This is a genomic window from Ornithinibacillus sp. 4-3, assembly GCF_040958695.1.
GTDB lineage: Bacteria > Bacillota > Bacilli > Bacillales > Amphibacillaceae > CALAMD01.
In genome coordinates, this window is record NZ_CP162599.1 from 461,371 (window position 1) to 519,041 (window position 57,671).

Annotated in this window: 51 protein-coding genes, 1 riboswitch and 3 other annotated features (1 of these 55 running past the window's edge); of the genes, 33 read left to right on the plus strand and 18 right to left on the minus strand. The window is 34.7% G+C overall.

Going from position 1 to position 57,671, the window contains the following annotated elements:
* Positions 1-337 precede the first annotated feature (337 nt).
* A complete protein-coding gene (locus AB4Y30_RS02345) occupies positions 338-2,344 on the minus strand; it encodes a prolyl oligopeptidase family serine peptidase (RefSeq protein WP_368653910.1) in 2,007 nt (668 codons plus the stop codon).
* A gap of 369 nt (positions 2,345-2,713) precedes the next feature.
* Here AB4Y30_RS02345 and AB4Y30_RS02350 point away from each other — a divergent pair, with 369 nt between their 5' ends.
* The 3 genes from AB4Y30_RS02350 to opp4C all read left to right on the plus strand — a co-directional run bounded on the left by AB4Y30_RS02350 (position 2,714) and on the right by opp4C (position 6,323).
* Positions 2,714-4,375: a peptide-binding protein gene (locus AB4Y30_RS02350; protein WP_368653911.1), complete on the plus strand. Its 1,662-nt coding sequence runs from the start codon at positions 2,714-2,716 to the stop codon at positions 4,373-4,375.
* Between the two features lie 82 nt (positions 4,376-4,457).
* Positions 4,458-5,411 carry an ABC transporter permease gene (locus tag AB4Y30_RS02355; RefSeq protein WP_368653912.1) on the plus strand — a complete coding sequence of 318 codons (954 nt, stop codon included), beginning with the start codon at positions 4,458-4,460 and terminating at the stop codon, positions 5,409-5,411.
* A gap of 39 nt (positions 5,412-5,450) precedes the next feature.
* The gene (gene opp4C, locus AB4Y30_RS02360) at positions 5,451-6,323 is read left to right on the plus strand and encodes an oligopeptide ABC transporter permease (RefSeq protein WP_368655153.1); all 873 of its coding nucleotides are present in this window, start codon (positions 5,451-5,453) and stop codon (positions 6,321-6,323) included.
* A 109-nt stretch (positions 6,324-6,432) separates the two neighbouring features.
* Here the strand turns inward: opp4C and AB4Y30_RS02365 are convergent, their stop codons facing one another.
* Both AB4Y30_RS02365 and AB4Y30_RS02370 read right to left on the minus strand, forming a co-directional pair.
* A complete protein-coding gene (locus tag AB4Y30_RS02365) occupies positions 6,433-8,373 on the minus strand; it encodes an LTA synthase family protein (RefSeq protein WP_368653913.1) in 1,941 nt (646 codons plus the stop codon).
* A 532-nt stretch (positions 8,374-8,905) separates the two neighbouring features.
* On the minus strand, positions 8,906-9,520 hold the full coding sequence (locus AB4Y30_RS02370; RefSeq protein ID WP_368653914.1) for a spore coat protein: 615 nt from the start codon (positions 9,518-9,520) through the stop codon (positions 8,906-8,908).
* Positions 9,521-9,660: 140 nt separating this feature from the next.
* Between AB4Y30_RS02370 and AB4Y30_RS02375 the strand changes: the two genes are divergently transcribed.
* Positions 9,661-10,959, plus strand: coding sequence for an alpha/beta hydrolase family protein (locus AB4Y30_RS02375; RefSeq protein ID WP_368653915.1), 1,299 nt, complete (start codon positions 9,661-9,663; stop codon positions 10,957-10,959).
* Between the two features lie 61 nt (positions 10,960-11,020).
* Here the strand turns inward: AB4Y30_RS02375 and AB4Y30_RS02380 are convergent, their stop codons facing one another.
* Positions 11,021-11,404, minus strand: coding sequence for a hypothetical protein (locus AB4Y30_RS02380; protein WP_368653916.1), 384 nt, complete (start codon positions 11,402-11,404; stop codon positions 11,021-11,023).
* A 13-nt stretch (positions 11,405-11,417) separates the two neighbouring features.
* A complete protein-coding gene (locus tag AB4Y30_RS02385; RefSeq protein WP_368653917.1) occupies positions 11,418-12,179 on the minus strand; it encodes an exodeoxyribonuclease III in 762 nt (253 codons plus the stop codon).
* Positions 12,180-12,543: 364 nt separating this feature from the next.
* On the opposite strand from AB4Y30_RS02385, the gene AB4Y30_RS02390 reads away from it, so the two are divergent.
* On the plus strand, positions 12,544-14,097 hold the full coding sequence (locus tag AB4Y30_RS02390; RefSeq protein WP_368653918.1) for an ABC transporter substrate-binding protein: 1,554 nt from the start codon (positions 12,544-12,546) through the stop codon (positions 14,095-14,097).
* Positions 14,098-14,239: 142 nt separating this feature from the next.
* Here the strand turns inward: AB4Y30_RS02390 and AB4Y30_RS02395 are convergent, their stop codons facing one another.
* Complete coding sequence (locus AB4Y30_RS02395; RefSeq protein WP_368653919.1) at positions 14,240-15,163, minus strand: EamA family transporter; 924 nt, start codon at positions 15,161-15,163, stop codon at positions 14,240-14,242.
* A 40-nt stretch (positions 15,164-15,203) separates the two neighbouring features.
* Positions 15,204-15,411, minus strand: a binding site (T-box leader).
* 240 nt (positions 15,412-15,651) lie between these two features.
* On the opposite strand from AB4Y30_RS02395, the gene AB4Y30_RS02400 reads away from it, so the two are divergent.
* From AB4Y30_RS02400 to AB4Y30_RS02455, 12 genes are all read left to right on the plus strand, one after another.
* The gene (locus AB4Y30_RS02400) at positions 15,652-16,359 is read left to right on the plus strand and encodes a response regulator transcription factor (protein WP_368653920.1); all 708 of its coding nucleotides are present in this window, start codon (positions 15,652-15,654) and stop codon (positions 16,357-16,359) included.
* Positions 16,356-17,357: a sensor histidine kinase gene (locus AB4Y30_RS02405; RefSeq protein ID WP_368653921.1), complete on the plus strand. Its 1,002-nt coding sequence runs from the start codon at positions 16,356-16,358 to the stop codon at positions 17,355-17,357. The genes AB4Y30_RS02400 and AB4Y30_RS02405 overlap by 4 nt, the downstream gene beginning before the upstream one ends.
* Positions 17,358-17,447: 90 nt before the next feature.
* Positions 17,448-18,212, plus strand: a complete 765-nt coding sequence (locus tag AB4Y30_RS02410) for an ABC transporter ATP-binding protein (protein ID WP_368653922.1) — start codon at positions 17,448-17,450, stop codon at positions 18,210-18,212.
* Positions 18,187-20,082 carry an ABC transporter permease gene (locus AB4Y30_RS02415; RefSeq protein ID WP_368653923.1) on the plus strand — a complete coding sequence of 632 codons (1,896 nt, stop codon included), beginning with the start codon at positions 18,187-18,189 and terminating at the stop codon, positions 20,080-20,082. The genes AB4Y30_RS02410 and AB4Y30_RS02415 overlap by 26 nt, the downstream gene beginning before the upstream one ends.
* A 524-nt stretch (positions 20,083-20,606) precedes the next feature.
* Entirely contained in the window at positions 20,607-21,371 is a 765-nt protein-coding gene (locus tag AB4Y30_RS02420; RefSeq protein WP_368653924.1) for an ABC transporter ATP-binding protein, read from the plus strand.
* 572 nt (positions 21,372-21,943) lie between these two features.
* A complete protein-coding gene (locus AB4Y30_RS02425) occupies positions 21,944-23,011 on the plus strand; it encodes a siderophore ABC transporter substrate-binding protein (protein ID WP_368653925.1) in 1,068 nt (355 codons plus the stop codon).
* A 22-nt stretch (positions 23,012-23,033) separates the two neighbouring features.
* Positions 23,034-24,047 carry an ABC transporter permease gene (locus tag AB4Y30_RS02430; RefSeq protein WP_368653926.1) on the plus strand — a complete coding sequence of 338 codons (1,014 nt, stop codon included), beginning with the start codon at positions 23,034-23,036 and terminating at the stop codon, positions 24,045-24,047.
* Positions 24,048-24,051: 4 nt separating this feature from the next.
* Positions 24,052-25,107 carry an iron chelate uptake ABC transporter family permease subunit gene (locus AB4Y30_RS02435; protein ID WP_368653927.1) on the plus strand — a complete coding sequence of 352 codons (1,056 nt, stop codon included), beginning with the start codon at positions 24,052-24,054 and terminating at the stop codon, positions 25,105-25,107.
* A 433-nt stretch (positions 25,108-25,540) separates the two neighbouring features.
* A complete protein-coding gene (locus AB4Y30_RS02440) occupies positions 25,541-25,924 on the plus strand; it encodes a GntR family transcriptional regulator (RefSeq protein WP_368653928.1) in 384 nt (127 codons plus the stop codon).
* Positions 25,921-26,610, plus strand: a complete 690-nt coding sequence (locus AB4Y30_RS02445) for an ABC transporter ATP-binding protein (RefSeq protein WP_368653929.1) — start codon at positions 25,921-25,923, stop codon at positions 26,608-26,610. Before AB4Y30_RS02440 ends, AB4Y30_RS02445 begins: the two co-directional genes overlap by 4 nt.
* A complete protein-coding gene (locus AB4Y30_RS02450) occupies positions 26,607-27,443 on the plus strand; it encodes a hypothetical protein (protein WP_368653930.1) in 837 nt (278 codons plus the stop codon). The genes AB4Y30_RS02445 and AB4Y30_RS02450 overlap by 4 nt, the downstream gene beginning before the upstream one ends.
* Positions 27,444-27,456: 13 nt before the next feature.
* On the plus strand, positions 27,457-28,758 hold the full coding sequence (locus AB4Y30_RS02455; RefSeq protein ID WP_368653931.1) for a hypothetical protein: 1,302 nt from the start codon (positions 27,457-27,459) through the stop codon (positions 28,756-28,758).
* Positions 28,759-28,790: 32 nt separating this feature from the next.
* Here AB4Y30_RS02455 and AB4Y30_RS02460 read toward each other — a convergent pair whose 3' ends face one another.
* Together AB4Y30_RS02460 and AB4Y30_RS02465 are read right to left on the minus strand one after the other, a co-directional pair.
* A complete protein-coding gene (locus AB4Y30_RS02460) occupies positions 28,791-29,117 on the minus strand; it encodes a thioredoxin family protein (RefSeq protein ID WP_368653932.1) in 327 nt (108 codons plus the stop codon).
* Between the two features lie 90 nt (positions 29,118-29,207).
* Positions 29,208-29,786, minus strand: coding sequence for a CotY/CotZ family spore coat protein (locus tag AB4Y30_RS02465; RefSeq protein WP_368653933.1), 579 nt, complete (start codon positions 29,784-29,786; stop codon positions 29,208-29,210).
* Between the two features lie 563 nt (positions 29,787-30,349).
* On the opposite strand from AB4Y30_RS02465, the gene AB4Y30_RS02470 reads away from it, so the two are divergent.
* The 3 genes from AB4Y30_RS02470 (at position 30,350) to AB4Y30_RS02480 (ending at position 33,739) form a co-directional block, all read left to right on the plus strand.
* The gene (locus tag AB4Y30_RS02470) at positions 30,350-31,714 is read left to right on the plus strand and encodes a M20/M25/M40 family metallo-hydrolase (RefSeq protein WP_368653934.1); all 1,365 of its coding nucleotides are present in this window, start codon (positions 30,350-30,352) and stop codon (positions 31,712-31,714) included.
* Between the two features lie 413 nt (positions 31,715-32,127).
* Positions 32,128-33,576 carry an ABC transporter substrate-binding protein gene (locus AB4Y30_RS02475; protein ID WP_368653935.1) on the plus strand — a complete coding sequence of 483 codons (1,449 nt, stop codon included), beginning with the start codon at positions 32,128-32,130 and terminating at the stop codon, positions 33,574-33,576.
* A gap of 4 nt (positions 33,577-33,580) precedes the next feature.
* On the plus strand, positions 33,581-33,739 hold the full coding sequence (locus AB4Y30_RS02480) for a hypothetical protein (RefSeq protein ID WP_368653936.1): 159 nt from the start codon (positions 33,581-33,583) through the stop codon (positions 33,737-33,739).
* Between the two features lie 264 nt (positions 33,740-34,003).
* Here the strand turns inward: AB4Y30_RS02480 and AB4Y30_RS02485 are convergent, their stop codons facing one another.
* The 7 genes from AB4Y30_RS02485 to trpE form a co-directional block, all read right to left on the minus strand.
* Complete coding sequence (locus AB4Y30_RS02485) at positions 34,004-34,594, minus strand: YkoF family thiamine/hydroxymethylpyrimidine-binding protein (RefSeq protein ID WP_368653937.1); 591 nt, start codon at positions 34,592-34,594, stop codon at positions 34,004-34,006.
* A 193-nt stretch (positions 34,595-34,787) separates the two neighbouring features.
* Positions 34,788-34,885, minus strand: a riboswitch (TPP riboswitch).
* 57 nt (positions 34,886-34,942) lie between these two features.
* Entirely contained in the window at positions 34,943-35,722 is a 780-nt protein-coding gene (gene trpA, locus AB4Y30_RS02490; RefSeq protein WP_368653938.1) for a tryptophan synthase subunit alpha, read from the minus strand.
* The gene (gene trpB, locus AB4Y30_RS02495) at positions 35,715-36,917 is read right to left on the minus strand and encodes a tryptophan synthase subunit beta (protein WP_368653939.1); all 1,203 of its coding nucleotides are present in this window, start codon (positions 36,915-36,917) and stop codon (positions 35,715-35,717) included. Before trpB ends, trpA begins: the two co-directional genes overlap by 8 nt.
* A complete protein-coding gene (locus AB4Y30_RS02500) occupies positions 36,917-37,546 on the minus strand; it encodes a phosphoribosylanthranilate isomerase (protein WP_368653940.1) in 630 nt (209 codons plus the stop codon). The genes trpB and AB4Y30_RS02500 overlap by 1 nt, the downstream gene beginning before the upstream one ends.
* A gap of 6 nt (positions 37,547-37,552) precedes the next feature.
* Entirely contained in the window at positions 37,553-38,332 is a 780-nt protein-coding gene (gene trpC, locus AB4Y30_RS02505; protein WP_368653941.1) for an indole-3-glycerol phosphate synthase TrpC, read from the minus strand.
* Positions 38,333-39,355, minus strand: a complete 1,023-nt coding sequence (gene trpD / locus AB4Y30_RS02510; protein ID WP_368653942.1) for an anthranilate phosphoribosyltransferase — start codon at positions 39,353-39,355, stop codon at positions 38,333-38,335.
* 21 nt (positions 39,356-39,376) lie between these two features.
* Entirely contained in the window at positions 39,377-40,765 is a 1,389-nt protein-coding gene (trpE, locus tag AB4Y30_RS02515; RefSeq protein ID WP_368653943.1) for an anthranilate synthase component I, read from the minus strand.
* Positions 40,766-40,876: 111 nt separating this feature from the next.
* Positions 40,877-41,131, minus strand: a binding site (T-box leader).
* Positions 41,132-41,169: 38 nt separating this feature from the next.
* Positions 41,170-41,424: a binding site (T-box leader), on the minus strand.
* Between the two features lie 315 nt (positions 41,425-41,739).
* Here trpE and ddlA point away from each other — a divergent pair.
* Positions 41,740-42,843 carry a D-alanine--D-alanine ligase gene (gene ddlA / locus AB4Y30_RS02520; protein ID WP_368653944.1) on the plus strand — a complete coding sequence of 368 codons (1,104 nt, stop codon included), beginning with the start codon at positions 41,740-41,742 and terminating at the stop codon, positions 42,841-42,843.
* 53 nt (positions 42,844-42,896) lie between these two features.
* On the opposite strand, the gene AB4Y30_RS02525 is transcribed toward ddlA, so the two are convergent.
* A complete protein-coding gene (locus AB4Y30_RS02525; protein WP_368653945.1) occupies positions 42,897-43,463 on the minus strand; it encodes a nitroreductase in 567 nt (188 codons plus the stop codon).
* A gap of 220 nt (positions 43,464-43,683) precedes the next feature.
* Between AB4Y30_RS02525 and AB4Y30_RS02530 the strand changes: the two genes are divergently transcribed.
* From AB4Y30_RS02530 to AB4Y30_RS02540, 3 genes are all read left to right on the plus strand, one after another.
* Positions 43,684-44,727, plus strand: coding sequence for a PTS transporter subunit IIC (locus tag AB4Y30_RS02530; protein ID WP_368653946.1), 1,044 nt, complete (start codon positions 43,684-43,686; stop codon positions 44,725-44,727).
* A 51-nt stretch (positions 44,728-44,778) separates the two neighbouring features.
* A complete protein-coding gene (locus AB4Y30_RS02535) occupies positions 44,779-45,240 on the plus strand; it encodes a nucleoside deaminase (RefSeq protein WP_368653947.1) in 462 nt (153 codons plus the stop codon).
* A 107-nt stretch (positions 45,241-45,347) separates the two neighbouring features.
* A complete protein-coding gene (locus AB4Y30_RS02540; RefSeq protein WP_368653948.1) occupies positions 45,348-45,830 on the plus strand; it encodes an SRPBCC family protein in 483 nt (160 codons plus the stop codon).
* A 44-nt stretch (positions 45,831-45,874) separates the two neighbouring features.
* Here AB4Y30_RS02540 and AB4Y30_RS02545 read toward each other — a convergent pair whose 3' ends face one another.
* Positions 45,875-46,918: a D-alanyl-D-alanine carboxypeptidase family protein gene (locus AB4Y30_RS02545; protein ID WP_368653949.1), complete on the minus strand. Its 1,044-nt coding sequence runs from the start codon at positions 46,916-46,918 to the stop codon at positions 45,875-45,877.
* Between the two features lie 130 nt (positions 46,919-47,048).
* Between AB4Y30_RS02545 and AB4Y30_RS02550 the strand changes: the two genes are divergently transcribed.
* Positions 47,049-47,663 carry an alpha/beta hydrolase gene (locus AB4Y30_RS02550; RefSeq protein WP_368653950.1) on the plus strand — a complete coding sequence of 205 codons (615 nt, stop codon included), beginning with the start codon at positions 47,049-47,051 and terminating at the stop codon, positions 47,661-47,663.
* Between the two features lie 79 nt (positions 47,664-47,742).
* On the opposite strand, the gene pepT is transcribed toward AB4Y30_RS02550, so the two are convergent.
* Positions 47,743-48,975 carry a peptidase T gene (gene pepT, locus AB4Y30_RS02555; RefSeq protein ID WP_368653951.1) on the minus strand — a complete coding sequence of 411 codons (1,233 nt, stop codon included), beginning with the start codon at positions 48,973-48,975 and terminating at the stop codon, positions 47,743-47,745.
* A 168-nt stretch (positions 48,976-49,143) separates the two neighbouring features.
* On the opposite strand from pepT, the gene AB4Y30_RS02560 reads away from it, so the two are divergent.
* From AB4Y30_RS02560 to cas1c, 8 genes are all read left to right on the plus strand, one after another.
* Complete coding sequence (locus AB4Y30_RS02560) at positions 49,144-49,986, plus strand: sulfurtransferase (protein WP_368653952.1); 843 nt, start codon at positions 49,144-49,146, stop codon at positions 49,984-49,986.
* Positions 49,986-50,582 carry a DNA-3-methyladenine glycosylase I gene (locus AB4Y30_RS02565; protein ID WP_368653953.1) on the plus strand — a complete coding sequence of 199 codons (597 nt, stop codon included), beginning with the start codon at positions 49,986-49,988 and terminating at the stop codon, positions 50,580-50,582. The genes AB4Y30_RS02560 and AB4Y30_RS02565 overlap by 1 nt, the downstream gene beginning before the upstream one ends.
* A 300-nt stretch (positions 50,583-50,882) precedes the next feature.
* Positions 50,883-53,276, plus strand: coding sequence for a CRISPR-associated helicase Cas3' (cas3, locus tag AB4Y30_RS02570; protein ID WP_368653954.1), 2,394 nt, complete (start codon positions 50,883-50,885; stop codon positions 53,274-53,276).
* Between the two features lie 17 nt (positions 53,277-53,293).
* Positions 53,294-54,019 (plus strand): type I-C CRISPR-associated protein Cas5c, encoded by a 726-nt coding sequence (gene cas5c / locus AB4Y30_RS02575; RefSeq protein WP_368653955.1) that lies wholly within the window; start codon positions 53,294-53,296, stop codon positions 54,017-54,019.
* Positions 54,019-55,974, plus strand: a complete 1,956-nt coding sequence (gene cas8c / locus AB4Y30_RS02580) for a type I-C CRISPR-associated protein Cas8c/Csd1 (protein ID WP_368653956.1) — start codon at positions 54,019-54,021, stop codon at positions 55,972-55,974. Before cas5c ends, cas8c begins: the two co-directional genes overlap by 1 nt.
* Positions 55,958-56,824 (plus strand): type I-C CRISPR-associated protein Cas7/Csd2, encoded by an 867-nt coding sequence (gene cas7c, locus AB4Y30_RS02585; RefSeq protein ID WP_368653957.1) that lies wholly within the window; start codon positions 55,958-55,960, stop codon positions 56,822-56,824. The genes cas8c and cas7c overlap by 17 nt, the downstream gene beginning before the upstream one ends.
* Positions 56,811-57,467 carry a CRISPR-associated protein Cas4 gene (gene cas4 / locus AB4Y30_RS02590; RefSeq protein WP_368653958.1) on the plus strand — a complete coding sequence of 219 codons (657 nt, stop codon included), beginning with the start codon at positions 56,811-56,813 and terminating at the stop codon, positions 57,465-57,467. The genes cas7c and cas4 overlap by 14 nt, the downstream gene beginning before the upstream one ends.
* Positions 57,464-57,671, plus strand: partial view of a type I-C CRISPR-associated endonuclease Cas1c gene (gene cas1c, locus AB4Y30_RS02595; protein ID WP_368653959.1) — the start only. It continues 827 nt past the right edge of the window; the window shows 208 of its 1,035 coding nt (coding positions 1-208); the start codon lies at positions 57,464-57,466; its stop codon lies beyond the right edge, outside the window. The genes cas4 and cas1c overlap by 4 nt, the downstream gene beginning before the upstream one ends.

Below are 57,671 nucleotides of genomic sequence, written 5' to 3' on the forward strand. Positions count from 1 at the left end.
CAAAAAGTCTAGTAAAAAGGATCATCACCTTTTAAGAACTCGGACATCTTAGGACTGTGGTTACTCGTCCCACCGAAAACATTTGCTGCAACCTCGCATTTTAACAAAAGAATCTGTACATGGATTACAGATTCCCAAAAACAAAGAGGCTAGAGCAAAAGAATTTAGCTAAATTCCAAACATAAATTGTGCAAATAACCGCTTCGAGGGATACAGGATGTATGTCAGGGTAGGTGTTGCTCTCGTGACGTCTCAAACTACCTCTATCCTTCGCTTCATTCAAATATTGTTTGGATTTCAAGCTTAGTTTTTCCTTCTGTTCCAGCCTCTTCTTAGATTATAAATATAATTCAAACCACCGACAGATATGACGCAAACGTTCTATTCTTAAACTAGGATCACCGCTTCGACTTAACTCATGATTTGCGTTTGGAAAACGAATAAATTCAACTTCTTTTTTCAAATGCTTTAAAGCAATGAAAAATTGTTCTCCTTGTTCAATAGGACAACGATAATCTAATTCGCCGTGCAAGATAAGCAATGGCGTATTTATATTTTTGGCGTATTTAATTGGTGAAAAGTCCCATAACTTTAATGGATCATCTAAGCGTGGTACACCTAATTCCCATTCTGTAAAGTAATGTCCAATATCACTAACACCATAGAAGCTTAACCAATTACTAATGGAGCGTTGTGTAACGGCGGCTTTAAAACGGTCTGTATGCCCGACAATCCAATTAGTCATAAATCCTCCATAGCTACCACCAGTAACACCGAGACGACTTTCATCAATAAAGTCATAATGTGCTAATACATGGTCAACAGCTGACATTAAATCGGTATAATCACTTCCACCATAATCAGTACGAACGGCATCAACGAACTTTTGGCCATAGCCATGACTTCCTCGAGGGTTTGTGTATAAAACTACATAACCTTTTGCAGCTAATAACTGCATTTCATGAAAATAAGATTGACCATACATCGCATGTGGCCCGCCATGGATTTCTAATACTAAGGGGTATTTTTCTCCTTTTTTATAATCAAATGGTTTAAGGAGCCAGCCTTGAATCTTCCATCCATCTTTTGCAGTAAACCAAATAGTTTCTGGCTCACTTAAATGTATCTCATCTAACCATTCGCTGTTCTCATCTGTTAATTTAGCTAATTCCTTTCCTTCGACAAAGTGATAAAAGTTACACGGGTTTGTAGGCTCACTAATGCCTAAAATAAATTGGTTAGAAGGGGGATGGTAGGAAAATCCAAAGACTTGATTATTGTTAGAATAAAGAGTCTCCATTTTCTTTTCTTTTAAATTTGTTCTATATAAATTTGCAGAACCATGATGTGTACCTAAGAAATAAAGTGTTTCCTCATCATCTGACCAGGAAGGACCATCATAAGATTCTCCTAAACGAGTATCCCCAATTACACTATTACCAAGTTGTACGTCCCAATTCTTACTTACTGTATCTACTTCTCCAGTTTGTACATTAATGACTATAAGTTCGGATAAAGTGGCAGAAGCGTAACTATAATCGTGATAGTAGGAAGCAATAAATTTACCACTTGGAGAAAATTTAGCATTTCTAAACATGCCATCCAATGAAACAGCTTTCTTCAATTCATTCGTTGAGCGATTTAATATGTACAGTGAATGCTGTTGTTGATAGTCGGCATCTTCATCTAAATTAGCGGTAAAAAGAATTAAATTACTATCTGGTGAAATGTCATGAAATTGATGATTTGTATTTGTCGAAGTAAGTTTTGTGAAAGTGGCTTGCTCGACATTGTAAAGTATAATTTGCTCTCGTTTCTCATCATGAAATCCTTTAGCATCAGATTTATATTTTAAGTCATTAATAATTAGGGGACTATTTGCTTTTTCTTCAGCTAATTTTTCACGTTCTTCTTTGGATAGTTCACATTGATCCTCTACAGAATCATTCATAGCGAGTGAGGCAGAAAAGATAATATATTTTCCATCTTTTGACCAACAAGGTTTAGATGCACCATTTTGAAAAGCAGTTATTTGCTGTGCTTCTCCGCCGGCAGTAGATAATAAACAAATTTGTAATACACCACTGCGATTAGATTGAAAAACAATTTGCGAACCATCGGGTGAAAATCGTGGATGGCTATCGCGTCCATGCTGAAATGTCCATTGTTTTGAGCTACCCTCATTTAAATTTTGCAAAAATAAATGTGATTCATATTTTTTATTATCATTTACAGTAGTTGATACATACACATAGCTATCTCCGTTTGGCGCAAATTGTGGATCACTATATACATTTAATCTTGTGAAATCAGAGGCTGTAATTGGCCTTTTGTCATTATACATAAAAAGAACTCCTCCCTTTTGGAATCATTTTAAATGGAAAAAATGCACTAGTCAATTATGATGATTCAGTATTATTAGTATTTTTGGCAAATTTGTTGTCCGGTAATTTAATACCTTTCACATGTTTATTCAATATGCATTCTTAATATAATATTAAAATTTGTCAATGTTTAGTTGGAATTTTTAGGAAATGTAAATGATTTGAAATAGAAAATGTTTAAAAATGTCGACTTTGCTAAAGAAGAGAGAATTTAAAAACATATTTTAAACACAAAAAGAATAGGATACTTACAGTTGATGGTATTGGCATTTCATAATGTGGTTTTTGATTAGGGAATTATAAAGTATTTTTTAAGAGGGGTGTAATAAGTGTCAAAAACTAAAGTTCTTTTAGTAGCGATTTTATTTCTTTTTTCATTATTAATGGTGGCTTGTTCTGCTGATCCAGATGCAAAATTAAACAAAGACGAAGAAAATAATCAGCCATCAGATAATAACTCTGGATCAACAGCAGTGAATAGTGAGACAAAACAAGGTGGAGATTTAGTAATTGCTTCAACATCTAATCCAACGATGTTTAACGAGTTTTATGCTTCGGATTCTCCAAGTAACACAATCGCGAAATTTATTTATGATAGCTTAATTAAAATTGATGAAAATTTACAACCAATACCATCCTTAGCTGAAAGCTGGGAATACAATGAAGACGAAATGAAATGGGTTTTTCATTTAAGAGAAGATGTAACATGGCATGATGGTGAACCATTTACAGCAAAAGACGTAGAATTTACATACAACATTCCTAAACATGAAGACTATACAGGGCCTAGAACCTCCTTCTTTGCCCCAGCTGAAAAAATTGAAGCAGTTGATGATTATACAGTAGAAATTACATTTAATGAACCAGATGCAAAATTTTTACCTATTGCATTAGCATTTAATGTTTTACCCGAACATATTTTAGGCGATATTCCAGTTGCAGATTTAGGAACAGCAGATTTTAATACGAAAAACCCTATCGGTACAGGTCCATTTAAGTTTGATGAATGGAAGCAAGGACAGCATGTTCGTTTAGTAGCGAATGATGATTATTTTGATGGTCGTCCAAATTTTGATACTATCACTTCAAAAATTGTGACAGATGATAACGCAATGCTGGCTCAATTTGAAGCAGGAGATATTGATTTTATTGACGTATCAGATGAAAATTTTAATGTAGCTCAAAAGCTTGCTGATGAAGGGAAAGCAGAATTATTAGTTGTTCCAGCAACAAACTATAACTATATTGGATATGATTTAACAAATCCGTTGTTTGAAGACAAACGCGTACGTCAGGCATTAACACATGCTTTAAATCGGGAAGCAATTGTTGAAAATGTGCTTGACGGAAATGCCATTGTTTCTGATTCTCCAGGACTACCATTTAGCTGGGCATATAATGAAGATGTACCTAAATTTGAATATGACCCGGAAAAAGCAAAAGCATTATTAGAAGAAGCTGGATGGACAGATTCAGATGGGGATGGTGTTTTAGATAAAGATGGTCAGGATTTTGAATTTGAATTAAAGACGAATCAAGGGAATAAGGTTCGTGAGAAATTATTGGTTATTGCTCAAGAGCAATGGGGAGAAATTGGTGTTAAAGTAACACCAAAAGTTGTTGAATTTAGTGCGTTAAGTGCTGAATTGAATGATAAGAATTTTGAGGCATATATTCTGGGATGGGGACTACGTGATGATCCAAGCTTATCTCCATATTTTCACTCAGAAGAAATAGAAAGCGGATTTAACCGAGTATCATATTCTAACCCAGAATTGGATGAAGTAATGGAAAAAGGGGATAGCATTATGGACCCTGATGAGCGTGTTCAATACATTGAAGAATCACAAGCGATTGTAGCTGAAGATCAGCCATACACATTCTTATATTACCCTAATAGGAACTTGCTTTATAGCAAACAAATTAAAAATGTATTAAGTCACTCAGGTACAGCTTATTTTGAAATTTATAAATGGTATAAAGAAGACTAAAGCAAAAGTATTAGAAGAGGTTGGGCAAATCCTAGTATTTGTCCGACCCTTTTCCCATAAATATTGAACAGGAGAGAAGGCAATGATTAGCTACATAATGAGGAGAGTTTTATTAACTATTCCATTATTAATTGGTATTTCCATGGTTTCGTTTGGCATCATTCATTTAGCACCTGGAGATCCAATTTCTACAATGATGGACGATGTTGGTGTTACTCCTGAAGATAAAGAACGTTTTATGGAAGAGTATGGATTAAATGATCCAATTCCAATTCAGTATATTCGATGGTTTGGAAATGTAATTCAAGGTGATTTTGGTACGTCCTTAATTAATCAAGGAATTCCTGTTAGTGAGTTAATTTTAGCTCGATTACCAAACACTTTAATGTTAATGGGAGTTTCTTCACTTATTGCCATATTAATTGCAATCCCTATTGGAATTTGGTCTGCGCGAAAGCCATATACCCTAAGAGATTACTCTATTACAACATTTTCTTTCTTAGGAATTGCTACGCCTAACTTCTGGTTAGGACTAGTATTATTAATTTTCTTATCTGTACAGTTAGGTTGGTTCCCTTCTGGTGGTGTAGCTACATTAAATGCTCCATTTAGTATTTGGGATCGAATTCATCATTTAATATTACCGGCTTTTGTACTTGCTACTGCAGATATGGCTTCACTTACAAGGTATACACGATCTAGTATGATGGATGTATTAAGTCAAGATTATATTCGAACAGCAAGAGCAAAAGGTTTTAAAGAGAACAAAGTCGTATATAAACATGGCTTGCGAAATGGTTTAATTCCTGTTATTACGATAATTGGTTTAATGATCCCTTCTTTTATCGGAGGGGCTGTTGTAACAGAGAAAATTTTTAGTTGGCCAGGAATAGGGCTATTATTCATTGATGCAACATTTCAACGAGATTATACATTAATCATGGCAATTACAATGATTTCTGCAACGTTAGTTGTTATAGGGAATTTAATTGCTGATATATTATATGCCGTGTTTGATCCGAGAATTGAGTACTAAGGAGGGATAAAATTGTCGTTATCACAGCCGGATATAGCTATGCAAGGGGAAGCGAAATATAAAACTGACTCATTAGGAAAAATTGCCTTACAAAAATTCTTGAAAAATAAATTAGCTGTAATTGGAGCAATAATTATTATTTTAATTATTGCATCAGCGATTATTGTACCTTGGATAACAGAGTATAATCCAGATAAACAGGATTTACTTAATCAATTATCTCCTCCTAGTAAAGAACATCTATTAGGAACGGATGATTTAGGAAGAGATGTGTTTTCAAGACTATTATATGGATCAAGAGTTTCACTGTCGGTTGGATTTCTAGCAGTTGCTGGAATGATGATTATTGGCACGGTCATTGGAGCAATTGCAGGTTATTTTGGTGGGATTTTTGATTCGGTACTAATGCGATTTGTAGATGTTATTATTTCATTTCCACAAATCTTCTTACTCATTACATTGATTGCTGTTTTACAACCAAGTTTAAACACATTGATTATTGTATTTGCGCTTTTCAGTTGGACATCTACAGCAAGGTTGGTACGAGGCGAATTCTTATCATTAAGAAATCGGGAATTTGTATTAGCTGCTAGAACAATGGGAATTAGAACATGGAAAATTATTTTTAGTCATATTTTACCAAATGCAATGGGACCAGTAATCGTTTCTGCAACATTGCAAATAGGTTATGTAATTCTTGCTGAATCAACATTGAGTTATTTAGGGCTTGGTGTCCAACCGCCGACCCCGAGTTGGGGGAATATGCTTCAAAGTGCACAAGATTATAATATTATGTTAAATGCATGGTGGTATCCATTATTTCCTGGATTCATGATCTTAATAACGATATTATCGTTTAACTTTGTTGGTGATGGTCTACGAGATGCACTTGATCCAAAGGTTAGAAAGTGAATTAACTTTTTTACAAGGCTACTATCTCAAAAACTACTTCTTTTACTATGACGAAAAAACAGCTTCCAGGTTAGAGGTTATCTAACCTGGAAGCTGTTCTGTTATTATATTAATCTGTTAACAAATCTACTTTAGATTTTGCAGGATAGAAGTACTCAGATGTATCAACTGGTTCCCAATCTTCTGTTGGGGTATAGAATCTGAGTAAGTCACCAAATAGTACTTTGTCTGATAAACTTAGTTCGTGTTCGACTTTTTCACGGACTTGTTGCATTTCTGCAGTTTCTTTTAGCTCCTCACCTGTAGCTGTATCGTAATATATATCCTTAATATAACTAAATTCTTCGGTGATAAAATCTCCATTACGGAAAGGGACATAGCCTTTATGATTTTCAGAGAACATATCTGTACCGAACAGAATATAATCTTGCGCTTTGATACCTAAGAGATGTAGCAAGGTTGGCATAGCATCTGTTTGTCCAGAGAATTTAGAAACAGTTCCCATTCCTTCAACACCAGGAACTTTAATAATGAAAGGAACTCTTTGTAATTGTGCATATTTATATGGTGTAATTTCTTCACCAATAATTTCACTCATTGCTTCGTTATGATTTTCGGAAATTCCGTAATGATCTCCATATAAGAAAATAACCGAATCCTCATATAAACCTGATTCTTTTAAGTCCTCAAAGAATTTTTCTAATGCTTCATCCATATAACGAGCTGTTTGGAAGTAACGATTTACAGAACTACTATTTGTTTCTGCAGGTGCAATCGTAGCGTCACCAGGATCGAGTAAATATGGGTGATGATGTGTCAATGTCATAAGATGTGCATAGAACGGCTCAGGTAACGATTCTAAATATGGAATAGATTCCTCAAAGAATGGTTTATCCTTTAAACCATATCCAATAACTTGTTCTTCACTCATATCGTAATACGTATCATCAAAGAATAAATCAATCGCAAATTGTTTGTATATTTCATCACGATTCCAGAATGATTTACTGTCTCCGTGGAAAATTGCATTTGTATATTCTTGTTCTTGTTTCAAGATTGCTGGTAATGCTTGGTACGTATTTTTACTTCTTGTTACGAATGCAGCTCCTTGTGGAAGCCCATATAAGGAGTTATCCATAATAAGTTCTGCATCAGCTGTTTTTCCTTGTTCGGTTTGATGGAAGAAATTTTCAAAATAGGTAAAGTCTTTATTATCATTTATCAATGAATTTAAGAAAGGTGTTACTTCTTCCCCGTGAAGCTCATAATTAAGCAAGAAGGATTGGAAAGATTCTAAGTGAATCTTAATAACATTCTTCCCTTCTGCTATACCAAAGAGTTCTTCATCTGGTGCTGCATATTTACTTCTTGTATAGTTTTCAACAACTGTTACATCACTACTATCAGCAAGTACACGCTGTGTGGATGATTTTAAACTTTGAATAGCATCATAGATTTGAAAATTATATGCGCCTAAATATTTTACAATGTAATTACGATCAAAAGTTCTTTCTAATAGCTGTGGTCTATCTGTTTCTGCTAAATGTAAATTGACAGTAAATGCCAGTGCGCCGGCAGTCAATATAATAGCAGGAGTTCTAAATTTCATTCTACTAGTAGACCAATCTTTTCTACTCCAAATGAACAAAGCAATTAGAATAACAATGTCCATCAAGTAAAGCATGTCTGACCATTTTACTAGATCTGCAATACTAGAGCCTAAACTTCCAAAGTTACTTGTTTGTGTAAGGACTGGCAATGTAATAAAGTCGTTATTAAAACGATAAAAGACAAGGTTAGCGTATAATAAAACACCCATAAACATTTGAATCAGAATTATCCATATACCCGCTCTTCTTCCTTTAGCAAATAATGCGATACCTAAGAAGATTAATGCTGAGCTTAATGGATTAAAGAATAAAAGGAATTGTTGAAGCTTATTTTGGATCCCTAAGTCGAATTCGTTAACATAAATAAAATAGGATTTAAACCAGAGTAATACTACTGCAATTATAAAAAATCCCATTTTCGATTGAACGTATTTCTTCATAACTTTCACCTCTTTTTCAACGAAGCATTCCTTTATCTCACTTACCAAAATTTAATACTAACAAAAAACGATAATATAATCAATAATTTATAAAGAAGACGTAAAAAAATTGTAAAGCGAAAATATGAAATAGTGTGTACTAGGGGATATATCCATAAGAGGATGTTCAAAAAGTTCAACAAAAATGACACGGCGAATAGGGGAACTTCGACTAAGTTCCAACACGTCCTGTGTTGAACGTCGAAGTCACCACATCGTGCGAAAGTCCGTTCATAAAAATGACGTCGCCTTAAACTTCCGACGCATACGATGTGCTACGACGTACAGGATGTACTAGTGCAGATGTTGCTCTCGTGACGTTGCGAATTTAACCGATGACGGTCCTTTTTATCGCCCTTTTTGAACACACACACTATAAATAAATATTTTTTAAAAGGATAAACTATTTACGCAATTAAAATATGCGAAGAAAGAGAAGGCTATGACAAAAAACAGCACTTAGAATTAGATCTAAGCGCTGTTAAAAGTCTCTTTAATGTTGTGTTGGGCTAGAAACGGGAGCGTACTGATTTGTTAATATTTGCATATCTTGATTCGATAATTGAGGGACTTGATAATATTGATTTTTATTTTGATAAAGAAATATTTCATATGCCATTTCAATGACATTAGGAATACTATCAGCAAATACGCGTCTTAGAACAGGGTTAGTTGCTTCTAAAGCTGATGCTGTTAATGCAGAAGCAATTCCCTTTTGACCACCAATCATAAATCCAGATATACATTCATCGTTAATATTATTAACAGATTGCGCTGGAGATTTTGGCGCAGAAGCTTGCAGACCATAAGTAATATCATTTGCTTGTTCCATCTGATATGATTGTGTCGGTGTCATAGGATCTTGTCCAGTCTTGAGTGTATCAACCATCGTATTGTACATTTGTGATAAAAATTGACGATGGCGTTGATTCATTGCTAATAGTTCAGCATCCTGTGTATGGCCTTCATACATCACATATTGTTCCATACAGCCTATTACTGCACCAATAGTTTCTTGTGCATCCATCAGTTCATGACCACCATGATTCATCTGTGGTGGCATTTGATTAGAAGGTTGCATATTATTCTGTTGATTTAATGGTTTCATTTATTTTCCTCCTTCATTATAATCGAAAGTATTTTTTACTAAATTTATTTTTTTATACATCAATTAAAGAAAAAGACTCATCATTGAAAGAGAGAATCAATTATTGTTACAATAAAATGGAGAAAGGAAGGTTGACAATTATGAAGAGATTTTTACAAGCAATGCTTGTAGTTATGTTTTTATTTATGTTAATTGGATGTAGTGATAAAAATTCAGAAGAAACAGAAGATCAGGATGAAGAGGAAGTGAATATATCAGGTCATTGGACAGGAGCCATTCATTTACCTGGTCAACCTTTACATATTGCTTTAACAATAGATGGAGCAGATGAGGGAGACATGAGTATTCCGATGCAGGGTATTGAGGGGGCTAACAGTCTTCCAGTAGATACATTAAAAATAGAAGAAGATAAAGTGACGATTACAGTTAACTTACAAGGCAGTATCCTCAGTTTAGAAGGAGCTGTGGAAGAGGGAGAATTTAAAGGTGATTTTACACAAAATGGACAAACATTTCCCTTTACTTTATATGAAAGAGAAGAAACAGAAGGAGAATTTCTTTCTGTGGAAACAGCTATTGGGACACTTAATGGAGAGCTAGAGTTACCAGAAGGTGATGGACCATTTCCAGTAATGATTATTATTCCGGGGTCTGGACCTACAGACCGTAATGGAAATACGGCGATGGGAGATAATGATGGACTAAAACAGATAGCAGAGCAATTAGCAACAGAAGGAATTGCTTCTCTACGTTATGATAAGCGTGGCGCTGGTAAAAATAAGGAAGCGGTAGGCGAGGAAGTGGATATTAACTTCACGCAATTTACAGATGACGCACAGGCATGGGTAGAATTACTAACAGAAGATGAACGATTTACAAGTGTAGGGATTATCGGACATAGCCAAGGTTCATTGGAAGGAATGGTAACAGCTCAAAGCAATGATGTGGATGTATTTATTTCATTGGCGGGAATAGGAAGAGGAATGGATGAGGTGTTATATGAGCAATTGCAAGCGCAATTGCCAGAGGGGTTGCTAGAAGAAAGTGAAGAGATTCTACAACAATTAAAGCAAGGAAAAGCAGTTGCTGAAATTTCCCCAGAACTGCAAGCGATATTCCGACCATCTGTTCAACCATTTCTAATTTCTATGATGCAGCTTAATCCTACTGAGGAATTGGAGAAATTAACAATTCCAGTAATGCTCGTAAATGGAGAGCGTGATATACAGGTGCCTGCTACAGATGCTGAGATATTACATGAAGCAAAACCAGATACAGAGCTACTGATTTTAGAAAATATGAATCATGTGTTAAAGGATACAACGGAAGATATTCAGGATAACTATTTAACCTATTCTAACCCTACGCTACCAGTAGCAGATGGACTAATGGATGGAATGATACAATTTTTAAAGGAGAATAATTTTATAGAAGAATAGCCGGAGATTGTTGCAAGATTGATAAATGCAGGGGAGCAAATCTGATCCCCTGCATTTCTTACTAATCTTCCTTCATAAAAGTTAAAATCAAAAAGAAGACAAAGCTTAATAATAAAATAGTTCCACCAACGATAAAGAAAATGGTTGTAAACACACCATCTATACCAAATGGTTTCGTATAGTAAAGCCACATTCCAGCGGTTAAACCGATAGAACCTACAATAGCAGTAATTACATGTAGCTTAGCAATAAGTCCGTCTTTGGGTGCGAAGACTTTATAATAAACTGCCCATGCAAATAGAGTTAACCAACCAACTACAAGAATATGTGCATGAAGTGTTTTGAAGGCGTAGCCACCACTTCCTGCCATATGTGAACCTAGGAAAGCTCCAATCAATGCGAATACTGCAGAAAAACGAAGTAAAATTTTACTGTAATTATTCATCTTTTTTCTCCTTTTATATGTTTTTATTTAGTTCAAGAACAATAGGGCAATGATCGCTACCAAGAACCTTCGCGTGTATTAGGGAATCCTTGAGCATTGGTGTTAATTGTTCAGAAATGATAAAGTAGTCAATTCTCCAACCAATATTACGTTCTCGAACTTTCGACATATAGCTCCACCATGTATAAAGTCCATCTGTCTCTGGATAGAAATAACGCAATGTATCCACAAATCCATGATCAAGTAAACGACTCATTTTCTCGCGTTCCTCTATAGTAAATCCAGAATTTCCTTTATTAGTTTTATAGTTTCGAATATCGATTTCCTGATGTGCTACATTCAAATCTCCACAATAAATAACTGGCTTCTTCTCATTTAATTGCTGTAGATGGATAAATAGCTCATCCTCCCATGCTAAACGAAAGGGTAAGCGCGCAAGGGTGCGTTGGGCATTGGGGGTGTATACATTGACAAGATAAAAATCTTCAAATTCTAGATTAATAATTCGCCCTTCATCTTCTGTATTTTTATCTCCTAAACCATATGTAACGGCTAAAGGTTTTCGTTTCGTAAAGACAGCTGTGCCAGCATAGCCTTTCTTTAAGGCATAGTTCCAATATTGGTAATAACCCTCTAAAGGTAATTTAATTTGGCCTTCCTGTACCTTTGTTTCTTGAAGGCAGAAGATATCTGCATCTACTTCTTTAAAGTAATCTAAGAACCCTTTTCGTACACAGGCACGAATGCCATTTACATTCCAAGAAATAATTTTCATAATCTAATCCTTTCTAAACTATAAGCTATGAATTCTAGTTGAAATTATTGTAATGATAACATGGTAATTTATATTTGATTTTATCATAACATAGAGCCTTCAACCTGTTCGCCAAGTAAGAAAAGAGGGAATATTTTCACTTGATAAATAATAACGAATATTCAATGTCAGAATGCGGAAAAATGTTTGTATTTTTACGTTGAATTTTTGCTAATTTAGTATTATTATAGGAAAGTGATTTGTAAATCAGAACATTATTTACTTATCCAACAAATAAATCATCTAAGTGAAAACATATTAAATACATAGCATTTTATGGGGATGTTAGAAGTTAGATGGGATATCAACTAGGGGGAACAGGTTAATGAAAAAGCTTTTCATATTATTGGCGCTAATGATGTTAACTATTTTAGCTGCTTGTGGATCTGATACAGATAGTAAAGGATCATCTGGATCAAATAGTGGAGATGATGTTTCTAAGCTTCGAGTAGCACTTGATACTCAGCCACCAACATTAGATCCTCATATGTCTTCTTCAATGGCGATGTCAAATGTTACAAGAACAATATTTGAATCTCTAGTAACAGTTAATACAGAGAATGAAATTGTTCCACAGCTTGCAGAGTCTTATGATAGAAGTGAAGATGGTAAAACATACACATTTAAATTACGTGAAGGCGTATTATTCCATAATGGTAAAGAAATGAAGGCGGAAGATGTTGCTGCTTCTATGAACCGTTGGGCAGAATTAAACTCTTCAGTACCTGAATTTGTTAAAAACTCTGAGTTCGTCGTAGTAGATGACTACACAGTAGACTTCGTATTAGAAGAGCCATCTGCCATTGCAATTCAAGTTTTAGCTAAAGATAAGTACTATGGTGCAATTATTCCTAAAGAATCAATTGATGAAGCATCAGAAACAGGAATCACTGAATATATTGGAACAGGTCCTTATGAATTTGTTGAATGGAAGCAAGATCAATATATTCTTCAAAAGAAATTTGACGATTATGTATCTGTAGATTTTGAAGCAGACGGGCTATCAGGAAAGAAAGAAGCATTAATTGATGAGATTTATTTTGAAGTAGTGCCTGATTCATCTACACAGGTTGCTGGAATTCGTTCTGGTGAATATGATGTAGTATTAGGTATTCCTGGTGAGCAGTATGAAATGTTACAAAATGATGATTCATTCAACACATTTGTTTCAACAAAAGGGCATTCAGCATTATTCTTTAACAAACTTGATGGTGTATTTACAGATGTGAAAATGCGTCAGGCAGTTAATGCGGCACTTGACTTAGAATCGATTATGATTGGTGGTTATGGTAACCCTGATTTAATTGACTTAAATTCAAGCTATGAACAAGGCTTCTGGTACAGTGAAGCAGGTAAAGAATTCTATAATGAACATGATTTAGATAAGGCGAAGAAATTAGTAGAAGAATCTGGTTATGATGGTGAGCCTATTAAATTCGTAACAACAAGAGATTACGAAGAATATTATAACCAAGCGATTATTATTCAAGAACAATTAGAAAAAGTTGGAATTAAAGTGGATATCGAAGTTTATGACTGGCCAACTCGTGGTGAAAAACTAGAAGATCCAGCGAACTGGGATTTATCTATGACAGTTGCAACAAATAAACCAACTCCAATTGAGCATATTTATTTAAATCCAGACTATGTTAATGGTCCTGAAGATGAGAAAACAGCTGATTTAATTCATAAAATGGTAGTAGCTGAAACTTTAGAAGAAGCGAAAGCAACATGGGATGAATTACAAGGCTACCTTTGGGAATACTTAACAATTGTTAAAATCGGTGACACGATGGATTTAACTGCAGCAAAAAGCTCTATTAAAAACTTCCAATATATTGGTGGTCCAGTACTTTGGAATATTAGTTTAGAAGATTAATTTATAATATAACAGGGCTAGGACAAAGCTGGTCTTAAAATGGACGGAAAAGCTGATGTTACCTTTAAAAAGGTGAACATCAGCTTTTTTCATTAGGAATAAAATGTATTTCTTTATGTTTGTGATTCACTGATTCTATATGCTAGTTTACTATGTGTATACTTTTCTTATTTTCTACATAAATACTATATATTCCCATAATAAATAATAAAGTAATCCCCCCAAGACTTGGCAAGGACAATTCAATTCGAGAATCAATAAGTTGAAATATAAAAGTAAAGACTGGGATGAAGCATAGGGACATCATCACCATAAATGTATTTGTATATTGAATCCCCTTTTGTAATAAATACATAGGTAATAGAACACCAAAGAAAGGGACAAATAAAATCCAACTAATGTTTTCTTGAAAATAAGGTGAAATCGAATCATATGTAAGAATAAGTGATACAACTACAATACCAATAAAACGATTAGCTAAAATCATAGAGCTCGTCCAACCGATTTCATTCAATTGTTTTGAATAAACCGAACAAAGTACTGCACCTACACCACATAAAATACTACCAGTTATGGCTAGAAAAGTTTCTATGGAAAACAGTAGTCCCACTCCTGAATTTCCACTTAGAACAATCCAAATCAGAATCATAGATGCAAGCAGTGTGCCTACAGCAATAATCCATTGAGTCGTTATAACCGACTGTTTCTGTAACACCAATATCATTAAGATAAATATCGGTCCAATTCCCATTTGTAATGAACTAACTATAGCTGGCTCTATATATTTTAATGCATAATAAAATCCCATAAACGTAATGATTGATGCTAAATTTAATTTGAGTAGTGGTTTATAAGTGACTTTCCATTGTCGATCCACTTTTTGCCGTAAATAAAAAAATTGAAAATAAAGTGAAGTGATTAAAAAACTAATACCTGTAAATAAAAAAGGATGAATGGTCTGCACTTTATTAGCATAAAAAACTTGGTTAAGTGAAGTTAATAATGCAGAACCTAGTAAAACGAAAACACCTAGTTTAAAAGTATTTCTTTTAACGGTTGTCTCCATAAAAATACCTCCTTATATAAATAAAAAAACTTCATCTCAATTAAGAGACGAAGTTCAATTCGCGGTACCACTCTACTTTGGTTAAAAATTAACCCACTCAAACTATAACGGTAGCTGCCGTTTCTGCTTACTATTATTTCAGCAAAAAAACTCCTGGACGAGTTCAGGAATATATGGACTGTTTTTCACCAAACAACAGCTCTCTAACCCAATACAAATTCCTTACTACTTCCAATCAAAGTTTAATTTTATATATTGAATATATATCATAGTTTATTCATTCATGTAAGTCAATTTGTGAACTGATGGCGTGAACCTATGTGTTCTAAAACTGTCATCAATTAGTCTCGGTTATAATCCGATTATTCAGGTCCTGATGCTCGTATGAAAAGATAAAAGAAGGGTTTTGTAGTAATTTTAAAAGTGTGCCATAATTTATTTACATGACAAAAGATGCACTTTTACTTCAAAAAGAAGGAGGAGTACAGATGCAGACAATTATGATTGTGGAAGATGATCCAAAGATCTCGAAACATTTACAGGAATATATAGAAAAATATGGGTATCAAGTAGCTGAGGTTGCAGACTTTGAAAGCGTAATGGCTACTTTTGAAGCTGTTCATCCCGAATTGGTACTCTTAGATATTAATTTGCCAAGCTACGATGGCTATTATTGGTGTAGGCAAATTCGCAAGACCTCTACATGTCCAGTCATTTTTATCTCTGCACGAACTGGTGAAATGGATCAGGTGATGGCTTTAGAAAATGGTGGCGATGATTTTATTACAAAACCATTTAGTCCAGAGATTGTTATGGCAAAAATTAGGAGTCAATTACGTCGTGCTTATGGTGAGTATGCGCAGGATGCAAAAGAGCGCTCGCTGGAAGTGGAAGGATTAACACTTTTTCCTGAACGAATGGAATTAATGTTTAAGGGAGAAGTATTGCTCTTATCTAAGAAGGAAGCGGATATCCTTGAAAGCTTAATGAATCGTTATCCTCGAGTTGCTGGCAGGGAGGATTTATTAGAAAAGCTTTGGGATGATCAAATATATGTAGATGAAAACACATTGAATGTAAATATAACAAGAGTTCGCAAAAAGCTTCAACAGATTGGAATAGAGGATGCTGTTTCCACTGTTCGAGGAGTGGGCTACCGTTTGAACACATCTTGGTGTATAGGTGACAAAGAATGAAGCTGTTTTTGAAGGAACATATTTTATTAATTGGAGTAAATGCCATTCAATTTGCGGCGATTTTAATTATTTACCGATTGGACGGGCATGAAAATATTCGAGTGGCTTTTTATGCCAGTTTTATTGGCTTCTTTTTGCTTTCTTGTTATTTGGTATATCAATATTTCAGTCGCTATGCATTTTATCAGCGTTTAAGTAATCCATTAGAGTCATTAGAAGCTTCTTTAAGAAAAACAAAACACTCTGCTATTTCAGAAGCGCTAGATGAATTATTACGAAAACAATACCAATTTTATCAAGATAAAATAAATGCAATTGATTCGGATCGAGAAAACCATCTGAAATTAATGGATCAATGGGTGCACCAAATGAAGACACCTATTTCTGTGATTGAATTGACTGCCCAGAACTTAGATGAACCAGATTCATCAAGTATAAGGGAAGAAACAGAACGGATGCGAGCCGGATTAAATACGATATTGTATATGGCGAGACTTCGTACGATTGAACAGGATTTTCATGTGAAACCGATTCATTTAGCGACATTGGTACATGAAGTAAATGGCGAAAACAAACGCTTCTATATACGTAATAAAATCTATCCAAAAGTAGAAGAAGAAACAAAAGGGTTAACAGTACAAACAGATGAGAAATGGCTTTTCTTTATGTTAACCCAACTTATATTAAATGCTGTTAAATATTCTACAGAAAAAAATTCATCTATTTTAATCTCCATTTATGAAAGAGATAAAGAAGTGGTCTTGGAAGTAAAGGATTATGGGGTAGGCATTCCAAAGGAGGATTATAAGCGAATCTTCCATGCATTTTACACGGGAGAGAATGGACGGAACTTTAGAGAATCTACAGGAATGGGTTTATATTTAATAAAAGAGGCTGCAGAATATTTACAGCACCGAATAGAATTTGATTCAGAAGTCGGTAAAGGAAGCTCTTTTCGTATTGTTTTCTCTGAAACACAAAACCTTACAAGCGTGTAAGATAATTGAAAGGAAATTCGATAGTTCCTTCTGCTGATATAAGGTTATACTGAGTTTAAATCAGATGATACAGAAGGAGCGGTATTTTTTATGTTGAAAGTAAACAAAGTAAGTAAGATATATGAAGGGAAAATTGCCTATCGTGCATTATCAGATATTGATTTAGAGATAGAAGAGGGAGAATTTGTTGGAATTATGGGGCCCTCTGGTAGTGGGAAAACAACATTATTAAATATTATTGCTACGATAGATGAGCCAACAACAGGAGAGGTTCTGCTTCATGGTCAGAATCCACATCAATTAAAGAAGGAAAAGCTTGCACAATTTCGCAGAAGAGAATTAGGGTTTGTCTTCCAAGATTTTAATCTTCTCCACACATTAACAGTAGAGGAAAATATGGTTTTGCCATTGACGCTTGACGGTGTGAAGGTGAAAGAGATGAAAGAGAAGGCACAAAAAATTGCTAAACAGCTTGGTATCACAGAAATTCTAGGTAAGCGAACATATGAAATTTCAGGTGGTCAAGCCCAAAGAGCAGCTGTTGGCAGAGCAATGATTCATACACCTAAACTTCTACTTGCAGATGAACCAACAGGAAACCTAGATTCTAAAGCTTCCAAAGATGTGATGGAAATGTTAGCATCCATCAATGAAACAGAACAGACAACAATGCTGCTAGTGACACACGATCCTCAGGCTGCAAGTTATTGTAATCGAGTAATCTTTATTCGTGATGGAAAATTTTATTCGGAAATTCATCGAGGAGATAATCGACAAGCCTTCTTCCAAAAAATTATCGATACACTCTCTTTAATGGGAGGGGATTCCAATGACTTTTCGTCAATTCGCGTTTAATAATGTAATGCGGAATAAGCGCTTATATGCTGCTTATTTTCTAACGAGCCTTTTCACTGTAATGGTGTTTTTTACTTTTACTATTTTTGCCTCTCACCCAGAATTAACGGGCGATAACCTGGATTCCAATGTTGGTATGGGTATGAATGTGGCAGCAGGAATTATTTACGTATTTTCCTTTTTCTTCGTACTGTATTCAATGAGTTCTTTTCTACAATCTCGAAAAAAAGAGTTCGGATTATTAATGATTCAAGGAATGAGTATGAAGCAAATTCGCTCAATGGTTTTTTTAGAGAATATGTTTATTGGTTTTTTGGCGACAATTGGTGGTATTGGATTAGGTATTGTTTTTGCAAAAGGTATTCTGCTTGCTGCAGAAAATGTATTAATTGTTGATGTCTCACTTCCATTTTATATCCCGACTATACCTATTATAATTACGTTGATTTGCTTTATTCTTTTGTTTTTCTTGATCTCATTATTTGTCTCCTATATTTTACGAAGCAAGAAATTAATTGATTTAATTAAAAGTGATAAACAGTCAAAAGGTGAACCCAAAGCCAGTATCTTGTTAACTCTTTTTGCAGTTGCTTTATTAGGAGCAGGATATTTTACAGCCTTAAAGGTAGAAGGAGTGCAGGTTGTTGTAGCATTGCTTCCAGTTGTTATTGTAGTCGTTATTGGAACGTATTTTCTGTTTACGCAGGTTAGTGTATTTATGATTCGACGCTTAAAGAAGAGGGAGAATTTTTTCTGGCGTAAAACAAATATGTTATTGTTATCAGATCTTTCTTTTCGGATGAAGGATAATGCTAGGACCTTCTTTTTAGTAGCAATTATTTCTACAGTGGCTTTTAGTGCAATTGGAACACTATATGGTTTTCAATCATTTTTAAGTGCAGGTGTTGAACAAGTAAATCCAAATACACTTTCTTATCAAAATTATGAGACAGGTAAGGAAGAGGAGAATATCGCACTCATTGATAAGATTCTACAGGAAGAGAATATTGAAGCTACTAAAGAACAGACTACGCTTCATTATTATGAAAAGGGTAATGATTCACGTGTTATGATTGTAAAAGCCTCTGATTATAACCGTTTTGCGAATTTAATTAATAAAGAAAGTATTCATGTAGAAGATGGTGCTCCTTTCGTTGTTGATACTCAATTAGATATGATGTTAGCTGGCAATCAAGGTAAGAGTGAAAAAGAGTTGTTAAGTGATGCTACGGTTGAGATAGGGGGAGAAACAACCATTGAGCCAGTACAAATTATTGAATCAAATGCACTTCCCTCTTTCATGCTATACTATGTTGTTTCAGATAATGATTTTAATAAATTACCTGCTCCCATCTCAGAAGAGAATTACTATGCATGGCAGGAAGCAAATGATAAAGATATTCCGCTAGAAATAGCAAAAAAATTAAGCGAGGATTTAGAGCTATCTCGTCAGGGACTTAGTATTGGTAGTTACGAGAAATATATAATGAACAAAGCATATAGTTCCATTTTATTTGTTGGATTATTTATCGGTATCGTCTTCTTTGTATCAGCAGGAAGTTTCCTTTATTTCCGACTCTACTCTGATTTAGATGATGATAAGAAGAAATTCCAAGCAATAACGAAAATAGGGTTAACAGAGAAAGAATTGAAGAAAGTATTAAATCGTCAAACCTTCCTTCTTTTCTTTGCACCAATTGCAGTGGCGCTCGTTCATGGTGCAGTAGCATTAACGGCATTGTCGCACATGTTCTTCCATAGCTTAGTGAAGGAATCTGCGATTGTGCTCGGTCTCTTCTTAGCTATCCAAATTGTCTATTTCTTTATTGTTCGTTTCTATTATACAAGACAGATCAAACAAGCATTATAATACGAAAACCTTCTCTGGAAATTCCAGAGAAGGTTTTTATTTTAGGATATTTCAATTATTCTATGAGAATGATATCCCAATTTTGACTCATTTTTTATAACGTCTTGTCCACTTATAAGGGCTATTTCATACTAATAATTCGTACTTATTCTCATTTTGTTCATACTTTTAGTAAAAAAATTAACCATTCTTGCAAAAGCATTGATTTTAAAATTCGCATCAACTATACTATAACTAATAATGATTATCATTATTAGCATCACTTGAAAACAGTGATTTTTAATACTAATAATGAAGTATCCCTACAAAAGGAGAAACTACAGGTCACTGCTTATCAATACAAGTGGTAGATGAAGAGAATCATCTTTCAATGCTGATTTTTAGGAAAAAATGAGGACGATGTTGCCGGATATTTTTTTGTTTACATGTCTTTCATTTAAATATAACATACCATCAGTATATTGTTATTAATTTTATTGGTGATAATTATTTTATTTAGTATTTTAAAGAAAGAGGGCTGCGACATGATCGACATTAAAAGGTTGACAAAGAAGTATGGAAGTAAAACTATTGTAGAAGACGTATCAGTTCAAATTCAGCCTAATAAAATTACGTCATTTATTGGACCAAACGGTGCTGGGAAATCAACGCTACTTTCCATGGTAAGCCGATTACTTGATGCAGACACTGGAGATGTATTATTAGAGAAAAACAATATAAAACAGATGAAATCAAATGAATTCGCAAAGCGTATTGCTATTTTAAGACAAGCGAATTTTTTAAATGTAAAATTAACGATTCGACAATTAGTATCATTTGGGCGTTATCCTTATTCGAAAGGTCGTCTAAATGCCGAGGATAATCGAATCATCGACCAGGCAATGGAATATCTGAACTTAACAGATATTCAGCATAAATACTTAGATGAACTATCTGGTGGACAAAAGCAACGTGCATTTATTTCTATGGTTATTGCCCAAGATACAGAATATATTTTACTGGATGAGCCATTGAATAATTTGGATATGAAGCATTCTGTACAAATTATGAAAATATTACGTAAGCTTGTTGATGAACTAGGTAAAACAGTTGTGATTGTATTGCACGATATTAACTTTGCTTCTGTTTATTCAGATCACATTGTAGCTTTAAGAGATGGACGTCTAGTAAAGGATGGCCCAACACATGAAATTATTAATTCAGAGGCATTAAACGAAGTCTACGATATGCATATTCCAGTTCATATGCAAAACGGTTGCCGTTTTTGTGTATACTTTGATTCGCATTAAGACAATCTTGAAAATAGTTAATCGTTCTGATCTTTCAAATATTAATATAAAATCGAACCAATAATTGTTTTTCTTATAAATATTCAAATTGGACACTTTCTCAATTAATATGTCGAATTCTTTGGGAGTTTAATTTGAGCTGTAACAACTAATTGAGAAAACAATTAATCTAACCATGCGTGCTCCCTTTGTTGGGAGCACGCATGTCTACGGTCTGGAACAAATTTTTTGTACCTCGCTAAGAGAATTGCATTAAAACAACTTCTCTGCTGTTTAAGAGTTTCTTATATGTATTATATCTACAGTTGAGAATAATAAGCTTTTTCAGCTGATAAGTAAAAAAGTAAAGGTTTCAAAAAACGGTTGACAAGGCTTTTTGATTTGCTATAATTTAAATTAGATTAATTGAGATTGATTATCAATATCAACTTGTTGTGTTATTACTATGCACTATAGTAGAACAGAAATAATATTTATTTAAATTATATACCAACATATGACAATGATATTATCTTCATCAATTCAATAGTCTATTTGTCTATAAAACTTACATAAAGGAAGAGGTAGGAGAAATGAGAAAGTCTAATTTGTTTAAATCAACATTTCTTATAGCAATCTTTGCTATTTTTGCTTTGATGTTAGCAGCTTGTTCAGATTCAAGTGATGATAAAAAGGATGGAGATGATCAAGTAGATAATTCTACTGAAACAGATAATTCTGACGAAACGGATGGAGACTCAGATGAAGCTACAACGGTTGAAATTACTGATGCTCATGGAACTGTTACAGTCCCTGTAAATCCGCAGAATGTCGTTGTTCTGGATAATAGATCATTTGAAACTTTAGCTGATTGGGGTATTGAATTAGCGGCGGCTCCAAAAGATGTAATGCCTGCAGATATCCCATACGTAGCTGATGAATCAGTTGAAAATATTGGAAATCACCGTGAACCAAACCTTGAAATTATTGCAGCTGTAGATCCTGAGCTTGTAATTGTTGGTCAAAGATTTGCTGGCTTTTATGAAGATATTAAAGCATTAGTGCCAAATGCAGCTGTTATTGATTTGAATATTGATGTTTCTGAAGAAGCTGCTACACCAGGAGAAAACCTAGTAAATGGATTTAAAGATATCACAACTTCTCTTGGACAAATTTTTGATAAAAATGACGAAGCTGATCAACTAATTGCTGAGTTCGATCAAGCGATTGAAGATGCTAAGTCTGCATATAACGGGACAGATACTGTTATGAGTGTTATAGTATCTGGTGGAGACATTAATTTCTCAGCTCCTCATACTGGTCGTGTTTGGGGACCATTATATGAAATTTTTGAATGGACTCCTTCATTAGAAATTGACAAAGCTTCTGCAGACCACCAGGGTGATGACATTTCTGTTGAAGCGATCGCAGAAACTAATCCTGATTGGCTTTTCGTAATGGATCGTGATGCTGCCGTATCTTCTTCTGGAGAGGAAGCAACACCTGCTCAAGATGTAATCGATAATGCACCTGCACTTCAAAACACAACTGCTGTTACTGAAGGAAATATCGTTTATGCACCAGCAGACACTTATACAAATGAATCGATACAAACTTTTATAGAGTTATTTAATGATCTTGCAGATGCTCTAGCTGAGTAGTGTATAAGGGAGTATAACTATAGTGCTTAAAAATACAACACAAAACAAATTTGAGGCTGGGAAATCTCAGCCTCAAAATTCTAATCATCATAAAATATGGACAAAGCCTTTTATAATAGCAGTCATAGTTGTTATTATTCTAGGTGTTATTTCTCTGTTTACTGGAGTTTATGATATACGAGGGAAAGAAGATGGAATGGATATGTTTTTCATCACTCGTATTCCAAGGACAGCTGCCTTAATGCTTACTGGAGCTGCTATGGCAATGGCTGGGCTCGTTATGCAGCTTATTACACAGAACCGCTTAGTTGAACCTACTACAACAGGAACGATTGAATGGGCAGGTCTTGGACTAGTTTTTGTCTATTTATTATTTCCTGCACCAACTTTAATTGAAAGAATGACAGGTGCGATCATTTTTTCCTTTATAGGAACAATGATTTTCTTCTTGTTTTTAAGAAGAGTTAAGCTACGTTCATCCTTAATTGTCCCGATTATTGGAATAATGCTTGGGGCGGTTATTTCTGCAGTTTCCACTTTTGTTGGACTTGCTTTTCAAATGTCACAAAATGTTGAAACTTGGTTTGTAGGCTCTTTTGCATCCATCCAAGTTGGAAGATATGAATATCTATGGCTAATTGTTATCATTAGTATCCTTATTTTTATCTATGCTGATAGATTGACTTTAGCTGGATTAGGAGAAGATGTAACGACAAGTCTTGGTGTAAGTTATAATCAGATCGTCCTTATTGGTACCGGTCTTATTGCTGTTGCAGTAGGAATTGTCGCGGCTGTTATTGGGAATTTACCATTTTTAGGTTTAATTGTCCCAAATATTGTTTCATTGTTTAGAGGTGATGATCTTAGGAGTAATTTGCCTTGGGTCTGTGTGGCCGGAATGGGTGCCTTAACTATTTCTGATATCATATCTCGGACAATTATCATGCCGTTTGAAGTACCTGTCTCTTTAATACTAGGAACAGTAGGAGCAGTTGTATTTATTGTTATTCTATTGAGAAGAAGGAGGCTAGGATAATAAATTGGAATATACTAATAAGCAAAACAACAAAACTTATTCTAGCCTTCCTGATACAAATAGAGCAGCTAAAGCTTTTCGATCTAAGAAGGAGGCAAGACGTTATTGGATATTATTAATAACGTTAATTGTATTGGGTGCTCTTTCTTCTTTCGGACTTTTAGTGTATAACAATCCAGTTCCAGTAGATTCACCATCTTTTATTCCAATCGTTGAAAGAAGAATGATCGCTATTATAGCCATGATTATTGCTGCCGTTTGTCAGAGTATGGCGACTGTTGCATTCCAATCGGTTACAAATAATAAGATTATAACTCCTTCACTTTTGGGATTTGAAGCACTTTATTCCACTATACATACAAGTACAATGTTTTTCTTTGGTGTCAGTGTATTTATAGGATATACTGGCACAGGACCATTTCTAGTGCAAGTAACTGTTATGGTCGTAATGTGTTTGCTGCTTTATGGATGGTTACTATCCGGGAAGTACGGAAATTTACAGCTTATGCTATTGATTGGAATCATTATTGGTACTGGATTAAGATCTTTATCGACTTTTATGAGAAAACTGCTTGCACCAGCTGAATTTGATATTCTACAGGCAAGGTTGTTTGGATCTGTAAATAATGCAGACTCCGAGTATTTTCATATAGCAATTCCAATAGTAATCATTGTAGCAATACTTCTTTTTCTTCATTCTAAGAACTTAAATGTATTGTCGCTAGGAAAAGATATCTCTACATCTTTAGGAGTTAATCATAAAGCTAGTATCATTTATGTTCTTGTATTGGTTTCTATTTTGATGTCAGTTTCAACAGCATTGGTTGGACCGCTTACTTTCTTCGGCTTTTTAGTTGCAACCTTGAGTTATCAGTTGGCACCAACCTATGATCATAGATATATTTTTCCAATGGCTCTTGCCACAGCATTCTTGATACTAACTGGTTCATATTTCCTGATGTATCATGTGTTTAATGCACAAGGTGTAGTTTCAATTATTATTGAAATCGTCGGTGGAATAACATTTTTAATTATAATCTTAAAGAGAAAGACTTTATGATGATTTGAGTTTACTTTTATATCCTCGCCTGTTAAAAGCGGTAATTGTTGCTTTTAACAGGCGAGGATATTTTTTGTTCTTTGGATTAGGAAGTTTTTTGGTACAAAGTTTTTACACATAATGAGATATAAAATCTTTTTAAAGCCTTTTTTTAATTCCGCTTTTTAATTATTGACAAGATATGTATTAACCGTATAATACAGTATATAGAGTGTACTATCCGCACCATACACTAAAATGCTAAAAGTGTAATGTGCTTCTTTTTTACAATAACTGTATTATCTGATTGATACACTGGACTTACATTAACAATTACTACAAATTTATCGTAGTGTAGCGAGTGTAAGCTTCTTACTAGATGAAGTTTCGCAGTATGCTTATAGTGTATTAGCCAGATGGTACAGTTTCGAAAATAAATTGAGGAGATGTAGTGATGGTGATGAAATTTAACAATCGAGATCCAGTTTATGTTCAAGTCATCCGTTATTTTAAAGAGGAAATCGCTAAAGGGATGCTAGAGCCTGGGGAGGAAATTCCTTCTCGCAGAGAACTTGCTAATCGACTAAAAATAAATCCAAATACAGCACAACGTGCATATAAAGAAATGGAGGAAGAGGGATTGATTTTTACAGAGGGGAATTTACCCAGTCGTATTACAAAGGATACCCAAATCATACAAAAAGTCCGTGAAGAATTAATTATTGAAGCAGTACAATCATTTATACACTCGATGCGTGCGATCAATGTTTCGTATAAAGAAGCGATAGAAATAATGGATAAAACATATCACCAAATCGAACAGGAGGAAAAGAAATGATTGAGGTAAAAAACATCACCAAAAAATTTGGTAGGAAACAAGTATTAAACGGTGTTTCCTTTACGGCAAATAAAGGAGAAATCGCTTGTTTGATTGGTGTCAATGGTGTTGGTAAAACAACTATTTTAAATGCGATTATGGCGTTAACACCAATTAATAGTGGTGATATTTTAATAGATGGTAAAAAGCTGACGAAGGAAACCTTTGAGAAAATTACCTTCATCCCAGACGCGATTACGATGCTTCCTCAGATGCGTATATCAGACACAATGGAGTTTATGCAGGATTACTATAAATGCTGGAATCAAAAACAAGCAGATGAATTATTAGCCTTCTTTCGTTTAGATAAAAAAACACGTATTTCTGAGCTGTCAAAAGGGAATGCCGCAAAAGTTAATTTATTACTTGGGCTTGCATTAGATGTTGATTATTTATTGATGGATGAACCATTTTCAGGAATTGATATCTTTAGTCGCGAACAAATTGCAGAAGTCTTTACTAGTCATTTAATAGAAAATCGTGGTGTGATCATTACAACACATGAAATTCAAGATATTGAGCATCTCATTGATAAAGCAATCTTACTTGATAATGGAATAATAGCGAAAGAATTTAATGTAGAAGAAGTAAGAGAAAATGAAGGAAAATCTGTTATAGATGTAATGAGGGAGGTATTTCGTCAATGAATAACTATTTGAAATTAGTCAGTTTCGAGTGGAATCGCTTTTTCAAGGTATATTTTGTGTTAGTGATTATTACTATTATTTCCCAAATTGCAGGAACGATTGTACAGGCGAGAAGCTATTTAACAAGCATGAATAGAACGATGGAGATGACAAGTATCTCCTCTGAACTAGAATATGTACGAGAATATGGTGAATTTTATTTTGGATCTATATCTCAATCTATGTGGTTTATTTTTCCAGTATTCTTAAGCATGATTACCTTATTAATTTATACTTTATTTATTTGGTATCGAGATTGGTTAGGGAAAAATACATTTATATATCGTTTATTAATGCTACCTACCTCTAGATTAAATATATTTCTTGCAAAGGCGACATCAATTTTTATCATGGTACTTGGATTAGTAGCACTACAATTAATTTTACTTTATGCACAACAAAATATTATTCAAGTTATGATTCCAGTTGATTTACGAGAAACTCTCTCTATTACAGAAATGATTAGAACATTTGATTATATGCGCGTGTTATATCCAATCACAATCTTTGATTTTACTGTTTATTACGGGACTGGTTTACTATTAATTATTATTATCTTTACAGCAATTTTAATGGAAAGAAGCTTTCGTTGGAAGGGGATTATTCTTGGGTTAATTTATATCACTTTCTCTATACTTGTATTCTTTTCACAAATGCTTGTGACGCTGTTTACGGGAGAAGTATATCTCTATCCATTAGAAACAATGATAGTACAGATCGTTTTAGGTTTGCTAGTGTTTGGGATGTCTCTTGGAATCAGTAATTATTTATTGAAGAAAAAAGTCACAATATAGGAGGAGAGAGCATATGAAACGATATTGGAAAATAACAGTGACGCTATTAATAATAATCGTTACACTTGGGATTTTTTATAGTCAAACAACTTCAGCGATTAAAAATATAGATTTGCGAATCAATAAGATCTCAGGGGATGAAACAGTTTTAGAAGATGTGAAAATCCGGGGATCAGTAGAGGAGATGGGTTCATATATATGGGAAGATTTTACATTTGAAGATAATCAGATTGACTTTTATTCTGATAATTCTATTTCGAAACGTTTTAAAGCTACATCAGATAAAACGTTTGAACGTCTATATAAAGACCATAAAAATTTTCTCCGCGGAAAAATAACTGGGAAATCAGAAGATCCAACTATGTTTTATGAGGATGATAAACAGCTAATATATGCTGAAATTATATCAGATCGTAGGATTTTAACTGGCGATACATCAAACTATAGATTCTTCATTGATGTATTAGATAAAGAGACAAATAAAAGTAATTCCTTTAAGCTACCTGTACCAGATCAAAAAGATACGAACTATATGGATGTTGTAGATGTACAATTAGTGAATGATGAATTAGTAGTAACTGCATTAAGAAGTGGAGATTTTTCTGAAGTATGGACCCATGAAAATTATGAGGAAAATCATGTGCTAACAGATACTTATCATGTGTATCGTTTTGATATAAATAAACAAGAGCTACTAAGCAAAGAGGAAATTGATATTCCTTTTGATTCTTCAGCAGAGAACATTGAAGAAATCGATTTTATCAATTTATTTATGGTATCAAAGGAAAATTCTTTACAATCAAACCCTTATCATGTGATTGCTGTTAAATTTTATGAAGAAAATATTATCTCAGTAGAATATGGTTCAGATGGATCACATTCTGAATCCTATGAAAATAAATTGGTAGATCAGCAATTATTTGTTTATCAGCTTGAAACAGGTGAGCTAAATAAACTTGATTTACCAGAGGACATTCTGCTAAATGCTACTTTTTACAAAATGGATCATCATAAATTGTATCTTAGTATAGCAGATGGAGATCGGTTAGAAGTGGCGATTATAGATATTGAAACAAATGAGATAGAAGGAACCGTAGCTATTGGGCAAGCAAATGAATTTTATGGTGAATTTATTGAAGTTGCTGATAATAAACTTTATATATTATCAGGAGATATGGAAGCAAGTTCAGCAGCATCTATCATGGTATTAGACCTTATAACAGAAGAGATTCTTTATGAGGGAGAAATTGAAGTATTAAAAAATGATGAAAAAGCATTTAATATTCACTTTGGATCCATAAAAGTCTATAAATAGAACAAAGGCTCATGGGAATGTCCATGAGCCTTTTACTGTATAATGTTCTGATATAGCTTGTCTATTTTTTGATCTAATAGATCCAAATGTACTATTCTTGCTTCACGAATATATTCTTTTTCTTCAAAAAATAGTAGGAGCACAGGAACAGTAAAAATAGAGAATCTACTTGCAACTTCAGGAACTTCTGTAGCATCGATATGAGCCAGTTGAATAGCGGGGTAATCCTCTAGCAATTGCTGGACCTGTGGGAGGAGGCCGTGACAAACACTGCAATTTGGCTGTGAAATATAAAGAAAAGCAAGCGAATGTGTATGAATAAAATCAGTAACAGCTTCAATAGAATGTAAATGAGTCATATATTATATTCTCTCCTTTGCTGCATTGTAACATAGAAAAGGAGAAAATTACCTAGAAATTGCTTTCCAGGTAATACTCTCCTTTTTTCCTTAGTCTTCGTCGCGAGCACGTAATGGGGTAATTGGATCAAGACAAGAAATTCCGCAGAAACAGTCTAAATCAACGGTGATACAAATTCCTGTAGCACGGAAGTTTCGAGTTCCCTCTGGTATGAAATCACAGACACTCTGTCCCTTACAATGTTCGTGTGAATGTTTTTCCTCATGCTCATGGTTTCTTCGGTGACGAACAGGTACTAATAATTCTAAGCGCACACAATCTTCATTTCCATTGACAAATGATTTTGCACGGAAAATAGGTGATTCAAAGCACTCAAATTCTTCGCGCTCTGATCTTCGGCTATGCTCTCTCCTTACACCTGCGCCAACAAATGGTTTACAGTTGCCTTTACAGAATAAAATAAATGGAATCGTGTTATGACGTAAACGTTCTCTGTTTTCTTCAAATGGGGAAAGTAATTCTTCAATAGACCGATCACAGCTAGTGAAGCATGTATCCTCTTCAGCTTCTACTGCACGACGTTGAGCACGAATAATTTTGCGAATAACATCTTTTACGCAATCATCTCCATTAAAGTTTCCTCTTGAACCTGAACAATTGCAGCTCATTAGCAAATCTCTCCTTTACATAATTATCTTGCACTATCACTATATGTCACAAGATTTAATGTACTTGTTTGATAGTCTATTTCTATGAAAAATGAAGCATTTGTCCAAGATTTTTATAGAAACAATTGTTTGTCCTAGGAGAGATGCTCATGCAATGAAGAAAAAGGAGCATATAAATAAAGTACAACGCTGATGATTGACAGCGGATTTTTCTCAACCCATAAATAACCTGTAGGAGTATAGACATTGATAAATGTTCTATACTCTCTTTTTTTGAGGGGGAAAGAATGAGGGGGGCAAATAATCTATTGGTGATATTCGAATAATATATAAAATCTTTTTATGATATCAGATAATTAAATTTAATTTGTTTTATCAGAATATTAAAATTAAAATTAAACGAACGGAGAAAGATTTTTGTATAAGGGATGGGATAAGTAAGAAGCATACATTCATAAAAGTAATTGTACCTTTATAAAGATGAAGTAACTTGATAAATGGTTTACAAATTAACTCATCTAACCATTTGAATGATTCAGAGTATTTTACAAAGGCGGGATAAAATGACTAATAGGGAGCAAATAAAAAAATACATAAATAAAAACCAAAAGGAATTTATAGATGTTTTATTTACTTTATTAAAGCAACCCAGTATCAGTTCTCAAAATATAGGAATAAAAGAATGTGCTGATTTATTGCAAGGAATAATGAAAAAAGCAGGAATTGAAAATGTAAAGATAATGGAATCTAATGGCCACCCATTTGTATATGGAGATTTAATGTCACCAGAAAATGAGTTTACGCTTTTAATCTATGGTCATTATGATGTTCAACCACCAGAACCACTTGATAAATGGATTTCACCGCCATTTAAGCCCATTATTCGTAATAATAAAATTTACGCACGCGGTGTTGGCGATAATAAGGGACAATTATTAGCCCATATTTTGGCTGTGAAAACCTTATTAGACCTTCAAGGATCTATCCCAATTAATTTAAAATTCATTTTTGACGGTGAAGAAGAGAATGGGAGCCCTAATTTAAAACCTTTTATGGTAAAGCATAAAGAAATGTTACAAGCAGATTTAATTTATCGTTCAGATGGTCCACTTGATAGTAGTGGTGCACCAATCATTAATTTGGGCGGACGGGGGATGGTATCTTTAGAGTTAACAGCTACAGGTGCGGACCGTGACCATCATTCTGGAAATAAAGGAAATATAGTACCAAACCCTGCTTGGAAATTAATTGATTTATTAAGCGCGTTGCGTACACCAGATGGTACTGTTCAAGTTGAAGGATTTTATGATGATGTTCGAGCATTAAGCGAAAGAGATTTAGAAATTATTCGTTCCAATTATTTTGATGCAGATGAAAAAGCAAAAACTTATGGTTTAAAACATTTAGACATGGATGGTGAAACCTATTTTAAAAATAAATCAGTTGTCCCAACATTTAATATTAATGGTATAGCAAGCGGATATATGGGTGAAGGTCATAAAACCATTATTCCAAGCACTGCAACAGTAAGACTTGATGTTAGGCTAGTAGCGGATCAAGATCCTAGAGATATTTTCAATAAAATCAAAAATCATATTCAAAAAATAGCACCTGATATAAAAGTAAGTGGAGAAGGCTCATTTCCTCCATCGCGTATTCCCACTGATTTACCTGTTGTACAAGCTGTTATTAAATCGATTGAAAAAACATATGAACAAAAAGCTTTGATTTTCCTAGCAGCAGGTTCTTCAGGCCCAAACAACATCTTTACAGATGTGCTTAACAAACCATCGATAAGTGTACCTTATGCTAACGCAGATGAAGACAATCATGCACCAAATGAAAATATGAATGTCGATTTATTCTTCAAAGGAATTGAGGCAAGTTGTAATGTAATGAATGATTTAGCGGATGATGAACCATCGTAATAGAGTAAAAATAACACTAGTCCAGAATGTTAGATAAATCATTATTTAATGTTTTCTATTCAATATAGTTTATATAATATCTGGCACCCAAAATTAGGAAAAATTTTGCGTATTAATAAACTAAGTAAAATGCTAAATAAGCTGCATAAAGGATGATTTTCATTAACTAAATTTCCTGAAAAACTGTTGAGGGAGGTGAATGTTTTTTGTGCTATTTAACTTATCTAGAAAGCTTATTTTAGAGGCATAAGAATTACAAGTGTAGATATGAGGGGGTATAAAAGATTAAGTATTTAAGTGTGTTTAAATTACTATTTATTTTATTGTTATCAATGGCATTGATTGCATGTTCAAATTCGACTTCAAGCAATAATGAGAAAGAAGACCCAAAAGAAATAAAAGGAGAACTAAATGTGGCCTTTCCTTCACAACCTCCATCATTAGATAACCATCTTACTACTGCACGATCCACTATTGAAGTAACGAGAAATATATTTGAAACGCTAGTCACATTTGATTTAGATTATAATGTCAAGCCAATGTTAGCTGAATCATGGGAAGAGAGTGAGGATGGAAAAACAATTACCTTTAATTTACGAAAAGGAGTTTTATTCCATACTGGTGAGGAGATGGATGCAGATGATGTTGTGGCTTCCATGAATAGATGGCTAAAACTATCTGGCACCGGGAAAGAAACCTTTGAGGGAGCTGAATTTATAAAGGTTGATGATTATACAGCTAGTTTGGAACTTGTTGAACCAGTTTCAATTACTCTCGCTGTCTTAGCATTTAATGGTGCTAACTTGCCTTCAATTATGCCGAAAGAAATTGTGGAAAGTGCGGGTGAGGAAAGTATTAATGAGTATATTGGAACTGGTCCGTTCAAATTTGAAGAATGGAAACAAGATCAGTATATTCACCTAACACGATTTGAAGATTATCAACCGATTAACGAACCGGCAGATGGGTTATATGGTAAAAAAGAGGCACTTGTAAATGATTTGTACTTACATTATACTCCTGATTCTCATACGACGATGTCTGGCTTAATGTCTGGTGAGTATGATATTGCTTCAAGTCTTCCTATAGATGGTTTGGATCAGTTAAAAAATAATGAAAATATCAAGATAGATTCGGCATCTGACAACAGATTAAGTATTTACTTTAACAAAAAGAAAGGATTATTTGCAAATCCAATCGCCAGGGAAGCTATAGCAATTGGATTAAATAATGAGGATATTTTGATGGCCTCTTTTACAGATCCAGAGTATTATAACCTCAGTCATAATTTGATGATGTCTCATCAAGAGGAACAGTGGTACAGTGATTATGGAAAAGATAGGTACAACCAAAATGATATAGATTATGCTAAGGAGCTTCTGGAGGAAGCGGGATATAATGGTGAAGAAATCACTATTTTGACGGGAAGAGATCATGACTATATCTATAATTCAGCTGTTGTCCTTCAAGAACAGCTCGAAAAACTAGGAATGAATGCAAAATTAGCAGTATATGATTCTGCTACCGTTTCCGAATTACGTGAAGATGAGAATGCATATGATCTCTATACTAAGTCTGATACTCCAAGACCTGAACCAACTTCATTACTGTTCATGAACAGTAGCTTTTCGGGGTGGACAGATAGCCCAGAGCTCGATGCCTTGTTAGATGAGATATGGAGCCAGCCTAATCTAGAAGGCGCGCAAAAATTGTATGATGATTTACAAAGATGGTTTATAGATTATCGACCAATCATAAAAGTTGGAGATGGTAATGCGCTTTATGCATATAGAGATACGATAGAGGGATTAGAGTGGATGGACTCGTTGATTCTTTGGAATGTACGTAAGATGGAAGAATAATGAATTGAACAATGAAAATCAACTATATCGAAGTACTTCTGAAGATGAAGGAATTTCGTCTAAAGCGATATTATCTTTTTTAGATGCTGTGGAAGAGGAAAACTTGAATTACATTAGTTTCATGCTCGTCAGAAACGATAAAGTGATTGCAGAAGGGGCTTAGAACTACGTTTATTAGAGGTTTAAAGATTAAGGATTATAGGATACCAATTCAGATGGAAATCACACTGGGGAGGCATTCAATTTTCTACAGACATAGCAAAGTTTGGGCAGTTTTATTTACAAAAATGAATGTGGAATAGCCGAATAATCGTACAAAATGAATGGATGAAATCTAGAAAATAGGATAAAAAATCAAGATGTTATAGAACTACCATAAAAGAGTTAGAGTTGGCTTACTACATTGATAAGCCAACTCTAACTCTTTTTATTCTACATGCGATGGGCTATTTGCAGAGATAGAAACAGTCATCACAGTATGGCTTGAACCGCCATCAACAGTTGCTTGGAATACAGATTCGAGTCCTTTAAATACATCAACAGCTTCCCCATGTAAACGGGTAGAATAATGTGCTTTTGACACCTCAACATATGCTCTCATTGCCTCAATTTGGCTATAAATAATATCCATATATTGCCCACCACCTAAAGGGTAAAGCGAAAATTTTGCAGCTACATATTGTTTTAAATCTGCAAAGTTAGGTTGATTGAGACGAACATCATCTTCAGCCATAAATACATCACCAGTAGAGTCACCAGGGCAACCAAGTGAATAAGTTACCTGTAAACCTACATGCTTTCCTGTTTTAGCAGCATGTAGGAACATAGCAGCTGTCACATCAAATACATGTACAAGCTTCCCGCGAACAGTTGTTGTAACATCATCTGTCTCTACCCATACTTTGGAAGTATCGACCTCTTTTAATGCATTTAAAATAATATCCACAAAGTCATCACTCATTGGATAAATTGAAAAACTAGCACCTGCAATTTTACTTGTACCACAAGTTAATTCCATGTTAAAAATCCTCCTTTAAAATTAATAAATAATGATGTTTTGGCATAATGATCTCTAGATTTTTCTATTAACATCTGTGATATTTGCCAGAGATTTACTTGTCCACTAGCTATAGAGGAAGAAGTATTCTGCTGAAAGAAAATAAAAGACTGCGCCTTGGAAAAGGGCAGTCTTAATGTATGCAATGATACGTATCATTTTGACTACACTTCCCCACGCTAGTATTACCTAGTTCGGGTTATAAGGGTCAGAAAGTTTTCTTCTCAGCTAGAAGCTCCCCTAGTGTGGAAATATTCATTTATAACTACATATAATCCTAACGAAATATTTTAAAAAAGTAAAGTTATCCTATTTAGCAATAGATCCTTGAATGAGCTCTGTTATTTCTTCTCTTTTTCCTTCATGAAGAAGACTTACGATGGTACTTCCTACAATAACACCGTCACAATGCTTGCTTAATGCATGTGCTTGCTCAATAGAGGAGACACCAAATCCGGCAAGTACAGGAACGGAGCTAGCTTGTTTTAATGATGCTAGATAATCTCCTACTCCATCCTTATGGGTTGTTCTAGCTCCTGTTGTTCCTGTGACAGAGACTGCATATAGGAAGCCTTCAGAACGTTCTGCTATTGCCTGAATTCTTTCTTTTGTACTGGTTAGAGCAGCTAATCGAATAAAGGCAATATCGTTTTCCTTTAAGCTTTCTGAAAGAAGTAATTCTTCTTCCATTGGCACGTCAGGAATAATAACACCATCTACTCCAGCAGCTGCACAATTCTCAGCAAACTTAGCAGAGCCATAGCGGAAAATAGGGTTAATATAAGTCATTAGTATAATTGGTACATGGCGTGTTTCTTTAGATTTTTCTAGTTCTTTTAAAACACCTGATAAAGTTGTTCCAGCTTTTAATGCGCGTTGTCCAGCAGCTTGAATTGTTGGACCATCTGCAACTGGATCAGAAAAGGGAATACCAAGCTCAATCGCTGATACACCACATTCTTCTAGAAAAGCGATTTGTTCATTCAGCTGATCTAGCCCACTATCTCCAGCCATAATATATGGAATAAATAATTTTGAGTTTGCAGCTAATTTTTCTTGAAAGGTTTGATCAATATGCATTTTACCCATGTTTGATTCCTCCCAATATATCTTTGACTTGTGCAACATCTTTATCTCCGCGTCCAGATAGACAAATAACGATTTTCTGACTTGGGTCCATCTCTTTTGCCAATTTCACCGCATAAGCAACTGCATGGGCACTTTCTAATGCTGGAATGATACCCTCTGTTTTGGATAGGAATTGGAATGCCTCTAATGCTTCTTCATCTGTAATAGAATCATATGTGACACGACCAAGCTCATGTAAATGACTATGCTCTGGACCAACTCCAGGATAATCGAGACCCGCAGAGATAGAAAATGCTTCTTCAATTTGGCCATCCCTATCTTGAAGCAAATGGGTCATGGTTCCATGTAAAATTCCAACAGAGCCAGCTGATAATGTAGCTGAATGTTTATTAGAATCTATACCTAATCCACCAGCTTCTACTCCGTACATTTTTACAGATTCATCATCAATAAATGGATAGAACATTCCCATTGCATTACTCCCACCACCAACAGCTGCAACAACTGCGTCAGGTAGAGAATTTGTTTTATCTAAAATTTGTTGCTTTGTTTCTTGACCGATAACTGCTTGGAAGTCACGTACAATTTTGGGAAATGGATGTGGACCTACAACAGAGCCTAAAATATAATGTGTATCCTCGACATGGCTAACCCAGTAGCGTAATGCATCATTTACGGCATCCTTCAATGTTCCGCTTCCAGATTCAACACTTTCTACTTTCGCACCTAGTAATTCCATGCGAAATACATTTAATTTTTGTCTTTCGATATCGACTGCTCCCATAAAGACAACACATTCTAATCCAAGAAGTGCACAAACAGTTGCTGTGGCAACACCATGCTGTCCTGCACCTGTTTCAGCAACAATCTTTCTTTTACCCATTCTTACTGCAAGCAATGCTTGCCCAATTGTATTATTAATTTTATGTGCACCTGTATGGTTTAAATCCTCACGTTTTAAATAAAGCTGAGCACCACCAACTTTTTGTGATAAGTTTTCAGCATGATAGAGAGGGGTTTCACGACCAACATACTGTGTTAAATAATGCTGCAATTCTTCTATAAAAGCAGGGTCATTTTTTGCTTCTGTATAGGCAGCTTCTAACTCTATTAGAGCGGGCATTAATAATTCTGGTACAAACTTACCGCCAAAGCTTCCATATCGTCCTTGCTCATTAGGCATTGTGTAATTCATTATTTCATCTCCTTATCTATCTGATGTTCTGCGTATCTAGCAGCTTGAATAAATTGCTTTATTTTCTCATGGTCTTTTCTACCGTTTGTTTCTACATTACTAGATACATCAATTCCGGCAGGGCTTACTAGTTTAATTGCTTGTTCTACGTTTTCACTAGAGAGCCCTCCTGCTAAAATTACTTTTTCTCTCGGAACAGCTAATGTATCAAGGAGGCTCCAATCAAATACTTTTCCACTCCCACCACGATAGGCTTCACCAGGACTATCCATTAATAAATAATCGCAAGGATACGAGGAAAAGTCTGCTTCTGCCAAATGATTGCTAGAGTAGGCACGAATTACTTTGGCAGAGAGCTGTTTTGCTATTTCAGCTGATTCATCTCCATGTAATTGAACAAAATCTAACCCAACTTCTTTTGTAATTTGTTCCATCTTTTCTACTGTTTCGTTGACAAATACGCCAACTTTTTTTACAGAAGGGGGGAGAGAAGATGTGATTGTTTTCGCTAGTGCTGGTGAAATCTGGCGTTTACTTGGTGCAAAAATAAAACCGATAAAATCTGCACCTTTTTCCGCTGCAACTTGAGCAGCTTCAATTGTTTTTATACCACAGATTTTGATTATCATGAAGCATCAATCCTCAGTGTTTTTTAAAGGAATTTGTAGTTCTTCAAAGGTTGCTTGTAAATTATTAGAACGCATAAACGTTTCACCAACTAGAATTACATTTGCTCCTGCCTTTGCAACTGTTTCTACATCTTCTTTTGTACGAATTCCACTTTCGCTTATAACAATTGTCTCCGGGTCAATGACCATTGATGCCAGATAATCCGTTGTTTCTAAGTCCACTTCGAATGTTTTTAAATCACGATTATTAATCCCAATGATATCAGCACCTAAATCTAATGCCCGTTCCATTTCATCTTCATTATGCACCTCAACAAGAACTTCAAGGTCTAGGCTTTTCGCATATTCATATAGGTGAAAAAGTTTATTATGCTGAAGTGCAGCAACGATTAATAAAATAATATTTGCTCCAGCTTCTTTAGCGCGATCAATTTGAACAGGGTGAATCATGAAGTCCTTACATAAAATAGGGATATTAACGACTTCTCTTACGGCACGTAAATCCTCCATAGAGCCATTGAAAAAGGGCTCATCTGTTAGCACAGAAATTGCAGTTGCTCCATGTGCCTCATATGTTTTTGCTTGTTCAATCGGGTTAACATCCATTTGTATTTCTCCTTTAGAAGGGGAAGAACGTTTTATTTCCGAAATAATATTCATATGAGAGGAGCGAATTCGCTCACGAAATGTTTGCCCTGTATAGGTGGAGGCAGTGTCATATGTTTTTTCTTTTAGTTTCTCTACTTCTTTTGCTTTTTCAATTAAAATCTTATCTAATATTGTCATTTAAACCACCTTACTAGTAAAGGACTTGCTGTAGTTAATTAATGTTTGTAATTTCTCCATTGCTGCGCCAGAATCAATGCTTTCTTGAGCCATTGCAATACCTGTTTGAATAGAGCCTGCAGCACCGTTTGCAAATAGACCAAGTCCTGCATTTAGAAGTACAGTATCTAAGTAAGCGCCTGGTTTACCTTTAAGGACATTTAGTAAAATTTCTGCATTATCCTTCGCGTCTCCACCACGAATATCTTCTAGGCTATATGTTGGCAAGCCTACTTCTTCTGGAGTTAATGTGAATGGTGTTAATTTCTTATTTTCAAGTAATACTAAATGATTCTCGCCAGCAAGGGAAGCTTCATCCATATAGCCAGCTCCATTTAATACGATCGCGCGTTTTCTGCCCAATTTATACAAAGCTTCAGCCATGTCATGTAGCATATGGCGATTATAGATTCCAAGTAATTGTGTATCTAGTTCGATAGGATTTGTTAAAGGTCCTATCGAATTCATAATGGTTGGTAAACCGAGTTCTTTACGTACTTTCATAATTTGTTTTAGGCGTGAATGTACATGTTGTGCAAATAAGAAAGCAATATTATTTTCCTGAAGCATTTCTTCAACTTGATGTTTATCTAGGGTTAATGAAATACCTAAATGCTCCAACACATCAGCGCTCCCAGTTTTACTAGAAATACTACGATTACCATGCTTTGCTACTTTTACACCAGCCCCTGCAATAACAAATGCAGCTGTTGTACTAATATTAAAGCTGTTTGCACCATCTCCACCTGTACCACAGTTATCCATAACATTTTGGAAACTAATGGAGCTTAAAGTGGATTTACTACGAATGACTTCAGCAAGCCCAGTAATTTCATCAGCTGTTTCTCCTTTGGCACGTAATGCTGTTAAGAAAGCTGCAATTTGTACATCTGTTACATTTTCAAAGCAGGCATTTGTTGCTGCTCTCATCTCATCTATCGTTAAATCTTCTTTATTAATAAGCTTTTCAATATAATGTTTCATCGGGATGACTCCTTTGTTCATTCATTTTGTAACTTCCATAAGGGATCTAGACTTATGCATTGTTTCATAGTATTCCATTTCAGGATTAGATTCTGCTACAATTCCAGCTCCAGCTTGTAAATAAGCACTGCCATCCTTTACAGCCATTGTACGAATTGCAAGCGCCATATTCAGATCACGATTAAAGCCAATATAGCCAATACCACCAGAGTAAAATCCGCGTTTCTTCTCTTCGATTTCATTGATAATCTGCATTGCTCGAAGTCGAGGAGCACCGGAAACAGTTCCAGCAGGTAAACAAGCAATTAATGCGTCAATACTTGTTGCATCTTCTTTTAATTCTCCTTGAACTTCAGAAACGATATGGATAACATGCTGGTATTTCTCAATTTTCATATAGGTTGGTACTGTGATTGTTTCAGGGTCACAAACCTTACTGAAGTCACTCTTACTTAAATCAACAAGCATCTCATGTTCAGATAATTCCTTTGGATCCTTTAGAAAGTCTTTAATCACTTGTTTTTCTTCTGCCTCAGAGTTTGCACGTGGTTTTGTTCCAGCAATTGGATTTGTAACAACATGCTTCCCAGTTGCCTGCACGAGACTTTCAGGAGATGCTCCGATAATTAAATAATCTTCAAAATCGATGTAAAACATATAAGGTGAAGGGTTAGCTCTTCTTAATTTACGGTAAAATCTAAATGGATCTCCTTGGAAGTCTGCTTTCATTCGTTGAGATATAACGATTTGCAAAGTTTCTCCACTGTGAATATATTTCTGAGCTGCTTTTACTTTTTCAATAAATTTTTCTTTAGGGATATCAGGTTTAAAATTGAATTCTAAAGCTTCTGCTTCATTTTCTTGTTCTGGTTTATGTTGATATAAGGATTTTTCTATTTGATTAATTCGTTCATCCAGTTGTTCTTCTTTTTCGTTATGAAGATTTGTAGCGATAATATGCACAGTGTCATTTCCATGCTCATAAACAATTAAGTTTTCAAAGACCATAAAGTGTACATCAGGCATCTCTAGTTCATCAGGAAGCTCTTCGCCAATTGGAGCAAATGCGCGAATTGCATCATAGCCAATATAACCAACTGCACCACCTGTAAAAGCGAGAGGAAGTTCATATTCGATATTCGGTAAATTTTCTTTCACATACTGTAGAATATTTTGGTCGATTACTTGCTCTTCCTTTGTTTGACAATCAATAACAGTTGTAGTATTGCCACTACCAATAATTTCTTGGTAAGGATTTGAACCGATAAAGGAAAATTTCCCTTTTGCTTCATATTGATAAGAGCTTTCTAGTAAAAATTTCTTTTTCCCATCCATATTTTGAAAGATTCCTATTGGTGTTAGTGTATCAGCGTTCATATTCTTGGATTTATAGGATAATGTTTTAATCATTTTAAATTCCTCCTTTAAGTTTGTGTTCAAAAAGGACTTTTTTGTTGGTCTTTTGAACATTCTCTTTAAATAAAAAAGTCCTCTTTATACAGTATTTGTTTATACATGTATAAAGAGGACGATTGTGACCGTGGTGCCACCTCTATTTGAAAAAGAAAAAGCTTTTTCATCTCGATTCAGATACAGTTAAGTGATTTACTTAATGAATATCCTATCCTGATAACGGAGGAAGCCGTGTTTCCCTACTATTTGTTCAGGAAACCTCTCGTAAGGCCATTCAGCTAACGTCCACATACCGGAATCCCACCACCACCGGCTCTCTGAAATACTTATGATTAGCTTACTTTTCTTACTCAACAATTTAATTTATCTATTTTTAAAAACAAAAAAACCCCTATCCCAAAAACAAGGACGAGGAAATCGCGGTGCCACCTTAATTAGCTATAAAAAACAGCTCACTTTAGCAATATCGAGTAATGAATTCCATTACTGAATATTTATCTCAGATAACGTTGAGATAAAATCGCCAAAGCCTACTGCATAAAGGTTCGGTTTGGAAGCTCAGAAGTCCATTCACCTATCGCTCACACTGGTTTGCACCAACCACCAGCTCTCTTGATGTGTTACGAAAGATTACTACTCTTCGTCATCGCTTAATTATGTGTGTTAATATTGTCATTAATCGTAAAGGAATTATTTTCATCTGTCAAGCGTTTTTTAGATATTTTTTAAGAAAATATAATGGGACATATTAGTCCTGCTTTGAAAATAAAGAAACAATCATATATGAAGAAGAACTTGTTACGGAATTTAAATGAAAATGCTCTTTATGAAATGGGATTGAATATGCTATCTTAAAGATAAGGTTTTTTAGAGAGAACATATAAGGCTATTTAAAAGTAATAAATAAAATATTGTGAATGAAAAAGTTCTTACAAGAAGAATTGGTTAGTCAGTGAGGAAGGGGCAAGGTAATGAGTAAAGTTAAAGTAGGAATTATTTTCGGAGGTAAATCTGCTGAACATGAAGTATCGTTGCAATCGGCGAAAAATATTGTAGATGCAATTGATAAGGATAAATATGAAGTTGTTTTAATAGGAATTGATAAACATGGAAAGTGGTATTTAAATGATCAATCCTCTTATTTATTACATGCAGAAAATCCAAAGCTTATTCAATTAAATAAATCAAATAATCCAGTAGCTATTATTCCTGGCCAAACAGATCAACAGCTTATTCATGCAGATTCAGCAGGAATGCTAGGACAGCTTGATGTAGTATTTCCAATTGTACACGGTACATTAGGTGAGGATGGTAGTTTACAAGGGATGTTGCGTCTAGCAAACTTGCCATTTGTTGGCGCGAATGTATTAGGCTCTGCGCTTTGTATGGATAAGGATATCGCAAAACGTTTATTAACACATGCCGGGATCAATGTGGCAAAGGGATTTGCATTTACAAAAGCGAAGAAAAATACCATTAACTATCAGGAGGTAGTAGATGCAATTGGCACGCCTATATTTATTAAGCCGGCAAATCAAGGCTCATCTGTCGGGGTAAGTAAAGTAGATACTGAAGCAGAATTTTATGAGGCAGTAGAGGATGCATTCCAATATGATCATAAAATTATTATAGAAGAATCTATTAAAGGAAGAGAAATCGAAATTTCTGTATTAGGTAATGCAGAGCCGATTGCTTCTGTTCCAGGGGAAATTTTACCACAAACAGAATTCTATTCTTATGAATCAAAATATATTGATGAAAAAGGTGCGAAATTGGAAATCCCAGCACAGTTAGATGAGGAAATAGTTAAGAAAATGCAGGAGGTTGCGATTCATGCATTTTTAGAACTTCAATGTGAAGGTTTGGCACGAGTGGATTTCTTTTTAACAGAGGATGGGAAGATTTACGTGAATGAAATCAATACATTACCTGGTTTTACTAGAATCAGTATGTATCCTAAATTATGGCAAGAGAGCGGGATTTCTTATCCGGAGTTAATCAATCAATTAATTAAACTAGCAATAGAACGTCATCAAGCAGATGCTGATCTTAAAAGCTCTGCCTGGAACGACTAAACAGAAACAAAGGACTTTGGCTTTCATTCGCCAAAGTCCTTTGTTTCTTATTTCTATGCTTTATATACAGAAAATTTTTCTTTTACAGGGATACGCTCTTTTTTCTTTGGTGCTTCTTCAAAATATCCAAGATGAACAAAGCCAACAATTTTTTCGTTTTCTTTCACATCGAGAATTTCTTTTACTTTTTCCTCATAAACATGTGGATTAGTGCGCCATACCACACCTAATTTTCTCTCCCAGGCAAGTAGCCAGAAATTTTGTAGCATACAAGAGATAGCTCCGAAGTTTTCGTCCCACTGTTTTTGATTATCTGGTACTTCCATAATCGCAACTAAGAAAGCATTAGGTTCGTTTAAGAAGTTTTCGCGATTTTCTTGCTTATCCTCTGGATATGTAGAAGCAACTTTTTTAGCAAAATCCGCTTTTTGATCCTGATGAACAAAAATAAAACGCCAAGGTTGTCTCATTCCATGAGTTGGTGCCCAGCTTGCATCATCAAGAAGTTCTAGAACTACTTCTTCTGTAACTTCTTTATCTGTATAATTATTTTTTACAGCACGACGTTCACGGATAATTTTTGCTAATTCAGACTTTTGTTTTTCTACCAATTCACTCATAACTAAAATTCCCCTTATCTAAAGTAATCTAATAGGTTTATCATTGATAATTATTTTCAATTAAAATTATAGCGAATCCTTTTTGCAAAAGCAAATAGACATTAGTAGGGAAAAAGTTTGACTTGATATTTGAATAAGAATCAGTACATAATAGATAAAAGAATTTTGCATTTTTTTGCAAAAGTATGTGAATAATTTCACAATCTAAGGAGGCAGTGTTTTGAAAGCATTTTTACAAAAGAAGGGTGTTACTTTATCAGCAAGAACATATTTTATTACAGCACTTAGCTTTATGGCACTGGGTTTATTTTCATCTTTAATTATTGGACTTATTATTAAAACAATTGGTGAACAATTAATTGTTGAATTTTCTCCAGAAATTGCGAATGCTTTCATCGAGATGGGCAAATTTGCAATGGATACAAAAATAATGGGAGGAGCAATTGGTGTCGCGATTGCTTACGGTTTAAAAGCACCACCATTAGTGTTGTTTTCTGCTGTATTTGCTGGAGCATTTGGTGCTGAATTGGGAGGGCCAGCGGGAAGTTATGTTACAGTGCTCTTGGCATGTGAACTTGGAAAAATAGTTTACCAGCAGACGCGTCTTGATATTATTGTGACACCTTTTGTTACAATTGCTATAGCATTTCTAGTTGGTTCCTTTATTGGGCCAACGATTAATTCTATGATGACAGGATTAGGAAGTGTGATTAATTGGTCAACCATGCAGCAGCCTTTTGTAATGAGCATTTTGGTTGCGGTGCTGATGGGCTGGGCATTAACAGCACCAATTTCTAGTGCTGCAATTGCGATTATGCTAGGACTAGAAGGCTTGGCAGCGGGGGCAGCAACAATCGGTTGTGTAGCACAGATGATCGGATTTGCGGTGATGAGTCGTCGGGATAATGGAATAGGTGGAGTTTTAGCTGTTGGGATTGGTACATCTATGCTACATGTAGCAAATATTATTAAAAACCCACGTATCCTGATTCCGCCAACAGTTGCTGGCGTTATTTTAGCTCCAATTGCTATTGTTGGTTTTCAATTAGAAAATAATGCATCTGGTGCAGGTATGGGAACTAGTGGTTTTGTTGGACAATTAATGACTTTTGAAACAATGGGATTCTCCCTTGATATATTGCTCCAAATTATTATTTTGCATTTTATTGCCCCAGCATTAATTAGTATATTTCTCACTGTTTGGATGCGAAAACGTGGATGGATTAAGGCTGGAGATTTAAAGATTGTCTATGAAAAAAACTAATAGGTCTTTTTTATTGAATTTTTTGAATACATAATAATAGGAGGTTATCTAATGGACCAGTTCATGAGAAGAGCAGCAGAATTAGCTTTGAAGAATGTACAAGAAGGTGGAGATCCTTTTGGAGCAGTACTTGTAAAGGATGGAGAAATTATTTCTGAAGGTGTGAATGAACTTCATTTCAAATATGATTCCAGTGGGCATGCTGAATTACTAGCAATTAGACGTGCACAGGAGAAATTACAAACACATGATTTATCAGATCATATTATGTATGCAAGTGGTGAACCTTGTCCCATGTGCTTAGCGGCGATGTATATGGCGGGAATAGAGGAAGGATATTATGGAATATCTATTGAAGAAACTGCAACATATGGAATGGGGAGATCGGTATCTTTATATGCAGATTTTGCAAAACCTCGTAAAGAAAGACAATTAAAAATGCGCCAGATGCCATTAACAAAAGAGATAGATAACCCAATGCAAGTATGGAAAAAGAATAAAGATGTTAAATGATTAGCTCTCTATTTTTAAAACAATAATCAGATGTTATTAACTTTTGTTCAAAGTATAACTAGATGCTACAATAAATAGAAAGAAAATGGATGTGCGGGAGGATTTAGATGAAGAAGTGGAAAAGAGATATTGAAATCAATGCACCAATAGATCATGTGTGGCGTCTATTTGATGGATCTGTTGAAGATAGACAAAAGGTGATGCCTAATCTGATAGAGCTTGAAACAGTAACTGAAACAGAAAATAGAATTGATAGTATATATAAGCAGGCATTTAAAGTAGGTAGTCGTTTTCAAACTTTTGAAGTGAAGATTTTAGAATATAGTAATCAGCCAAAAGAGAAGCATTTAGAAGAAAGCTTTGTACATAGTGGTTTATTTGAAATAACAACAAGTTATACATTAAAGGAAATCGATGAAAATAAAACACATTTCACCTATGCAACACGAACAAGGCCATTAAAATGGTATTTACGTTTATTTATGCTTCTACAATTAAGCAGTGGAAGAATGACGACTTCTTTTGTGAATAATGTAAAAAAAATTGCTGAAACAAAAGTAGAGCCAGAACCTGAAATAGAATCTGAGTAGAAAGAATCGCGCTGGACATTTGTCTGGCGCGATTTCTCTGTGATTTACTCTTTATTAGCAAAATATTCTTCTAATGTAATCCCTTGATCCATAACTTCTTTAGCAACTTCGACACCTACATAACGTATATGCCATGGCTCATATTGGTATTGTGTAATATCTTCTTTACCCTCTAAAAAGCGGATGATAAATCCGAATTTACTTGCATTTTCTGCGAGCCATTTTCCTTCAGCTGTCTCTCCGAATTCAATAACTAGATCATAGTTAACCGCTGGACTTGTCACATCCATCGCTAATCCACTTTGGTGTTCACTTTCTCCAGGACGTGCACTGAAGGTATTTGCATGTTCTTCTCCATGCTTTTGTGCGTTTGCAGCAAAAATTGCATCCTGTCGATCATAAGAACGAAAACCAGATAATGCAAATAATTCAAGACCAGCTTCGTCAGCCGCCGCAAACAATTCTTCAAGTGCATCAGCAGCTACTTTACGTAATTGCTTTTTAGGATCATCCCCGTCAAATGAAAAACGAACATTTGGAACAGTCAAATCCTCAGGATAGTAGTCTGCAGGCAGAAGATTTACTTTGTTAATTAATGCTAGCACATCATAAGGATTTCCTAATTCACTCTTTTCCTCTGCTTGATTGTTAGCCGGTTTTGATAGGTTTTCTCCACTTTCCACTTGATTTCCTCCTTCGAGTATCTGTTCAATTTCACTCTTTGTCTCAGATTCATAGATTCCAGTGGCGTTTAATGCTTCGTGTTGTAATTGAAAGTCAGTAATTGCCCATGTTGTCTCTTCATCATACGTACCAGTCACTTCAATTGGATAACCAATCTCAATTAAGATATGCTGCAGGGCAGTTACCATATCTCCAGTGTTTGACTTGTGTAAAACTTCCTCAGGCAAAGTTACTGGCTCTTCACTCGAGCCCTCTTCTGGGTTTTCAACTTCTTCATCATCTTTTTCAGAAGATTCATTGTCTACATCAGATGTATCTGGATTATCAGAACTACAGGCAGCAATAAATAAAAGCCCTCCTAATAAAATTAACATAAATAGTATTCTTTGTTTGGTTAAACGCATAAATAATCTCCTTACTCTTTAAAACAGTATGTTAGTTTAACGACATTTTCTCATATATAATAATAAAAAAGCAACTAAGTTCGCAAATAGTCTATCTTTGTTCATATTAATAAGAAAAGAGGAATAAAGAATGATTCATATTTTTAAAAAGGGTATAGATAAGCAAAAACCAACATTATTATTATTGCATGGGACAGGGGGAACAGAAGAATCATTATTAGCACTAGCAGATAGAATAGATTCAACAGCAAATATTCTAAGTGTCCGAGGAAATGTACTTGAAAATGGAATGCCAAGATTTTTCCGGAGATTTGCAGAGGGATTACTAGATGAAGAAGATTTAAAATATCGCACAAATGAATTAAATATATTTTTAGATGAAGCGGCTGAAAAATATGGTTTTCGCCGTGATTATATTGTAGCGATTGGCTATTCTAATGGTGCAAACATCGCAGCAAGTCAATTATTTCATCAAAGTGATACATTATGTGGAGCGATTTTACATCATCCAATGGTTCCGATAAAAAATATGAAACCAGCTGATTTATCCGAAGTTCCAGTATTTATCGGGGCAGGAACAAATGACCCACTTATTCCAGAACAAGAAACGATAGCCTTAGAAGAAATATTACGTGGGGCAAATGCTACTGTACATATGCATTGGGAAAATCAAGGTCATCAATTGAGCTTTAGTGAGGTGGAAGCAGCGAAAACATGGTATGAGGAGTTTTTTGGAAGAGAATAACGAAACAGTGCTAACTATTGAATAGAGTATAAGAACTAGGAATATTATTATGGTAATAATATTCCTGGTTCACTTCTTTCTATTCCTTTTCAGCAAACAGCTTACAAATTTCAATAATTACGTTTGTTGCTTTTTCCATATTATCTACAGAAATATACTCATATTTTCCATGGAAGTTTTCTCCGCCAGTAAAAATATTAGGAGTAGGCAACCCCATATAAGAAAGCTGAGAACCATCTGTTCCACCACGGACTGGCTCAATAATTGGCTCTATTTGAAGCTTATGCATAGCTTCTTTTGCGGTATCTACAATTTCCATAACAGGCTCAATTTTCTCACGCATATTATAATACTGATCATCTAAGCTTAATTCTACAGTTTGTTCTCCATATTTATTTTGTACTTCTCTCACAAATTTTTTGAATGTTTCCTTGCGAGCTTGGAAGTTATCTTTATCGAAATCTCGAATAATATAAGAAACCTCTGTTTCCTCCACTCCGCCTTGAATGGAAATTAAATGATAGAAGCCTTCATAATGCTCTGTATGCTCTGGCGCTTCTTGTTCAGGGAATTTTTGAATAAATTCAGTAGCAAGCTTCCCGGCATTAATCATTTTGTTTTTTGCAGTTCCTGGGTGAACACTACTTCCTTTAAATAAAACTTTTGCTCCTGCAGCGTTAAAGCTTTCATATTGTAGCTCGCCTAAAGGACCGCCATCTAATGTATAAGCAAAATCAGCATTGAATTTTTCAACGTCAAATTTATGTGGCCCACGTCCGATTTCTTCATCTGGTGTAAAGGCAACTCGAATTTTACCATGTTTAATGTCTGGATTTTGAATAAAGTGATGCATAGCTGTCATAATTTCAGCAATTCCAGCTTTATCATCTGCTCCAAGTAATGTTGTACCATCTGTTGTTATCAAGGTATGGCCTTTATAGGATGCTAATTCTGGAAACTCCTTTGTAGAAAGAACAATATTTAGCTCCTGATTAAGAGTTAAGTCATTTCCATCAAAATTTTCAACAATCTGTGGCTTTACATTTTTACCAGTAAATTCTGTTGCTGTATCTAAATGTGCTAAAAATCCAATAGTAGGAATATCTTTATCTGTATTTGCAGGAAGTGTTGCCATCACATAAGCATGCTCATCAACAGTAACATCACTCATTCCAATAGCTTCTAGTTCTTTGACTAATAAATGAGCAAGCTCCATTTGCCCTGGAGTAGAGGGTGTTGTTGAACTATTTCCATTTGAGCGCGTATCTACTTTTACATATGTAGTGAAGCGATCGATTAAATCTTGTTTCATATTTACCATCTCCTTATCTATAGCATAACCTTTTTCTTTACTTTTGTATCAATTATACACTGATTTATAAGTTGTGATGATACAGGTTCTTACGTGAAAAAATTTATAAGTAGGTTATAATGAAAGAAGAGTCAAATAATTCTGTTTCAAATGGATGGAGGGAAAATAATGACTGTTTTAATGACGGTAGACCAATTAAATGAGCGCTTAAAAAATAATGTAGACAATACAGTTATCTTAGACACAAGATTTGAATTAACCGAAGCTAATGTGGGAAGAAGCTTATATGAAGAAGGACATATTCCGAATGCTATTCATTTTGATTTAAACAAAGATTTATCAAGCATCCCTGGAAAACATGGAGGAGGTCATCCAATTCCAGAAACCGATGTATTTGCCAAAAAGCTAGGTGAAGCAGGAATTGACAATGATACAACAGTGGTTATCTATGACCAAGCAAATGATATGTATGCAGCTAGAGCATGGTGGTTACTTCATTATTTTGGTCATGAAAACGTCTATTTATTAGATGGTGGATTCCAGAAATGGGTAGAAGCAGGATATGAGGTAACAAAAGAAATTCCTCAGCCTGAAAAGAGAAACTTCGAAGCTAAAATTGCTCCAAATCTGACTGTTAATATGGAAGAAGTAAAAGATAAAATGGCGAATAAATCAGCAATCTTATTAGATTCACGTGCAAAAGAGAGATATTTAGGACAAGTAGAGCCAATGTATACAAAGGCTGGTCATATACCAGGAGCAAAAAACTACTTTTGGAAGCAAGTATTACAGGAAGATGGATTGTGGAAGGATGAGGAAGCATTAAAAAAGAACTTCGCTTCACTACCTAAAGATGAAGAAATAATTGTTTCCTGTGGATCAGGTGTGTCTGCATGTCCAAACTATATTGGCTTGAAGCTAGCGGGCTATGAAAACGTAAAGCTATATCCAGGTAGTTACAGTGACTGGGTTTCTTATGAAGAAAACGAAGTAGAAACGAAAGAAGAATAATGGATAAACAAAGATGCAGTTGGGTATCAGAAGAAGAGATTTATCTAAAATATCATGATGAAGAATGGGGACCACCCCCAACAAAAGGGCATGTTATTCCAATTCATGATGAAAACTATTTATTTGAAATGCTTTGCTTAGAAGGAGCGCAAGCAGGGCTAAGCTGGATAACCATATTAAAGAGGCGTGAAAATTATCGTGAAGCTTTTGATTATTTTAATCCACGTAAAGTAGCCTACTACAATGAGGAAAAAGTGGAAGAGCTCTTGAAAAACAAAGGCATCATCCGCAACAAACTAAAGATCCGCTCTGTTATTAAAAATGCTAAAGCCTTTTTACAGGTTCAGGAGGAATTCGGTTCCTTTCAAAATTATATGTGGCAATTTACGGATGGTAAGCAAATTGTAAACGATTGGAAAAGCCATGCAGAAGTGCCAGCATCAACCAAGGAATCAGAAGCAATGAGTAAAGATTTAAAAAAACGAGGATTTTCCTTTGTTGGTCCAGTTATTTGTTATTCCTTTATGCAAGCGGTTGGTATGGTGAATGATCATATGCAGGATTGTTTCTTGTATGCTGGGAAGGTGGAAGAGTAGAGAAGGAGAGTCGACGGGGGCGGCTCTTTTTGGCGACTAGGTATAATGAATCGTTCTTGTGAATGAAATTGACAAACACCTTTATACAAAATTAAAATGTAAGAGTAGGTGTCTTCTTCGATGAGGAGAAGTGGATTGAAATGTATTGAATGTAATGTTTATACAAGTCTAATTGTAATTTTAATATTACAATTAGACCTACTAATATTTTCGTATTAAATGTAATGAATGTTATTGACATTCTTTTCCTTTGTGGTACTATAAGATTAATGAATTTTCTGAAAAGGAGGGAAAATCAAAATGTTAGTTGCACATATACGAGAAAAAGATTATGAAAGACAATTAGTCACCGAACACTTGAAAGCGGTTTCGAAATTAGGTAGAGAATATGGCCAACCATTAGGTATGGGTGCTCTTGTTGAACTTAGTGGGTTGTTACATGACATGGGGAAATTAACTAAGAAGTTTACGGAATATTTGGAATCCGTTGTGATTGGCAAGCAAAAAGTAAAAACTAAAATAAATCATTCTAGTGCTGGAGCAGTTTTTTTGTACAAGAATTTCTATAATACAAATCTAGTCACAGAAAATGATTTCTTTCAAAATATGGCGATAGAAATTATTTGTATGAATATTTTATCACATCATGCTGGTTTATACGACTTTTTGACTATGGACAGAACGACATCTGATTTTATTCGTAGGGTTTCACAAGAGGATTTACCTAATTATGAAGAAGTTTTACAGGAATGGAAAAGAACTGGATTAGATATAAAGGTTGAAGGTTTAGTTAAAGAGGCTGGATTAGAAGTGAAGCAAATCATAGAAAGCATCCAAGGAGACGAAGAACATAAGAAGTTTTCGTTGATTTATTTTAGTTTTATTCAGAAGCTATCTTTTAGTTGTTTAATTGATGCAGATAGAACGGATACTCGCAGATTTGAAGAGGATGATCAAAGTCCTCTTCAACACAACAGCAAAGAAATTTTTGAGAAGGCATATTCCAACATCATGCAACAAATTAAAGAGTGGAATATTGCACCTGAAAATATGTCAAAATTAAATCGTTTAAGATCCATGATGTCTGATAAATGTGATGAAGTTGCTGGAAAAGAATCAGGAATTTATAAATTATCGATTCCAACTGGTGGGGGTAAAACATTTGCGAGTCTAAGATATGCTTTAAAGCATGCTATCAAACATAATAAAAAGCGAATTATTTATATTGTTCCATATACAACCATTTTAGAGCAAAATGCTCAGGAAGTAAGAAGATTTTTTGATGATGAGCCCCATGTATTAGAACATCATGCAAATATAATTGATGATCAGTCATTAGATCATTATAGCGATTATTATGAGATGCCTAACCATAAAAAACTGCAATTAGGAAGAGATAATTGGGATCATCCAGTGATCTTCACTACTATGGTTCAATATTTGGACACTTTTTTCGCAAAAGGAACACGTAAATCAAGGAGATTACACAATTTAACAGATGCAGTTATTGTTATTGATGAGGTGCAAACTGTCCCAGTTAAGCATTTAGATTTGTTTAACTCAACTGTTAACTTTTTAACGAAAATAGGAAAAAGTAGTGTTTTATTATGTACTGCTACACAACCAGCAGTAGAATATATGAAATATCCTATTCTCTTAAATGATGATGCAGAAATGATTGATAACTTACCTCAGGTTGCAAAAGAATTTGAAAGAGTAAAGTTTCATAACTATGTGACTAGAGCTGGTTGGTCAACAGAACAATTAAGTGATTTTATTATAGAAAAAACAATAAAACATCGAACTATATTAATTATTTTAAATACTAAAAGAGCTGTGCTTGACTTATACCAATCACTAAAAAACCTCGAGAGTCACCATATTTTTCATCTAAGTACCTCCATGTGCCCAGCTCACCGAAAAGAAAAACTAAGAGAAATTAAAGAAAAATTGAATAATCAGCCTGTAATTTGCATTTCTACCCAACTGATAGAAGCAGGTGTGGATATCAGTTTTGAAGCGGTTATTCGTTCGTTAGCGGGTTTAGATTCGATAGCGCAAGCGGCAGGGCGGTGTAACCGTGAGGGAGAAGCAGAATTTGGTGATGTCTATTTAGTGAAGTCTGCAGTAGAATCATTAACACATTTAAAAGAAATAAAAGTTGGTATTAAAACAGTGCTTGATTATGTATTGACAGAGAACAATCATATAGAAAATTTATTAAGCCCAGAGATGATTGAACGATATTTTTACTATTATTATAGTTTTTTTAAAAACAATAATTTTGTACCTAAAAACTTAGAAAGACAATTGATTGAACATTTGAATAATCCGAGTAGGTTTTATGGAGAAACGAAAACAGTCATGCAAACTATGTACCGAACAGTAGAACAAAATTTTCAAGCAATTGAACAATCCAGTAAAGCAATTATTGTTCCGCATGGTGCTCGAGGGAAAGAGTTGATTGTAGATTTAAATGAGGAACAATCTCTTGAAAAATTAAATCAATTAATGAAGGAAGCGCAACAGTATGTAGTAAATATTTTTGATTATCAATTACAGGTGTTAGCCCAAGCAGGGCATCTTGATACATTGTATAACGACACATTATACGTTCTTCATGAAGATGCTTATACGGAAGAATATGGACTATCTGTTTTTGGAGAAGGAGTACTGGGAGATTTAATTATGTAAAAAAGGTGAGGAGATATATGAGAAATCAAATTGAATTTGTTGTATATGGAAAGTATGCATTGTTTACAGATCCAGTAACACGCATAGGCGGTGAAAAATTCAGCTATCAAATCCCGACATATCAGGCACTAAAAGGAATTGTAGAGTCGATTTATTGGAAGCCATCGATTAATTGGATAATCGACCAAGTACGTGTAATAAATCCGATTCAAATGGAAGTAAAGAGCATGAGGCCGATGAAATACCAAGATCATAAAAATGAATTAGCTTATTATACTTACTTACGCAATCCGAAATACCAAGTGCGAGCACACTTCGGATTTAATAAAAATAGACCAGATTTAAAACATGATTGGAATGAAAATAAACATCATAATATTGCGAAACGGTCTGTTGAAAGAGGAGGTCGTAGAGATATTTTCTTGGGTTCAAGAGAATGCCAAGGATATGTAGAAGCCTGTGATTTTGAATCAGGTATTGGTGTTTATAAGGAATCAGGAGATATTTCTTTTGGGAGAATGTTTCATGGTTTTACTTATCCGGATGAAAGTGGTGGTGACGATTTAGAAGCCCGTTTTTGGATTCCTGAAATGAAAAATGGTGTGATTGACTTTATTCCTCCTGAAGAATGTCCAATGGTTCGTAGCGTGAAAAAATACAACCAGAAGAAGTTTGAAATTGGAGTTAATATGAACTCTGTTGATAATGAACACAAAGAAATCTTCGGAGAGGAGGACATCTGATGAGCTGGATGCAAAGATTGGTAGACATTTATGATAAAAATTCCCATATGGTAGGAGTATTTGAACAACAAGGGACTCGTAAGATTACGTTAATGCCCATTTCGCATATCGCACAAAATGCACAAATTGAAATGATATTGGATAGAAACGGTAATTTTCATCGTGCGGAGGTTATTCCAAAAGAAGAAGCTGCTACTATCGTGCCTGCGACCTTAGATTCTGCAAATAGAGCAGGTTCAAAAATAGCTCCACATTACGTTCACGATAAGCTTTTCTATGTTGCTAAAGACTATCAAAAATATGGTACAAACGAGAAGCGTTACAAAAATTTTGATGCTTATGAAGCGCAAATGAAAGAATGGTTAGAAGCTTCAGGGGTGCCTACTTCTGTAAAAATAATAACATCTTATATTCAAAAAGGAACATTAATTCAGGATTTGATTAATGAAGGAATTATTTTTACTGATGACAGTGGGAATGTTATAGAGACTTGGTCAAATAGTGATAGTGAAAAACATGGAATTGATAAACCAGATATTTATAAAGTGACAACTGGAACAGTGTTTGATGCTTTTGTTCGATTTGATGTATTGAAAGAAAGCCCTGACGAAAAAAACTTCTGGGAAAACAAAGAAGCTTTTGACGCTTATATACATTATCTAGAGCAATTGATGGATATGGACACAGAAAAATATCTAAAAGGTATCTGTGATGTTACTGGAGAAGAGGGTGTAATTACAACTCAACATGGCTCTAAGTTACGCCATGCTGGGGATCAATCAAAAATAATATCTTCTAATGATTCTAGTGGATATACATATCGTGGAAGATTTAAAGAGCCAACAGAAGTAGTGCAAATTGGATATAAGGCTTCCCAAAAGGCACATCAAGCGCTCAGGTGGTTAAACCAAAAACAAGCCATTCATGTTGATACTCGTTATTTCTTAACGTTTGGTACAAAGACTATTGATGTACCTCAAGTTCATGATGGTACTTTAGATTATTTTAAAAGAGAATTCATGAATATCGATCAAAACCCAGTAGAAGTAGCTGATACGGAGGAGATATTCGCTAAACAAGTAAATCGAGCCATATTAGGAATGAAGCATAATTTTGAAAATTCCGATAAAGGAAAAGAGGATATTATTCATCTCGCTTTAGATGCAGCAACATCTGGGAGATTAGCTATTGTTTATTACCAAGAGCAAGAACCTGATATATTTTTAGGTAATTTAAAGTTTTGGCATGATACATGTTCTTGGAGACTTATGTATCGTGATCCAGATACTAAGCGGTTTGGAAGATATATCGGAACACCATCAACTTTTGCAATTGCTAAAGCCGTTTATGGAGAACGGGCAAATCCAGCAGTAAAAAAGGAATTTTATACGCGTATATTGCCTTGTATTACAGAGAAAAGACCTGTCCCAAAAGATGTTATAAGGAGTATTTATCAACGGGTGATACGTCCAGAGTCTTTTAAAGATACGATGGAATCATGGGAGCAAACACTAAATATAGCTTGCGCATTAATTAAAAAAAATTATCAAAAGGAGGTACCTTCAATGGCATTACAAAAAGATAGTAAAGATATTGATTATCTGTTTGGACGTCTATTAGGTGTGGCAGAAGTTATGGAACGAACAGTATTGAACGATTATTATAAGGAAGAATCACGACCAACAAATGCTACTCGGTATTTTAATGTATTTGCTAATCGTCCAGGAAGAACATGGGATATTATTAGAAAGCAATTAAATCCATATATTCAACGATTGCAAAGAAGTAAAAAAACGCATTTTATCAAACAAATTCAGGAAATTGAAGATACGATTGGTATGGAAATAGCTAGAAATAAAAAACTGAGCCCAGTATTTCTAGCTGGTTATAGCAGCCAAGTTCAAGAATTATATAAGAAAAATAAGGAGGAGAAAAAGAATGACATTACAAAATAAGATTGATTTTGCTGTAGTATTTACAGTAGATAAAGCCAATCCCAATGGAGATCCATTGAATGGAAACCGCCCTCGTCAAGATTATGAAGGACATGGAGAAGTTTCTGATGTAGCGATAAAAAGGAAAATCAGAAATCGTTTATTAGATGAAGGAGAATCTATTTTTGTACAATCTGATGAGAAAAGAAATGATGAATATAGAAGCTTGAAAGATAGAGCTGATTCTATAGATGAGTTGAAGAAAATATTAAATAATGCTAAGGGGGATGAAGACTTAGCTACAAAAATTGCAACAGAAAATTGGTATGATGTTCGAGCGTTTGGACAGGTATTTGCATTTAAAAATACAAAGATGGCTATAGGAATTCGGGGACCGGTGTCGATTCATACAGCAACAAGTATTGAACCAGTTGATATTACGAGCATGCAAATTACTAAGAGCGTAAATTCTACAACGAATACAACAAGTCCAGGACAGAAAACTTCCGATACAATGGGAATGAAACATCGTGTGGATTTCGGAGTATATAAATTTTATGGAAGTATTAATCCCCAACTTGCTGAAAAAACAGGATTTACAAAAGAAGATGCTGAAAAGTTAAAACAAGCACTTATTTCGTTATTTGCAAACGATGCATCTTCAGCGAGACCAGATGGTTCCATGGAAGTGAATAAGGTTATTTGGTGGGAACATAATTCCAAGCTAGGTCAATATTCCTCGGCAAAGGTGCACCGTTCTTTAACAGTCAAACGCAAGACAGAAGAAGTTGCTACTTCATTTGAAGAAGACTATGAAGTTAAAGTGACACCTTTAGAAAATCTAGAGTTTGAAATATATGATGGACTCTAACCAACATTCATTTATGATCTCAGGCATACAACATTTTGAATTTTGTCCGAGACAATGGGCTTTAATCCATATTGAACAAGCTTGGGAAGAAAATGTGTTAACTGTTGAAGGTAACCTATTACATTCTAAAGTTGATGATCCTTTTATTCGCGAAAAAAGAGGAGATATTTTATTTGTAAGAGCTCTCAAAGTGCATTCTACATCATTGCCTATTCATGGGGTCTGTGACATGGTTGAATTTCATTATGATAAGAATGGAATTACTTTGTATGGAGAAGAAGGAAAATATAAAGTTTTACCAGTTGAGTATAAACGAGGAAAACCAAAGAGGCATCAAGCGGATATTTTGCAGACAACCGCTCAAGTAATTTGTTTAGAGGAAATGTTCCAGACCACAATAGAAGAAGTCGCTTTTTACTATCATGAGATTCGTCACAGAGATAATATTATTATCACAAAGGAACATAGAGAAAAAGTAATCAAAATGATAGAGCAAATGAAAAACTATTATGCGCGACGCCATACACCTAAAGTAAAAACAGGAAAACATTGTAAGCAATGCTCTTTAAACAACATATGTTTACCAGAATTGTTAAATAAAGAGACTGCCATGTCATATGTGCAGAGGATGTTAAAAGAATGAAAAAATTATTAAACGTACTATATGTTACTATTCCAAATAGCTATTTGGCTTTAAAAGGTGAGAATATTAATGTGTTACAAGAAGGAAATTCAATAGGGCGTGTACCATTACATAATTTAGAGGGGATTTGTGCTTTTGGTTATCAAGGAGTTAGTCCAGCATTGATGGAGAAATGTGTAAATGATGGTATTGGACTTGTTTTTT

What these genes read in the sequence shown, in the direction of transcription:
- AB4Y30_RS02345 (WP_368653910.1), bottom strand. Translation starts at nt 2,344, where the DNA reads ATGTATAATGACAAAAGGCCAATTACAGCCTCTGATTTCACAAGATTA.
- AB4Y30_RS02355 (WP_368653912.1), top strand. Translation starts at nt 4,458, where the DNA reads ATGATTAGCTACATAATGAGGAGAGTTTTATTAACTATTCCATTATTA.
- opp4C (WP_368655153.1), top strand. Translation starts at nt 5,451, where the DNA reads ATGCAAGGGGAAGCGAAATATAAAACTGACTCATTAGGAAAAATTGCC.
- AB4Y30_RS02365 (WP_368653913.1), bottom strand. Translation starts at nt 8,373, where the DNA reads ATGAAGAAATACGTTCAATCGAAAATGGGATTTTTTATAATTGCAGTA.
- AB4Y30_RS02370 (WP_368653914.1), bottom strand. Translation starts at nt 9,520, where the DNA reads ATGAAACCATTAAATCAACAGAATAATATGCAACCTTCTAATCAAATG.
- AB4Y30_RS02375 (WP_368653915.1), top strand. Translation starts at nt 9,661, where the DNA reads ATGAAGAGATTTTTACAAGCAATGCTTGTAGTTATGTTTTTATTTATG.
- AB4Y30_RS02380 (WP_368653916.1), bottom strand. Translation starts at nt 11,404, where the DNA reads ATGAATAATTACAGTAAAATTTTACTTCGTTTTTCTGCAGTATTCGCA.
- AB4Y30_RS02385 (WP_368653917.1), bottom strand. Translation starts at nt 12,179, where the DNA reads ATGAAAATTATTTCTTGGAATGTAAATGGCATTCGTGCCTGTGTACGA.
- AB4Y30_RS02390 (WP_368653918.1), top strand. Translation starts at nt 12,544, where the DNA reads ATGAAAAAGCTTTTCATATTATTGGCGCTAATGATGTTAACTATTTTA.
- AB4Y30_RS02395 (WP_368653919.1), bottom strand. Translation starts at nt 15,163, where the DNA reads ATGGAGACAACCGTTAAAAGAAATACTTTTAAACTAGGTGTTTTCGTT.
- AB4Y30_RS02400 (WP_368653920.1), top strand. Translation starts at nt 15,652, where the DNA reads ATGCAGACAATTATGATTGTGGAAGATGATCCAAAGATCTCGAAACAT.
- AB4Y30_RS02405 (WP_368653921.1), top strand. Translation starts at nt 16,356, where the DNA reads ATGAAGCTGTTTTTGAAGGAACATATTTTATTAATTGGAGTAAATGCC.
- AB4Y30_RS02410 (WP_368653922.1), top strand. Translation starts at nt 17,448, where the DNA reads ATGTTGAAAGTAAACAAAGTAAGTAAGATATATGAAGGGAAAATTGCC.
- AB4Y30_RS02415 (WP_368653923.1), top strand. Translation starts at nt 18,187, where the DNA reads ATGACTTTTCGTCAATTCGCGTTTAATAATGTAATGCGGAATAAGCGC.
- AB4Y30_RS02420 (WP_368653924.1), top strand. Translation starts at nt 20,607, where the DNA reads ATGATCGACATTAAAAGGTTGACAAAGAAGTATGGAAGTAAAACTATT.
- AB4Y30_RS02425 (WP_368653925.1), top strand. Translation starts at nt 21,944, where the DNA reads ATGAGAAAGTCTAATTTGTTTAAATCAACATTTCTTATAGCAATCTTT.
- AB4Y30_RS02440 (WP_368653928.1), top strand. Translation starts at nt 25,541, where the DNA reads ATGGTGATGAAATTTAACAATCGAGATCCAGTTTATGTTCAAGTCATC.
- AB4Y30_RS02445 (WP_368653929.1), top strand. Translation starts at nt 25,921, where the DNA reads ATGATTGAGGTAAAAAACATCACCAAAAAATTTGGTAGGAAACAAGTA.
- AB4Y30_RS02450 (WP_368653930.1), top strand. Translation starts at nt 26,607, where the DNA reads ATGAATAACTATTTGAAATTAGTCAGTTTCGAGTGGAATCGCTTTTTC.
- AB4Y30_RS02455 (WP_368653931.1), top strand. Translation starts at nt 27,457, where the DNA reads ATGAAACGATATTGGAAAATAACAGTGACGCTATTAATAATAATCGTT.
- AB4Y30_RS02460 (WP_368653932.1), bottom strand. Translation starts at nt 29,117, where the DNA reads ATGACTCATTTACATTCTATTGAAGCTGTTACTGATTTTATTCATACA.
- AB4Y30_RS02465 (WP_368653933.1), bottom strand. Translation starts at nt 29,786, where the DNA reads ATGAGCTGCAATTGTTCAGGTTCAAGAGGAAACTTTAATGGAGATGAT.
- AB4Y30_RS02470 (WP_368653934.1), top strand. Translation starts at nt 30,350, where the DNA reads ATGACTAATAGGGAGCAAATAAAAAAATACATAAATAAAAACCAAAAG.
- AB4Y30_RS02485 (WP_368653937.1), bottom strand. Translation starts at nt 34,594, where the DNA reads ATGGAATTAACTTGTGGTACAAGTAAAATTGCAGGTGCTAGTTTTTCA.
- trpA (WP_368653938.1), bottom strand. Translation starts at nt 35,722, where the DNA reads ATGGGTAAAATGCATATTGATCAAACCTTTCAAGAAAAATTAGCTGCA.
- trpB (WP_368653939.1), bottom strand. Translation starts at nt 36,917, where the DNA reads ATGAATTACACAATGCCTAATGAGCAAGGACGATATGGAAGCTTTGGC.
- AB4Y30_RS02500 (WP_368653940.1), bottom strand. Translation starts at nt 37,546, where the DNA reads ATGATAATCAAAATCTGTGGTATAAAAACAATTGAAGCTGCTCAAGTT.
- trpC (WP_368653941.1), bottom strand. Translation starts at nt 38,332, where the DNA reads ATGACAATATTAGATAAGATTTTAATTGAAAAAGCAAAAGAAGTAGAG.
- trpD (WP_368653942.1), bottom strand. Translation starts at nt 39,355, where the DNA reads ATGAAACATTATATTGAAAAGCTTATTAATAAAGAAGATTTAACGATA.
- trpE (WP_368653943.1), bottom strand. Translation starts at nt 40,765, where the DNA reads ATGATTAAAACATTATCCTATAAATCCAAGAATATGAACGCTGATACA.
- ddlA (WP_368653944.1), top strand. Translation starts at nt 41,740, where the DNA reads ATGAGTAAAGTTAAAGTAGGAATTATTTTCGGAGGTAAATCTGCTGAA.
- AB4Y30_RS02525 (WP_368653945.1), bottom strand. Translation starts at nt 43,463, where the DNA reads ATGAGTGAATTGGTAGAAAAACAAAAGTCTGAATTAGCAAAAATTATC.
- AB4Y30_RS02535 (WP_368653947.1), top strand. Translation starts at nt 44,779, where the DNA reads ATGGACCAGTTCATGAGAAGAGCAGCAGAATTAGCTTTGAAGAATGTA.
- AB4Y30_RS02540 (WP_368653948.1), top strand. Translation starts at nt 45,348, where the DNA reads ATGAAGAAGTGGAAAAGAGATATTGAAATCAATGCACCAATAGATCAT.
- AB4Y30_RS02545 (WP_368653949.1), bottom strand. Translation starts at nt 46,918, where the DNA reads ATGCGTTTAACCAAACAAAGAATACTATTTATGTTAATTTTATTAGGA.
- AB4Y30_RS02550 (WP_368653950.1), top strand. Translation starts at nt 47,049, where the DNA reads ATGATTCATATTTTTAAAAAGGGTATAGATAAGCAAAAACCAACATTA.
- pepT (WP_368653951.1), bottom strand. Translation starts at nt 48,975, where the DNA reads ATGAAACAAGATTTAATCGATCGCTTCACTACATATGTAAAAGTAGAT.
- AB4Y30_RS02560 (WP_368653952.1), top strand. Translation starts at nt 49,144, where the DNA reads ATGACTGTTTTAATGACGGTAGACCAATTAAATGAGCGCTTAAAAAAT.
- AB4Y30_RS02565 (WP_368653953.1), top strand. Translation starts at nt 49,986, where the DNA reads ATGGATAAACAAAGATGCAGTTGGGTATCAGAAGAAGAGATTTATCTA.
- cas3 (WP_368653954.1), top strand. Translation starts at nt 50,883, where the DNA reads ATGTTAGTTGCACATATACGAGAAAAAGATTATGAAAGACAATTAGTC.
- cas5c (WP_368653955.1), top strand. Translation starts at nt 53,294, where the DNA reads ATGAGAAATCAAATTGAATTTGTTGTATATGGAAAGTATGCATTGTTT.
- cas8c (WP_368653956.1), top strand. Translation starts at nt 54,019, where the DNA reads ATGAGCTGGATGCAAAGATTGGTAGACATTTATGATAAAAATTCCCAT.
- cas7c (WP_368653957.1), top strand. Translation starts at nt 55,958, where the DNA reads ATGACATTACAAAATAAGATTGATTTTGCTGTAGTATTTACAGTAGAT.
- cas4 (WP_368653958.1), top strand. Translation starts at nt 56,811, where the DNA reads ATGATGGACTCTAACCAACATTCATTTATGATCTCAGGCATACAACAT.